The sequence below is a fragment of the Corynebacterium sp. MC3 genome, from assembly GCF_900099485.1.
Classification (GTDB): domain Bacteria; phylum Actinomycetota; class Actinomycetes; order Mycobacteriales; family Mycobacteriaceae; genus Corynebacterium; species Corynebacterium pseudogenitalium.
In genome coordinates this window covers 113,274-159,270 of sequence record NZ_LT622815.1, presented here as the reverse complement: position 1 = coordinate 159,270, position 45,997 = coordinate 113,274, and the positions used below count along the sequence as shown (strand labels likewise).

General features: G+C 59.9%; 47 protein-coding genes, 1 tRNA gene and 1 pseudogene (1 of these 49 running past the window's edge). 25 read left to right on the top strand and 24 right to left on the bottom strand.

All coding sequences use genetic code 11. From position 1 onward, the window contains the following. Positions 1-61: 61 nt before the first annotated feature. The 5 genes from BQ4436_RS07560 to BQ4436_RS07545 all read right to left on the bottom strand — a co-directional run bounded on the left by BQ4436_RS07560 (position 62) and on the right by BQ4436_RS07545 (position 4,894). Positions 62-709, bottom strand: a complete 648-nt coding sequence (locus tag BQ4436_RS07560; protein ID WP_255366159.1) for a saccharopine dehydrogenase family protein — start codon at positions 707-709, stop codon at positions 62-64. A gap of 265 nt (positions 710-974) precedes the next feature. Further along, complete coding sequence (locus BQ4436_RS07555; RefSeq protein WP_070764469.1) at positions 975-1,658, bottom strand: hypothetical protein; 684 nt, start codon at positions 1,656-1,658, stop codon at positions 975-977. A 174-nt stretch (positions 1,659-1,832) separates the two neighbouring features. After that, a complete protein-coding gene (locus tag BQ4436_RS12550) occupies positions 1,833-2,537 on the bottom strand; it encodes an energy-coupling factor transporter transmembrane component T (RefSeq protein ID WP_255366158.1) in 705 nt (234 codons plus the stop codon). After that, on the bottom strand, positions 2,534-4,105 hold the full coding sequence (locus tag BQ4436_RS07550; protein ID WP_255366157.1) for an ABC transporter ATP-binding protein: 1,572 nt from the start codon (positions 4,103-4,105) through the stop codon (positions 2,534-2,536). Before BQ4436_RS07550 ends, BQ4436_RS12550 begins: the two co-directional genes overlap by 4 nt. Positions 4,106-4,198: 93 nt before the next feature. After that, entirely contained in the window at positions 4,199-4,894 is a 696-nt protein-coding gene (locus BQ4436_RS07545; RefSeq protein WP_143000853.1) for an ECF transporter S component, read from the bottom strand. A 565-nt stretch (positions 4,895-5,459) separates the two neighbouring features. Between BQ4436_RS07545 and BQ4436_RS07540 the strand changes: the two genes are divergently transcribed. Further along, positions 5,460-5,735, top strand: coding sequence for an anti-sigma factor (locus BQ4436_RS07540; protein ID WP_369822045.1), 276 nt, complete (start codon positions 5,460-5,462; stop codon positions 5,733-5,735). A gap of 55 nt (positions 5,736-5,790) precedes the next feature. Here the strand turns inward: BQ4436_RS07540 and BQ4436_RS12545 are convergent, their stop codons facing one another. From BQ4436_RS12545 to ychF, 4 genes and pseudogenes are all read right to left on the bottom strand, one after another. After that, the gene (locus BQ4436_RS12545) at positions 5,791-5,961 is read right to left on the bottom strand and encodes a hypothetical protein (RefSeq protein WP_218079174.1); all 171 of its coding nucleotides are present in this window, start codon (positions 5,959-5,961) and stop codon (positions 5,791-5,793) included. A gap of 181 nt (positions 5,962-6,142) precedes the next feature. After that, positions 6,143-6,301: pseudogene (locus BQ4436_RS12695) on the bottom strand (recombinase family protein); the annotation flags it as partial. A gap of 99 nt (positions 6,302-6,400) precedes the next feature. Further along, a complete protein-coding gene (locus BQ4436_RS12690; protein ID WP_257000612.1) occupies positions 6,401-6,541 on the bottom strand; it encodes a recombinase family protein in 141 nt (46 codons plus the stop codon). Positions 6,542-6,561: 20 nt separating this feature from the next. Further along, complete coding sequence (gene ychF / locus BQ4436_RS07535; RefSeq protein ID WP_070976202.1) at positions 6,562-7,650, bottom strand: redox-regulated ATPase YchF; 1,089 nt, start codon at positions 7,648-7,650, stop codon at positions 6,562-6,564. Between the two features lie 101 nt (positions 7,651-7,751). On the opposite strand from ychF, the gene BQ4436_RS07530 reads away from it, so the two are divergent. From BQ4436_RS07530 to BQ4436_RS07520, 3 genes are read left to right on the top strand one after another with little or no spacing between them, the layout of a single operon-like run. Further along, entirely contained in the window at positions 7,752-9,101 is a 1,350-nt protein-coding gene (locus BQ4436_RS07530) for an AI-2E family transporter (protein ID WP_070976200.1), read from the top strand. Between the two features lie 32 nt (positions 9,102-9,133). Then, positions 9,134-10,186: a DNA recombination protein RmuC gene (locus BQ4436_RS07525; protein WP_070976198.1), complete on the top strand. Its 1,053-nt coding sequence runs from the start codon at positions 9,134-9,136 to the stop codon at positions 10,184-10,186. A 57-nt stretch (positions 10,187-10,243) separates the two neighbouring features. Further along, positions 10,244-10,903, top strand: a complete 660-nt coding sequence (locus BQ4436_RS07520) for a DUF6542 domain-containing protein (RefSeq protein WP_176754833.1) — start codon at positions 10,244-10,246, stop codon at positions 10,901-10,903. 18 nt (positions 10,904-10,921) lie between these two features. Here the strand turns inward: BQ4436_RS07520 and BQ4436_RS07515 are convergent, their stop codons facing one another. After that, positions 10,922-11,881, bottom strand: a complete 960-nt coding sequence (locus tag BQ4436_RS07515) for a 4-hydroxy-3-methylbut-2-enyl diphosphate reductase (protein ID WP_070362749.1) — start codon at positions 11,879-11,881, stop codon at positions 10,922-10,924. A gap of 112 nt (positions 11,882-11,993) precedes the next feature. Here BQ4436_RS07515 and xseA point away from each other — a divergent pair, with 112 nt between their 5' ends. Both xseA and BQ4436_RS07505 read left to right on the top strand, forming a co-directional pair. Further along, positions 11,994-13,256 (top strand): exodeoxyribonuclease VII large subunit, encoded by a 1,263-nt coding sequence (xseA, locus tag BQ4436_RS07510; RefSeq protein WP_070362750.1) that lies wholly within the window; start codon positions 11,994-11,996, stop codon positions 13,254-13,256. A 46-nt stretch (positions 13,257-13,302) separates the two neighbouring features. After that, positions 13,303-13,575: an exodeoxyribonuclease VII small subunit gene (locus BQ4436_RS07505; protein ID WP_070362751.1), complete on the top strand. Its 273-nt coding sequence runs from the start codon at positions 13,303-13,305 to the stop codon at positions 13,573-13,575. Between the two features lie 16 nt (positions 13,576-13,591). Here BQ4436_RS07505 and BQ4436_RS07500 read toward each other — a convergent pair whose 3' ends face one another. After that, positions 13,592-14,164 carry a DUF4245 domain-containing protein gene (locus BQ4436_RS07500; RefSeq protein WP_070362752.1) on the bottom strand — a complete coding sequence of 191 codons (573 nt, stop codon included), beginning with the start codon at positions 14,162-14,164 and terminating at the stop codon, positions 13,592-13,594. 260 nt (positions 14,165-14,424) lie between these two features. Between BQ4436_RS07500 and glpX the strand changes: the two genes are divergently transcribed. The 5 genes from glpX to BQ4436_RS07480 all read left to right on the top strand — a co-directional run bounded on the left by glpX (position 14,425) and on the right by BQ4436_RS07480 (position 19,662). Beyond that, positions 14,425-15,438 carry a class II fructose-bisphosphatase gene (gene glpX / locus BQ4436_RS07495; RefSeq protein WP_070362753.1) on the top strand — a complete coding sequence of 338 codons (1,014 nt, stop codon included), beginning with the start codon at positions 14,425-14,427 and terminating at the stop codon, positions 15,436-15,438. Between the two features lie 46 nt (positions 15,439-15,484). After that, complete coding sequence (locus BQ4436_RS07490) at positions 15,485-16,885, top strand: class II fumarate hydratase (RefSeq protein ID WP_070976196.1); 1,401 nt, start codon at positions 15,485-15,487, stop codon at positions 16,883-16,885. 61 nt (positions 16,886-16,946) lie between these two features. Next, positions 16,947-17,462, top strand: a complete 516-nt coding sequence (locus BQ4436_RS12050; RefSeq protein ID WP_141742272.1) for a hypothetical protein — start codon at positions 16,947-16,949, stop codon at positions 17,460-17,462. Positions 17,463-17,503: 41 nt separating this feature from the next. Continuing rightward, on the top strand, positions 17,504-18,130 hold the full coding sequence (locus BQ4436_RS07485; RefSeq protein WP_168161642.1) for a TetR/AcrR family transcriptional regulator: 627 nt from the start codon (positions 17,504-17,506) through the stop codon (positions 18,128-18,130). After that, on the top strand, positions 18,124-19,662 hold the full coding sequence (locus tag BQ4436_RS07480; RefSeq protein ID WP_070976193.1) for an MDR family MFS transporter: 1,539 nt from the start codon (positions 18,124-18,126) through the stop codon (positions 19,660-19,662). The genes BQ4436_RS07485 and BQ4436_RS07480 overlap by 7 nt, the downstream gene beginning before the upstream one ends. Before the next feature lie 16 nt (positions 19,663-19,678). On the opposite strand, the gene BQ4436_RS07475 is transcribed toward BQ4436_RS07480, so the two are convergent. From BQ4436_RS07475 to BQ4436_RS07465, 3 genes are all read right to left on the bottom strand, one after another. Next, positions 19,679-20,230: a GNAT family N-acetyltransferase gene (locus BQ4436_RS07475; protein ID WP_070479325.1), complete on the bottom strand. Its 552-nt coding sequence runs from the start codon at positions 20,228-20,230 to the stop codon at positions 19,679-19,681. A gap of 70 nt (positions 20,231-20,300) precedes the next feature. After that, positions 20,301-20,909: an LGFP repeat-containing protein gene (locus BQ4436_RS07470; RefSeq protein ID WP_070362758.1), complete on the bottom strand. Its 609-nt coding sequence runs from the start codon at positions 20,907-20,909 to the stop codon at positions 20,301-20,303. Positions 20,910-20,958: 49 nt separating this feature from the next. After that, entirely contained in the window at positions 20,959-21,669 is a 711-nt protein-coding gene (locus tag BQ4436_RS07465) for a LysR family transcriptional regulator substrate-binding protein (protein ID WP_070976190.1), read from the bottom strand. A 23-nt stretch (positions 21,670-21,692) separates the two neighbouring features. Here BQ4436_RS07465 and BQ4436_RS07460 point away from each other — a divergent pair, with 23 nt between their 5' ends. Beyond that, on the top strand, positions 21,693-22,052 hold the full coding sequence (locus BQ4436_RS07460; protein WP_070362760.1) for a DUF5997 family protein: 360 nt from the start codon (positions 21,693-21,695) through the stop codon (positions 22,050-22,052). Between the two features lie 3 nt (positions 22,053-22,055). On the opposite strand, the gene glyA is transcribed toward BQ4436_RS07460, so the two are convergent. Continuing rightward, positions 22,056-23,348, bottom strand: coding sequence for a serine hydroxymethyltransferase (glyA, locus tag BQ4436_RS07455; RefSeq protein ID WP_070976188.1), 1,293 nt, complete (start codon positions 23,346-23,348; stop codon positions 22,056-22,058). Positions 23,349-23,536: 188 nt separating this feature from the next. Between glyA and coaA the strand changes: the two genes are divergently transcribed. After that, the gene (coaA, locus tag BQ4436_RS07450; protein ID WP_070362761.1) at positions 23,537-24,472 is read left to right on the top strand and encodes a type I pantothenate kinase; all 936 of its coding nucleotides are present in this window, start codon (positions 23,537-23,539) and stop codon (positions 24,470-24,472) included. Between the two features lie 14 nt (positions 24,473-24,486). Here the strand turns inward: coaA and BQ4436_RS07445 are convergent, their stop codons facing one another. The 3 genes from BQ4436_RS07445 to mca are packed head-to-tail and all read right to left on the bottom strand — an operon-like array spanning position 24,487 to position 26,544. Next, positions 24,487-25,257, bottom strand: a complete 771-nt coding sequence (locus tag BQ4436_RS07445; RefSeq protein WP_070976450.1) for an isoprenyl transferase — start codon at positions 25,255-25,257, stop codon at positions 24,487-24,489. Positions 25,258-25,302: 45 nt separating this feature from the next. After that, positions 25,303-25,605 (bottom strand): hypothetical protein, encoded by a 303-nt coding sequence (locus tag BQ4436_RS07440; RefSeq protein ID WP_141742271.1) that lies wholly within the window; start codon positions 25,603-25,605, stop codon positions 25,303-25,305. Positions 25,606-25,635: 30 nt separating this feature from the next. Continuing rightward, positions 25,636-26,544, bottom strand: a complete 909-nt coding sequence (mca, locus tag BQ4436_RS07435) for a mycothiol conjugate amidase Mca (RefSeq protein WP_070362762.1) — start codon at positions 26,542-26,544, stop codon at positions 25,636-25,638. Between the two features lie 115 nt (positions 26,545-26,659). Between mca and BQ4436_RS07430 the strand changes: the two genes are divergently transcribed. The 3 genes from BQ4436_RS07430 (at position 26,660) to BQ4436_RS07420 (ending at position 28,336) form a co-directional block, all read left to right on the top strand. Then, the gene (locus BQ4436_RS07430) at positions 26,660-27,124 is read left to right on the top strand and encodes a DUF4307 domain-containing protein (RefSeq protein ID WP_070976186.1); all 465 of its coding nucleotides are present in this window, start codon (positions 26,660-26,662) and stop codon (positions 27,122-27,124) included. A gap of 107 nt (positions 27,125-27,231) precedes the next feature. Next, positions 27,232-27,753 carry a transcription elongation factor GreA gene (gene greA, locus BQ4436_RS07425; RefSeq protein WP_070362764.1) on the top strand — a complete coding sequence of 174 codons (522 nt, stop codon included), beginning with the start codon at positions 27,232-27,234 and terminating at the stop codon, positions 27,751-27,753. Positions 27,754-27,805: 52 nt separating this feature from the next. Beyond that, positions 27,806-28,336 carry a hypothetical protein gene (locus BQ4436_RS07420; protein WP_070362765.1) on the top strand — a complete coding sequence of 177 codons (531 nt, stop codon included), beginning with the start codon at positions 27,806-27,808 and terminating at the stop codon, positions 28,334-28,336. Positions 28,337-28,472: 136 nt separating this feature from the next. On the opposite strand, the gene BQ4436_RS07415 is transcribed toward BQ4436_RS07420, so the two are convergent. Beyond that, complete coding sequence (locus BQ4436_RS07415; RefSeq protein WP_070976184.1) at positions 28,473-29,303, bottom strand: Bax inhibitor-1/YccA family protein; 831 nt, start codon at positions 29,301-29,303, stop codon at positions 28,473-28,475. A gap of 274 nt (positions 29,304-29,577) precedes the next feature. Here BQ4436_RS07415 and BQ4436_RS12540 point away from each other — a divergent pair, with 274 nt between their 5' ends. The 4 genes from BQ4436_RS12540 to BQ4436_RS07405 are packed head-to-tail and all read left to right on the top strand — an operon-like array spanning position 29,578 to position 32,201. Then, entirely contained in the window at positions 29,578-30,000 is a 423-nt protein-coding gene (locus BQ4436_RS12540; protein WP_255366156.1) for an acyltransferase family protein, read from the top strand. Continuing rightward, a complete protein-coding gene (locus tag BQ4436_RS12535) occupies positions 29,973-30,563 on the top strand; it encodes an acyltransferase family protein (RefSeq protein ID WP_255366155.1) in 591 nt (196 codons plus the stop codon). The genes BQ4436_RS12540 and BQ4436_RS12535 overlap by 28 nt, the downstream gene beginning before the upstream one ends. Next, entirely contained in the window at positions 30,556-31,566 is a 1,011-nt protein-coding gene (locus BQ4436_RS12530; protein WP_255366154.1) for an SGNH/GDSL hydrolase family protein, read from the top strand. Before BQ4436_RS12535 ends, BQ4436_RS12530 begins: the two co-directional genes overlap by 8 nt. Positions 31,567-31,574: 8 nt before the next feature. Next, complete coding sequence (locus tag BQ4436_RS07405) at positions 31,575-32,201, top strand: class I SAM-dependent methyltransferase (protein WP_070362768.1); 627 nt, start codon at positions 31,575-31,577, stop codon at positions 32,199-32,201. Between the two features lie 18 nt (positions 32,202-32,219). Here BQ4436_RS07405 and BQ4436_RS07400 read toward each other — a convergent pair whose 3' ends face one another. From BQ4436_RS07400 to BQ4436_RS07385, 4 genes are all read right to left on the bottom strand, one after another. Beyond that, positions 32,220-32,780 carry a hypothetical protein gene (locus BQ4436_RS07400; protein WP_143000852.1) on the bottom strand — a complete coding sequence of 187 codons (561 nt, stop codon included), beginning with the start codon at positions 32,778-32,780 and terminating at the stop codon, positions 32,220-32,222. Between the two features lie 98 nt (positions 32,781-32,878). Continuing rightward, positions 32,879-32,952 (bottom strand) — tRNA-Leu (locus tag BQ4436_RS07395). Positions 32,953-33,026: 74 nt separating this feature from the next. Beyond that, positions 33,027-36,611: a transcription-repair coupling factor gene (mfd, locus tag BQ4436_RS07390; RefSeq protein ID WP_083329516.1), complete on the bottom strand. Its 3,585-nt coding sequence runs from the start codon at positions 36,609-36,611 to the stop codon at positions 33,027-33,029. A 47-nt stretch (positions 36,612-36,658) separates the two neighbouring features. Continuing rightward, the gene (locus BQ4436_RS07385; protein WP_070362771.1) at positions 36,659-37,291 is read right to left on the bottom strand and encodes a TetR/AcrR family transcriptional regulator; all 633 of its coding nucleotides are present in this window, start codon (positions 37,289-37,291) and stop codon (positions 36,659-36,661) included. Positions 37,292-38,957: 1,666 nt separating this feature from the next. Here BQ4436_RS07385 and BQ4436_RS07380 point away from each other — a divergent pair. Next, positions 38,958-39,860, top strand: coding sequence for a DUF3800 domain-containing protein (locus BQ4436_RS07380; protein ID WP_255366153.1), 903 nt, complete (start codon positions 38,958-38,960; stop codon positions 39,858-39,860). A gap of 41 nt (positions 39,861-39,901) precedes the next feature. Here the strand turns inward: BQ4436_RS07380 and BQ4436_RS07375 are convergent, their stop codons facing one another. Continuing rightward, positions 39,902-41,434, bottom strand: a complete 1,533-nt coding sequence (locus BQ4436_RS07375) for a multicopper oxidase family protein (RefSeq protein ID WP_070976178.1) — start codon at positions 41,432-41,434, stop codon at positions 39,902-39,904. Positions 41,435-41,488: 54 nt separating this feature from the next. On the opposite strand from BQ4436_RS07375, the gene BQ4436_RS07370 reads away from it, so the two are divergent. The 4 genes from BQ4436_RS07370 to BQ4436_RS07355 form a co-directional block, all read left to right on the top strand. Beyond that, positions 41,489-42,715, top strand: a complete 1,227-nt coding sequence (locus tag BQ4436_RS07370; protein ID WP_070976176.1) for an MFS transporter — start codon at positions 41,489-41,491, stop codon at positions 42,713-42,715. 66 nt (positions 42,716-42,781) lie between these two features. Beyond that, complete coding sequence (glmU, locus tag BQ4436_RS07365) at positions 42,782-44,221, top strand: bifunctional UDP-N-acetylglucosamine diphosphorylase/glucosamine-1-phosphate N-acetyltransferase GlmU (RefSeq protein ID WP_071573299.1); 1,440 nt, start codon at positions 42,782-42,784, stop codon at positions 44,219-44,221. Between the two features lie 9 nt (positions 44,222-44,230). Further along, entirely contained in the window at positions 44,231-45,208 is a 978-nt protein-coding gene (locus tag BQ4436_RS07360) for a ribose-phosphate diphosphokinase (RefSeq protein WP_070362775.1), read from the top strand. A 162-nt stretch (positions 45,209-45,370) separates the two neighbouring features. After that, positions 45,371-45,997 carry the beginning of an amino acid permease gene (locus BQ4436_RS07355; RefSeq protein ID WP_070976174.1) on the top strand. It continues 732 nt past the right edge of the window, so only the first 627 of its 1,359 coding nucleotides appear in the window; it begins with the start codon at positions 45,371-45,373; its stop codon lies off the right edge, out of view.

Here is a 45,997-nt window from a genome sequence, read left to right as displayed (position 1 = left end):
CCCGCTTCTACCCTCTTTCCCTCCTCAACGCCTTTCCGCTTGTCATCACTGCCCTGGTCTCTCATACCCATCGAGATGCGAATATGAGCCGGGCGGAGGACAGGGCGACGACCAGCTCGGCGGGTTGCGGAGTGCCCTTCGCCCGCGCCTTCCGCGATGTCACGGCCGCCCCGAGACGGGCGAGCAGACCGGAGACAACGGGCATCGAGTACAGTCTCGACGTGCGGATTTTCTCCACCGACTCATCGGGGAGGGCATCGAAGGCGACGTGGTAGGAATATCCACGGATCGAGGGGCACACCTCGCGTACGACGTCGATGTCCGGGCATTCGTAGCTGATTCCGCTTTGCGACGACACCGGGTTGCGCCGCACCTCGACGATGGTGCCGCCGAGCATCGTGCGGTATCCGCCGCGGATAGTCCGGAACATCGACTCGACCGACGCGGCCCCGGATTCCTGGTCGGCGCCAATTCGCAGATCGACCCGCACATCGCGGACCTCTTCGGCCCCCGCAGCGCGGGCCCCGAGCATCAACAGGGCCGTCGACAAGCCCGGGCACAGGCCGAACCCGGTGAGCACGGGAACCCCCTCCCGCCGAGCATCCCCGTCGAGGGCCATGATCGCGCGGCGGGCGTCGATCGAATCGTTGACGTCGATGTACCCGGTGCCTGAGTCGATGCAAGCACGGGCGAGTGAGTCTGCATGCACCTCGAACGGGCCGGTGCAGTTGACCACCCAATCGTGTTTGCGGAAGACCCTGCAGATCTCGTTGTGGCCGGCGGCGATCCTCAGCGGGAAGTGCCGCCCCGGGCCATCGTCCGGTTTCTGCCGGGAAGTGTAGGCCAGCTCAATCCCATCGACGACGCCGAGCATCCCCCGGACGAGCCGTCCGGTGACGCCGGTACCTCCGGCCACCAGCACTTTCACGGGTTCGCCCGCGTCGCGGTCCCGTGCTTCCCCGCCGTTTCGTCGGTCAGTCATGTTCCATTTCGTTTCCCCGGTCCCGCGACCGGTCGATTCCTTCGGACGACGGGTCCGCTGCCCTGTCGTCCGTTTCCGGCGCCTGGCGCCGGCGTTCGATGTACTCCCCGATGAGGGCCCCGGTCAGCGCGGCATCCTCTCCGAGGACGAACGAATAGTGGTTTCCCGCGACGCCGGCGACGCAGAGGTCATCGACGAGGTGGTCCCGCCACTGGTCGTGGTTGTGAGCCTCGCCGTCATCGGGGAAAACGAACAACGCCTCCCTCACCCGACCCTCGGGCCGGTACCGGGTGCGGGCATCGATGAGCGAGCGCAGCGAGTTGAACTCCGTCGCCGTCACCCGGTCGCCGGAAAGCCCAAGGTCCTCCAGGAGCGTCGGTGCGACTGCTGCGGCCAGGGCACGCAGACGGGCCCCCCGTTCCCCGTCGGTCTCATCGACCCCGCCGAACTCCGCCCAGAGGCGGGCAACCGGCGTTCCGTGCGGGAGATCGGCGATCGAGGGCGCCACCCGGGACAGCAGCCCCTTTTCGGATTCCGCGCCGAAATCCCCGACGTCGACCGCGATCCCCGGAGCCAGGCTGTCGAGAAACACCAGCGCGGGATCAAGATCGGCCCCCTTTTTCGTCTCATCGGCCTTGTCCCGAAGCACGTCGCTGATGGTCCGGATCGTGTTCATTGGTACCTCTTTCGGTTGTCGGCGCCATGCCGGTGCCGGGCGGACCGGGCCCGCATGGCGTGACCCGGAGGATGTGTCTGAAGGGTTGAAAGGGTGAAGCAACTGGGTGGGGCGCGTCTCCGCACAAGCTCGGAAACGCTCGCGGGCCCGGGACCCGCCGGTTCCGGGCGTCCGTCAAGTCACTGCGGACACCAGGGCGGCGACGAAGGCCGCGGCGGACGCTGCGGCCGCGAATCCGTCACGCACTCGCCAGGGGTGATCGGTGCGGAAGGTGCGCCGCGGATGGCGGCCGAAGTTGCGCATCGCCAGGGTCAAGGACAGCTTTTCGGCGCAGCGCACGGCGCTGACGAACAAGGGAAAGGCGATGCGCGCGGGCGTCGTCGCGCGAATGAAGCCGGAGCGGAAAGACTGCCCCGGTCGCATCGAGCGCAATCTAATCGCCCATGTCAGATGGGGGATTTCGCTGCGCAGGAACGCCGCGATGCTCATCCCGGAAATCGCTATGGTGCACCATGTGTAGGGCACCCGGAAGCGTTGCACCATGGCGTCGAAAAGCTCCTCGACGCGCATGCACGCGGAGACCAGGACCGTCCCCGCGAACACGGCCGTCAGCAGCAGTCCGTGATGGATGCCGTGGCGGACGGCCTCCGCCGGATCCCCACCGCCGTAGAACTCGGAGCGCCACCCGAGCAGGCCGAAGAACACCCCGATCAACAGGACGAGGAGGACCTTCCCCGCCGTCGCCCGAACGTCGCGCTCCGCGATTGCAGCGAGTGCGAGGAACGCGACCCCCGTCAGCGCGAGAACGGCGTCTCCGCCGGAGAGCAGCCCGGCGACGAGGACGAGCATCACCGCCGCGACGATCGTGATGGCGTTCAACCCCGCGCGCCTCCGAGCGGCGGATTCACCGGTCCAGGGGCTTTCGTCCCCGGACGTCCGTGCGCCGGCCGCGGGCAGTGCGCGATCCCGCCGGGTGGCTGAGGGGCCGACCCCCGCCGGGACGACTCCGGGGCAGCCGGCACGTCGGCCGCGGGACCGGACCAGGCGACCTTCCCTTCGGCGACGATGCTCGCCCGATCCGCCCACGTTCGCGCGACACGGCGATCGTGGCACGTGAACACAACGGTTCCGCCGGCCCCGGCGTATTCCGCCAGCGCATCCAGCACGATGCGCGCGCTCGGCGAATCCAGGTGCGCCAACGGCTCGTCGAGAAGCAGCAAACGGCGATTGGCCGCCACCGCCAGGAAGATGCCCAACCGTCTTTTCTGTCCGCCCGACAGGACGAACGGCGAGACGGGGTCAAGTGCCCGGGGGAACAGGGCTTCCCGCAGTTTCCGCAGCTCATCGGTGCCGAGTGGCCCGTGCGGGTCCGTGCCGGCCAGCGCGGAGTCGATTTCCGCGGCGACGGTCGCGCGGGTGAACTGGTGCTCGGGGTTCTGGAACGCCCACGACGCGAAGGCGTCGGGGACGCGCCAGGCGGACGCGCCGTCGATCCGGAGGTCCGCTCCCGCCTTCATCTGGCCCGACAGCACCGCCAGCAAGGTGGACTTACCGGCTCCGTTGGCGCCGACTAGGGCATGAATCTCGCCCCGTTCCAGTGTCAGATCGGCCCCGTTCAGGATCTTCTCCCCGCCTCGGGCCACGTGGGTTCCGGTCAAGGCCAGCAGTGGAACGGCATCCGCCTCCGATTCCGGATCGGTGCCATTCCCGGCCCTCCGGGACTTTCGCCGCCGGTCCGGACCGGGACGGTCCGGTGCCCCCGTGCCCTGCGTACTGGCGTCCGGCGTTCCGGCGGTCGCGGCCGTCGTCGCAATGCCCTTCACCGCGATGCTATCCGGCGCTCCGTGGGCGGCGACGCTCCCGTCCGCATCGAGGATCGTCACCGTGTCGACCCACCCGTCGAACGGGCGGAGGTCGTGCTCGATGAGCAGGATGACGCGCCCCGGGGCCCGCAAGTCACGGATGGCGGCGAACAGCGACCGGCGACCGTCCTCGTCGACGTGGGCCGCGGGCTCGTCGAAGATCATGACCTCCGGCGCCCTGGCCACCGCACCGGCGATGGCCATCCGCTGGCGTTGCCCGCCCGACAAAGCCCACGGATCCTTCTCTGCGAGCTCTGACAGCCCGAGCTCCGCTAGGGCCTCGGCTGATCGCTTGGCGACGATGCCGGCTTCCACGAGGGAAAACTCGAGGGCCATGGACACGTCATCGACGACTCGGAGCGTGAGCACCTGCGTCGCCGGGTCTTGCCCGACGAAGGTGACCCGGTCCCGGTCCACGGGGCATTCGGTGCCGTCGGCATCGACGATGTGCACGGATCCGGCATGGTCGATGGGGATGTGCGAGGGTATCAGTCCAGCGATGAGGTGGGCCAGGCTCGTCTTTCCGCATCCCACGGGTCCCGTGATGGCGTTGATCGTGCCGAAATCGAAGGAGAGGTCCACCATGTCGGGTGCCCATCGCCCATCGGCGTGCCGCACTCCCGCGCCACTGACCCGCAACCGGGCCACAGAACAATCATAGGGAAAGACACACGCAGGCTAATCCCTGTCCCTTATACACATGAAGAAGAGTATAAGAGACAGGCGGAGCCCCTTTGCGACGGCAAAGCCCAGGACCAAAAACACCAGGCTCGATGCCAAGGCTACGGCGAAGCTGATCAGGGCCATGGGCGTGGTCGGCGAGTCGACGCCGACGGCACGCGGGGCCATCGTTCCCATCAGCGCGGAGAATAACATCGCCGACGCCACGAACTGGGGACGCGTCCACCGCCGGTACAGGGTGACCATGAACGGAAGCTCGATGAGCAATCCTTCCATGATCAGCGCCCCGATCGCGGCGACGCCGAACGGGGTGGTCGCCGCGGACACGACGCCCATGGCAAGGCACGCGATGAGGCTCGCGCCAGGCTTGCGGACGACGATGAGGGGAACGACGCACGGCAGGAACCACAACCCGAGCGTCGCCGCGACGAGATAAACGTGGGCGATGCCGGCGAACACCTGCAGGTAGGTCAGGGGCACGACGATGAGAGACCCCGCGACGCCGATCGCGGCGGCGACGAGCATGTCGCGGGTGGATGGTCGGCCACCCACTGCGACCGGTGCGACGTGTACCAACCGCCCGTCGTCCGTCTGCGACGCCACCGCGTCGCCGTCGCCCGTCCCGTCCGGGCCCGCGTCCCCGACTCCCCCTCCGGAGAGGGGTTCTCTGGTCGATCCACGTTTTCTGTTCATCGTCGCCGCCTCGCTTCCGTTGCCGATTCCCGATCGGGACCATAACTTGAAACAGTATTAGGTTAGGCAATCCTTATCAACTTATGCCAGACTCGAATTATTGACTTTGCCCCCGTTCCCCCCCATTTCGTTGTTAGCAGTTCCACCTCAGGGCACCGAAGATTCATAGCCTGTCCACCCGATTGGGCGGGTTATGTTTATTTCCGTTCCCTCCGTCTGAAAGGACAGTAGAACTAGTCGCTGGCTTCGGTATGGCTTATTCCCGCCCCTGTCTGAAAATGATCCGGGGGTGATGCCGCCGAAGACAGTGACATACTCAAACTGCTAATAGGAACCTGACCCAGCCCAGGTGGTATGAGGTCTCACAGTAATGTAGATGCCAGTACTAAGTATGTCCGACCACCCCCAGCGATGAAGCTCAAATAGTCCAACTTCTAATTCATCGCTAGGAGGAACACACCCATGGCCTATGACTTCGTCATTGGCGTGGACGTCGGCAAATACTTCCACCACGCCTGCGTCCTCGATCCCCAAGGCAGACGCGCGTCAAGGTCAGGCCGACGCGATGGGCGCGAGCCTCGACATCGTGATCAGCTCTGACATGGGCAAGGGCGGCGCCATGGTCAACGGCCAGCCAGCTCTCGACGACGGCATGGGGGCACAAGTGTGGGCAGTCATGGATGACGGCGCCATGGAATCGGCTGGAGTCATCGGCCAAGAACCCCACGACGACGTGTGGATGCCGCTGCCCGGTGGAACTGCTTCAGTCCTCGTCACCGAGGAAGTCGCCGCCGGCGCGGCGCAACCCACCGGCACGGTGCTGGCCAACGTGACGCTCTAGTCCCGGTTCCCTCCCTTGGCGCGCTTCAGCGCCGAGCACCGGACGAGAGCGAAGTTCACAGCACAATCCAGCCGACCAGGGCCGCGCCGATGACGACCGCCCAGGGCGGGACCTTCCACGAGGTGGGCGCGGCGTAGCAGACCACGGTGATGGACAGAGTGATCACGCCGGAAACCCCGGCGGTGAACACCGGGGTGTACAGCGCTGCACCGAGAATGCCGACCACCGCGGCATTCGCTCCAGCCAGGGCCGCACCTGCGCGTGGTGTCTGGCACCGAGGAAGGACGCGAACGTGAACAGCGGGCCTGGCATCGCCTGCGTTGCGCCGTAGCCGGCGAGGACGGTGTCTGCCCTCGCTCTCCACGCTGCTGTTGGGCGCGTGACTGCCTAGCCCCTTTACGCTCGACTTCACCGCGTGCTACGGCCGCCTTGATGCGCGCGAACATCCGGCCTCCGTCAGTACTGAGGTCCGCATCACCATTCGCGGTAAAAAGCTTCAACCCGTGCTGTTCCGCTCTGTCGATCCACCCTTCGAGCTGCGCGGGCTGCCGCGTTAGACGATCCAAGTCCCAGCAGATAATCGCGTCTAGCTCGCCTCACTGAAGACTAGCCACCATCGCGTCGTAATCGGGACGTTCCACGTCTTTCTTAGAGGCCGAGATCGACTAATCCACATAGGTGTACACGACCATCCAGCCACGCTGCTTTGCAATGGCTTCACAGTCTTCGCGCTGACGCTCGATGGCAAGACCGTCCATTGCAGCATCGAGCGAGATGCGAAGGTAAATGGCAGCACGTGTTGTCATACGACTAACACTGGCGCGCCTTAAGTTACATTGAACTTGAACTCGACCACGTCTCCGTCTTCCATGACGTATTCCTTGCCTTCTTGACGCACCTTGCCGTTGGCGCGCGCTTCGGCCATGGACCCAAACTTGTCGAGGTCTTCGAAGCTGACGATTTCGGCCTTGATGAAGCCTTTCTCAAAGTCGGTGTGGATGACGCCGGCAGCCTTCGGTGCGGTATCGCCCTGGTGGATCGTCCATGCGCGGGCCTCCTTTGGCCCAGCAGTAAGGTAGGTCTGCAAGCCGAGGGTTGCGAAGCCTGCCTTTGCGAGCGTTTCCAGTCCAGGTTCGTCCTGTCCAACGGAGGCGAGGAGCTCCGACGCGTCCTCTTCGTCTAGTTCGAGCAGCTCGGTCTCTGTTTGCGCGTCCAGGAAGACTGCCTCTGCCGGTGCGACAAGTTCTCGCAGCTCTTGTTTCCGGCCTTCGTCGGTGAGCACGGCTTCGTCGGAGTTGAATACGTAGAGGAATGGTTTCGCCGTCATGAGGTGCAGGTGGTGGAGCAAATCGAGGTCGATGTCTCCTGCCTTTGCGGCGGCGAAAAGGGTGCGGTCGTCTTCAAGCACCGCCTGCGCCTTCTTGGCCTCCTCGGCCTCTGCTGCCACGTCCTTGCTCTTGCGGCCTTCCTTCTCCAGGCGCGGCAACGCTTTCTCGATCGTCTGCAGGTCAGCCAGGATCAGCTCGGTGTTAATGACTGCGATGTCAGATGCGGGGTCGACTTTCCCGTCGACGTGAATGACATTGTCGTCAGCGAAGGCGCGAACGACTTGGCAAATGGCGTCTGCTTCACGAATGTTGGCAAGGAAGGCGTTGCCCATACCTTCGCCCTCGGACGCCCCCTTGACGATGCCAGCGATGTCAACGAACGACACCGTCGCGGGCAGGATGCGTTCGGATTCAAAGATCTCAGCTAAGCGCTTCAGGCGCGGGTCTGGCAGTTCAACCAACCCCACGTTCGGCTCGATGGTTGCGAACGGGTAGTTCGCAGCGAGCACATCATTCCGCGTCAACGCATTAAAAAGGGTTGACTTTCCGACATTGGGCAAACCGACGATTCCAAGTGTAAGACTCACGCTGGCCAATCCTAGCCCACCCATCGCGTTGCCGTCGAAAAGTTTGCAGCTCGCGGTCGGGTTACGTTTCTTTCTCCCTCGGATGGGGCACAATAGGTCGCGTGAGCACTCAGAAACCTCTCGACTACGACGCCAATCCGATTGATCGCGGCATTGTCTACCGCGCGTGGATCAAGTCCGCCGCGACGTTGACGCTGCGAGTCCTCATTGTCGCAGTGTTTTTGGCCGCGCTTGGCAAAGTGATCGGGATGTTTTGGGCAGGCATTCTTCCGGTTGTTCTTGCGCTCATCATCTGCACTGTGCTCGCGCCCGTTGCGGGCTGGCTGCGCCAGCATGGCATACCAGCTGGATTTGCGGCGCTCTTGACGTTGCTTGGCTTCTTTGGATTTCTCGGCTTTCTCGTCTCGTTGATTGCCCCGGACATTGCGGCGCACTCGAGGTTGCTCTATCTGCAAGCGCTCGAAGGTGTGCAGCGGTTGCAGCTCTGGCTGCAGGGTCCACCGCTCAATGTCAACCCCGATGATCTTGATGAGGGCGTGAACGAGATTGCGCAGTGGCTCCAGAAGCAGGCCGGGGCAATCGCTGGCGGTGTATTCACGGGTATTGGCACTGCCGCAGGCCTGATTGTCACACTGTTCGTCGTACTCGTCTTAACTTTCTTTTTCCTCAAAGACGGACACAAGTTCCTGCCGTGGCTTCGCAGTGCTACCGGTGGCCGCGCAGGCCTTCATTTCACTGAGCTCTTCACCCGTGCATGGAACACACTTGGGGGTTTTATTCGCGCCCAAGCTGTTGTCTCGCTTGTCGACGCCATCTTCATCGGACTCGGCATTTACTTCGTGGGCGTCCCGATGGCGTTCACGCTCGCTGTGCTGACGTTCATCGCGGGGTTCATCCCGATTGTGGGTGCGGTTGTGGCAGGCGCGCTTGCCATTTTGGTCGCGTTGGTGTCGCTTGGCGTAACCCAAGCGTTGATTGTGTTTGCCATCGTCATTGTTGTCCAACAGCTGGAAGGCAATGTGCTCTCCCCGATGCTGCAGTCCCGTGCAATGAACTTGCATCCAGTGATCGTGCTGGTCTCCGTGACCGTAGGTGGTGGACTCTTCAACCTGATTGGTGCCTTCTTGGCAGTCCCCGTAGCTGCGATGATCGCGGTTTGCTACCGCTACACGCTCGATATTGTGCGCATCCACTCAGGGGAAGTACGCCCGGAAGATCTTTCTTTCATCACCGAGGAAGGTCGTGCGATTGCTGAGCTGGAAAGCATCGAAAGCCAGCACAAGCGCGATGCGCTGCGCGAGGAAGATGAATGGGCAGCCACTGTCCCCTCGGAGGCTGCACAGGGAGAGTCCGCGGAGGAGGATCTTGATCAACCCGATCGCCGCTTCCGTCCACGGTACAAGCCCGACAAGTTAAAACAGGTGTTCGATCGACTGCGTCCTAACGCCTAGTTTTGTCCCGCTCATGTGCTCTACTAATGCACATGGACGCATCGACCGCACTGCTATTGATCTTTACGGGCCTCCTCGTTGGGGCCATCCTGGGCTTTTTTGGCGGCACGTTTTGGATGCAGCGTACCAACCCCCAACAGCACCCGCCTACTGATCTACGCCCGCTGGCACAGGCACTTCGTGACCTACAGGTTCGTCTCGAAGACATCGATAAAGAGCAAGCAGTAGCGCAGTCTGCCTTGGCAGGCCAAGTACAAGCAATTGCGCGCACCTCATCCAGGCTCGGGGACCGGACTGATCAGCTCATCACTGCACTGCGCTCACCGCAGGTCCGAGGCAGATGGGGCGAGGTGCAGCTGCAGCGCGTGGTAGAGCTGGGTGGGATGGTAGAGCACGTCGACTTTGACGCTCAGGCGTACATGCGTTTCGACGGCGCCTCGCTACGCCCGGACATGGTTATCCGGCTCACCCAGGATCGAAACATAATCGTCGACGCCAAGGTTCCGTTTTCTTCATACCTCGATGCGCTCAACACGGAAGACCCGGAAGAAAAGCAAGGCTACCTGCGTAGACACGCGCACCTGCTGCGAAGCCACGTCGATACGCTGTCCTCAAAGTCATACATAAAGGCATTTCAGCCCAGCCCGGAATTCGTCGTGATGTTTGTCCCAGCTGACCCATTCTTGGACGCCGGTCTCGCTATCGACCCGGAGCTGCTCGACTACGCTTTTGCCCGCAACGTCGTCATCGCGACCCCCACGACGCTGTTCGCACTGCTGCGCACGGTTGAACTTGGGTGGAGGCAAGATTCCATGAATCGGGAGGCGCAGACCATCCAGCGTCTTGGCGAAGAGCTGTACCGGCGTCTCGGCACGCTGACAGAGCACTACAACCGCGTCGGGAGCAGTCTTGAGAAGGCGGTCGAGTCGTACAACGCAACACTGGCGTCGCTCGACAGTCGGGTGATGGTCACCGCTCGTAAGCTCGAGGAACTAGGTGCAGCTGGGCACTCGTCGAGCGCGCCGGAGCTTCACCCTATCGATGCGCGACCGAGACTCCGCGACTCAGATTCGTCGAATTGTTAGCCCCTGGAGCGGGTCAAACTGGCAAGACTCGGGGGTAGGCCGGGTAGAATGCCCAGCGTGTCTCAAAACTCTCTCCGATCCCCGCGCTCTGGTACCGCCACCTTCCACGGTTTGCCTACCGTTTCCAGCATCGGCATTATCTTTGCTGCGCTGCTGACCGGCGTCGTCATCGCAACGTCGGCGGGATACATCGGATGGCCTCTGCTCGTACTGTTCAGCGTCGCGGTCATCGCCGTGACGACGCTGGTAGACCCGCGGGGTTTGTTCCTTACCGTCGCGGCTACCCCGCTTTTGTTCGTCATTGCGCTGCTTGGATTTGGACTGATTTCAGCACGCAATCAGCTCGGGGCCGCTGGTGCAGGCGGGAAAACCGCTATCCTTATGGTGCTTTACCCAGTAATCGAGCACTTCCCTATTCTCTTCACGGTGACTGCTGGTGCCCTGGTGATCGCCATCGTGCGCTACTGGCTGATCCAACGCCATAACGATGAAGTCCTGCGCCGGGAGCGAGCGCAGCGCCGCCGCATGAGCCAGTCGAACCGCAGGACCAATAGCGAGGGCCGTCGGGCCCGTGAGCGCAGCCAGGGTGGCATCACGGTCGATGAGCTGTTGAAGCGAACGAAGGCAGAACGCAGTCAGGCCCGCCCCCGTGGGGAGCGGGCCCGGCGAGTTGCCTCTCGCCTTGGCGAGGACCTGTACAAAAACGAAGATCGCTAGGCGAAGGCTAGACGAGCACTAGCTGCTACGGCGCGGCTGACGCAGATCCCGCGGCAGCGCGAACGTGATCGTCTCTACCGTAGTGGTGACTTCCTCTACATCGGTGTAACCGCGCGTCGCAAGCTCCGCGAGCAGCTCCTGAACCAGAATTTCCGGCACCGAAGCTCCCGATGTTACGCCAACGGTGTTGACGCCCTCGAACCATTCGTCTTGTACTTGGTGGGCGTAGTCGATGAGGTATGCGTTGTTGGCACCAGCGTCGAGCGCTACTTCCACCAGGCGCTTCGAATTGGAAGAATTTTGCGAGCCGACCACAATAACGAGTTCCGTCTGCGGTGCGATCTTCTTCACTGCTACCTGACGGTTTTGCGTTGCGTAGCAGATGTCGTCGCTAGGCGGGTTTTCTAGATCTGGGTAGCGCTCGCGCAGCTTTTCAACGATCAGCATCGTTTCATCAACAGACAGGGTGGTCTGGGATAGCCACACTAGCTTCGTCCCCTCTGGGAAGTCGGGAAGGGCGTCGACACCCTCGACCCCGTCAACGAGGTGGGTGACCTCCGGGGCCTCACCTGCGGTACCTTCGACTTCCTCGTGGCCCTCGTGGCCGACAAGCAAGATCTGGTATCCGTGCTTGGCAAACCGCTTCACCTCGTTGTGCACCTTGGTCACGAGCGGGCACGAGGCGTCGAGCGCCAGCAAGTTGCGCCCGTCCGCTGCTTCGCGGACCGCGGGGGAAACTCCGTGCGCGGAAAAGACAAGGTGCGAGCCTTCGGGGACCTCGTCGGTTTCGTCAACGAATATGACGCCGCGCTTCTCTAGTGTTTCCACTACGTACTTGTTGTGGACGATCTCTTTTCGCACATAAATTGGGGCTCCGTATTTTTCCAGCGCCTTTTCTACAGTGACAACTGCACGATCCACACCTGCGCAGTAACCGCGAGGTGCTGCCAGAAGAACTTTTTTACCCTGATTTGTCATGGAACCGACCCTACCGAATCAACGTCTAAAACAGTAGGTACACATTCTTGTGGTGATCTATCTATGAAACAATGACAGCGTATTCCATCGACACGCTGGGAAAGGAGCGGTGTTGACACAAGCACAAGGTGAGCGTTCAGCCTCACCAAGTAGCCCTGAACAGCCATGGCCAGTGGCAAAGTTGAATAAGTCGGTCAAGGGGTGGATTAACCGTCTGGGCCACTTGTGGGTTGAAGGCCAGCTCACGCAGGTGAATTACAAGCCGAGCTGGAAATTCTCCTATCTCACCCTCCGCGACACGCAGCAGGAAACGAGCGTGCAGCTTACGGTTTCCTCGGACTACTTAAGGAGCTTGCCGACGCCACCAAAGGACGGTGACCGCGTCGTCATCTACGGCAAGCCGGCCTTCTACGAGGGCCGCGGCTCCTTTTCGATGTGGACGACGCAGATTCGCCACGTCGGTATCGGTGAATTGCTCGCGAAGATTGAGCAGCTTCGGAAACAGCTTGCAAGTGAGGGTCTCTTTGACCGCGCCCGCAAACGGCCGATTCCCCTGCTCCCGAACACGATTGGCCTCATTACTGGTCGCGGCTCAGCCGCCGAGCGCGACGTGCTTTCCGTGGCGCAGAGCCGTTGGCCCGCGGTCCAATTCCGCGTGATCAACACCGCGGTACAGGGACCGAACGCGGTGCCTGAGGTCATTCAGGCCCTGCAGACGCTTGACGCGGACCCCAATGTTGAGGTCATCATCATTGCCCGTGGCGGAGGCTCGGTCGAGGACCTCCTTCCGTTTTCTGAGGAGGCGCTGCAGCGCGCTGTGGCTGCGGCGGGAACGCCGGTGGTATCCGCCATTGGGCACGAACCAGACAACCCGGTGCTCGACAACGTCGCTGACTTACGCGCGGCCACTCCAACCGACGCCGCTAAACGCGTCGTCATCGATGCCACCCAGGAGCTTGCGTTTCTGTCTGAGGCGCGCGCACGCAGCGCGCAGGCGCTGCGCACCTGGGTTTCCACCAAATCGGAAGAGATCCAGTACTGGCGCTCGCGTCCGGTGATGCAGAACCCGTTACTGGCAATTGAGCGTCGAAGCGAAGAGGTCTCACAGCAGGTTGCTTCGATGCGACGAGAGATCAGCCACCTGTTGGCGCGAGAAACGCAGCAGGTCGCTGCGCTCCGCTCACAAGTTTCGGCGTTAGGGCCAGCAGCAACTCTCGCGCGCGGATATTCCGTAGTACAAGTCCTCCCCCGCGACCATTCCGATCCTGAGGTTGTCACCAGCATCGAACAATCACCCCCCGGATCGCAGCTGCGCATCCGCGTCGCGGACGGTTCCATCACCGCAGCAGCAATGGGGACCACCCCCGCCGATTAAATCCACACAGCAATTTCACTAGCATCTAGCATCAAGGAGACAATCCATGTCCGAAAACACGTATGGCAATGGCCAACCCACCGACGCCGCATTCCCCGACCCCGCAACGCTTTCGTTCGAGCAAGCTAGGCAGCAACTCGTAGAAACAGTGAGGGTCCTCGAGCTCGGGCAAATGAGCCTTGACGAATCACTGAAGTATTGGGAGTACGGCGAGGGGCTCGCGAAGCGCTGCGAGCAGCTACTCGAGGGAGCATCAAAACGTGTCGAGGCCGCTATTCAGCAGCGCGACGCGACTGAGCAAACACCACAGTCGGAATAGCCTGCTGCCACGGCGTCTACTGCGCTGACAGCGGCTCGGTCGCGAGCGCAGTACGTATCAGTTCCTCAAACTCGGCGTCTGTTCCGGCACCTGTGACGGCGAATCGTGCGTCGCCAGCATCGATAACCCACAGTGGGCGAGTTTTCGCCTCGGTACCCTTGAATATCTCAATGCTGTGGCCATCGATCGTGTCCTGGCGGTCAAGCGTGCGCTGCTTTCCGTCGACCTCGGACTGGACCGTTTTGCTGTCCGCACCCGTTTGCGTCAGCTGGATGAAGCCACCATCGGGCGTGACCCACCCTACGACTGGAGCTGGCTGCTGAGCGATCATGCTTCGCCGCGCGGAGTTCGTCACCCAACCTGTTGGCATTTGAGGGTAGCGCACCGGAAAATCGACTCCGCGAGCCTCAAGGCCAAGGAACGTCTTCGCATCGACTTCTTGCACAGGCCCATTTTCGGGCTTACCGGGATTGAACGTGCACAGCCCGGTCGCACCAACGGCAATGATCATGACGACCACGATCAAGATGACGTTGATGAGCATGTCTCTGCCGTCTTGGAAAATGCGAGGTTTGTTTTCTTGAGCCACGCGCTCCAGTATGACATGGATTCCTGATACCCCCGAATTTGTCTTTTACCCCCGCGCGTTGGCTTTTTACGCAGGAAGTCCCCAGTTCAGACACCACTATTCGCAGCATTGCCCTATTTTAGGTGTAGAAACGACGGTTCATGTCTGGCAAAAGTGCCATGATAGAGGTGTGCCAGACCGCAGTGGTATGGCTTTGCAACGCGGCATGATGTCGATGTTGTCACAACTAAAACTAGTTTGCCGCAGGAGGGCACTGTTTCATGTCTGAACAAACTTCTGAAAACTTCCCTGACCGTAACCTTGCAATGGAGCTCGTGCGCGTTACCGAGGCTGCTGCGCTTGCCTCTGGCCGCTGGGTAGGTCGCGGGATGAAAAATGAAGGTGACGGCGCCGCAGTCGACGCCATGCGCAAGATGATCAACTCCGTCACGATGGACGGCGTCATCGTCATTGGCGAGGGCGAAAAGGACGAGGCGCCGATGTTGTTTAACGGCGAAAGTGTCGGCAACGGTTTTGGCGCACAGGTTGATCTGGCGGTTGACCCAGTCGACGGCACGCGCCTGATGGCGGAAGGTCGCCCGAATGCTATTTCGGTTATCGCGGCTGCCGACCGTGGTTCCATGTTCAACCCGCAGGACGCGTTCTACATGAACAAGATTGCAGTCGGCCCTGAGGCTGTCGGGGTCATCGATATTACGAAGTCCGTCGAGTTCAACATTAAGGCAGTGGCAGAAGCCAAGGGAGTCGGCGTTGGTAACGTGACTGTGGTGGTACTCGACCGCCCACGTCACAACAAGCTGGTTGCGGAGATTCGCAAGGCTGGTGCCAAGGTACGTTTCATTATGGACGGAGACGTTGCTGGTGCCATCGCTGCTGCCCAGAACACCAACTCCATTGACATGGCGATGGGCATCGGTGGCACACCGGAGGGGGTTATCACGGCGTGTGCATTGAAGTGCCTTGGTGGTGAGATCCAGGGCCAGCTCGCACCGCAGTCCGATGAAGAGCGCGAACGCGTGCTGGCAGCGGGCCACGATCTCGACCGTGTGCTTGGCCTCGACGACTTGGTGGCCTCCGATAACTGCTACTTCGCGGCTACCGGTGTCACCAACGGCGACATGCTGCGCGGCGTCTCCTACCGTAAGAATGGCGCTACCACCCGTTCGTTGGTAATGCGCTCGAAGTCTGGCACCGTCCGCTACGTGGAGTCCCTCCACCAGCTGCCGAAGCTTCAGGAGTACTCGGTGATCGATTACTCCGGCCCGATCAAGTAATTCAAAGCGTCGATTTTCTGTAAGTATCAAGTAAAGGAAAGATTGAATGGCCGATAAGCAGTACCGTATCGAGCACGACACCATGGGTGAGGTCAAAGTACCTGTTGATGCACTGTGGCGTGCTCAAACTCAACGTGCTGTAGAGAACTTCCCGATCTCTGGCCGGGGCCTCGAGAACCAGCAGATCCGCGCCCTTGGGCTCCTCAAGGCCGCGTGTGCGCAGGTCAACAAGGATTCGGGCAAGCTCGATGCGGAAAAGGCTGACGCGATCATCGCTGCGGCGAAGGAAATCGCAGACGGCAAGCACAACGACCAGTTCCCAATTGACGTCTTCCAGACGGGTTCTGGCACTTCCTCGAACATGAACACTAATGAGGTCATTGCTTCGATCGCGCACGCAAACGGCGTGGAAGTCCACCCGAACGACCACGTCAACATGGGACAGTCCTCGAACGACACCTTCCCAACTGCAACGCACATTGCTGCCACCGAAGCTGCCGTCGAAGTGCTGGTCCCGGCCCTGCAGGTGCTGCAGAAGTCACTGGCTGCGAAGGCTGAGCAATGGCACGAGGTAGTGAAGTCGGGCCGCACTCACCTGATGGACGCGACCCCGCTGACGCTTGGTCAGGAGTTCTCCGGCTACGCTCGTCAGATCGAGCTCGGCATCGAGCGCGTTGAGGCGACTGTTGGCCGCCTCGGCGAGCTCGCCATTGGCGGCACCGCGGTCGGTACCGGCATCAACACCCCAGCAGACTTTGGCGCAAAGGTCACCGCAGAACTGGTGAAGATCACTGGGCTGACACAGCTGTCGGAGGCAAAGAACCACTTCGAGGCCCAGGCCGCACGCGACGCTCTGGTGGAATTCTCCGGTGCGATGCGCACTGTTGCAGTCTCGTTGTACAAGATTGCAAATGACATCCGGCTGATGGGTTCGGGCCCACTCGCCGGATTTGCGGAGATTCACCTCCCAGATCTGCAGCCAGGCTCGTCGATCATGCCTGGCAAGGTCAACCCAGTCCTGTGCGAGGCGGCAACCCAGGTCTCTGCCCAGGTGATCGGCAACGATGCCGCGGTGGCATTCGGCGGCTCGCAAGGCCAGTTCGAGCTCAACGTGTTCATCCCGATGATGGCGCGCAACGTGCTGGAGTCCGCTCGCCTGCTGGCGAACGTCTCTCGACAGTTCGCTACCCGCTTGGTTGACGGTATCGAGGCGAACGAGGCCCGCATGAAGCAGCTCGCGGAGTCTTCACCATCAATCGTCACCCCTCTGAACAGTGCAATCGGCTACGAGAACGCTGCGAAAGTGGCAAAGCATGCGGTGAAGGAGGGCATCACGATCCGCCAGGCTGTGATTGACCTCGGCTTCGTGGACGGCGAAACGTTGACTGAGGAGGAGCTCGACAAGCGTTTGAACGTCCTGTCGATGGCTCATACCGAACGCAACTAGTCTTCGCTACAATCATCCCTGCTACTGCCCATGTTCATGAGCACGACCAGGGATGATTTTTATGTCTGATTCTTTTTCGCAGCTTCGTACAGCTGGGGGCTCAAATAAGCCATGGGTTATTGGCGGTGTCTTAGCTCTGGTGGTCTCGCTTATCGGGATAGCGCTCGCCGCAGCGTACTGGTCCGCTCAGCCAAAGCCGGAGCCTAACGGGGTGCCTACAGTTGTGACGGTGACTGCGTTTCCTGAAGCTCCGCAAGTGCGTGACGACGCCCCCTCTGGAACATTCCAAGGCACCCTCCAATCGCACAGCCCTGATGCTGCCGTAGCGGCGTGGCCGGCGGTGTTCTCCCTCCATGAAGGACAAGGGATGGTCAGCTATCCTCTGAGCGGTTGCGTGGCGCTTATCGCGCATGATGGCAGTGCTTCCGCTCTGACGAAACAGTGCCCTCCAACTACTGATGATGGTTTCTGGAGCTTCTCCAGCCCGGAGCCGGGAATCGTTGAGGCACAGTTTTTCGAGCGCCGCGGTGATAGCTCTCCAAACGTGGAAGGCTCACTATCGCTCCTGGTTGAATAGGTTTCTTTGATATTTTTGCACGGAGTGTAAGATTGCACTCCGTGAATTTTCCCGATCAGTCAGAAGGTCTCCGGCAGCGAAAGCGCCGCGAAACACGGCAGCGAATCTTCGATACAGCTGCATCGCTTGTGGCACGCGACGGCTATGACAATGTCACAGTCGAGGAGATCTGCCAAGGTGCAGGCATTTCACGGCGGACGTTCTTCAACTACATGGACTCAAAAGATGACGCTGTGCTTGGTCCCTTCCCTCTCGAGTTCACCAGCGAGAGCTTTGCACGCATTGCTGATGAGTCGTCCACGAACATGTTGTCCCTGGTAATCGATGCAATGGAAGAATCAGGTGCCGAAGATCGAGCCGAGGATGCCTGCCGAATCCAGCGGCTCATGCAGGACAACCCATCGTTGGCAAACGCGATGCTGGCCCGCAAACGCGATACGCTACGACACCTCGAGCAGGCTGTGCGTGAGCATTTTGCGAGCCACCCCGAAGACCGCCGTCTAGATGTCACCATAGAGGCAGAAGCCCGAATCGTTGTGGAACTTTTTCGGACAACGCTTGTGCTTTATGCGCGAAGCCTTCATTTCCAAGAGGAGGGTTCGCCGAAGGAGCAGGCTCGTAGCGTAGCTGCCGTCGTCACGAAGTATGCAAAGGAGTTGCAGTGGTAAACAACACTAAGCCACACGTTGGCCTGATCTTTGGAGCGCTACTCATCACGATGCTGATGAGCTCATTGGGCCAGATGGTTTTCTCCACTGCCCTGCCGACGATTGTCGGTGAGCTTGGTGGCGTAGATCACATGAGCTGGGTGATTTCGTCGTTCCTGGTCACGATGACAATCGCGATGCCAATTAATGGCAAGCTCGGTGACAGGGTCGGACGCAAGTGGCCTTATATTGGCTCGATTGGCCTGTTCGTCATTGGTTCCACCTTGGGTGGGCTTGCACAGTCAATGCAGCTGCTCATTATCGGGCGCGCCGTCCAAGGCTTTGGCGCTGGCGGCATGATGGTCAACTCCCAGGCAATCATCGCGGAGGTGGTTCCAGCTCGTAGCCGTGGCAAGTACATGGGTGTGATGGGGGCAGTATTCGGCGTTTCTTCCGTGCTTGGCCCCGTGTTGGGCGGCTGGTTTACGGATGGCCCCGGCTGGCGTTGGGGCCTTTGGATGAACATCCCGCTGGGGCTTCTCGCGATGACGGTCTGCACAATCGTGCTCCACCTACGCAAGGGGTCGCGGTCAGCACAGAGCATCGACTGGCTGGGCACCGTGCTCATGGCGGTTGCCACGACTTCTCTTATTTTGACCACAACGTGGGGTGGCACTCAGTATGAGTGGTCCTCGCCTATCATTTTGGGTATTTCCTCGCTTGCGGTTGTCGCTGCAGCGCTGTTCGTCTTCGTTGAGCTGCGCGTACCGAACCCGCTCATCCCCATGCACTTGTTCCGCAATCGCAACATGGTCTTGACGACGGCCTCCGGAACCGTGCTGGGACTGGCTATGACCGGTGCGCTTGCTTACCTGCCTACCTACCTGCAGATGGTGCACGAACTCACGCCAACGAACGCGGGGCTGATGATGCTGCCAATGGTCATCGGCATCTTGGGCACTGGCACTACCGTGGGGTTCATTATCGCGAAAACGGGCCGCTACAAGGTCTACCCGATCATCGGTATGGCCATCGTTTCGGTCGGACTCTTCCTCTTCTCGCAGCTCGAAGTGTCCACACCGCTGACCACGCTGGGTATCTACATGTTCATTTTTGGGTTCGGACTCGGCTTAGTCATGCAGGTACTGGTACTTATTGTCCAGAACTCGTTCCCACTAGCAATGGTCGGTACTGCAACAGCGACGAACAACTTCTTCCGACAGATCGGCTCCGCGATCGGTGCGTCGCTTATTGGTTCGCTGTTCATTCACAATATGACGGAGGAGCTCGCGGAACGCCTGCCAAAAGCATTGGCCTCGATGGCCCCTAGCGAGGCAGCCCCTTACGCCGAGCAATTCTCGAGCGCCGGTGGGCACAACTCCCTCACCCCGCACGCGGTTGCACAACTGCCTGACGTACTGCGCGACGCCGTCCTTAATAGTTACAACGACGGCCTGACCCCAGTGTTCTTACTGATGGTCCCATTGGCCGCCGTTGCGTTGGTGCTGCTCTTCCCGGTCCGGGAGGACCCGCTGAAAGAGACGCTGGACTAGGAACGATGAGGCGTGACTAGACCTGGCTTTTGCCTGGTTTCTTTTCTCCCGGCTTCGGCAACAGCAGCTCGTAGATGTCCGAGTCACGCCACTGGCCTTCCCGCTCACCGTAGGACATTTTCGCCATGTGATGGAAGGTGCCAACTTTCTCAAACCCGCGCGACTTGTGCAGCCCTGCCGATCCTTCGTTTTCCGGGAAGATCCACGAGTGAATCGACCACTTATCAAGTTCGATGCACGTCGCGATGAGCTTGTCTAGCAGCGCACCGGATACCCCCATGCCGCGCGCATCCGGATGCACGTAGATGGAGTCTTCAACTACTCCATGGAACACGCTTCTCGACGACGCCTTCGCCGCAGCTACCCATCCGAGCACACGCGAGTCATCGTGTTCATCAACGGCAACAAACACCGTTTCCATGATCTTCGCCCTGGAAAACTGCTCCCATGTCAAGCCGCGCGTCTCGTAAGTTGCGTTTCCGGTACTCAGACCCATCTCGTAGATGCTACGCACCTGCGGGTAGTCTTCTGGCCGGATTGGTCGAATGGTAAACCCTTTTTTGGTCATAAAAAACATTGTCCCCATTGGTCACACATCGTGCAACCAACGGGGACAAAAGCCGTTGTAGAGCTACAAATTACTTCTCGATGATGTTTGCAGCGAACGCGCCGGTGTCGTTGTTTTCACGAGTCCACTCGATGGTGCCGTGCTCGAACTCCTGGAACCAGCCAGATTCATTTGGAAGTGGGGTCTCGGCTGCGGTTGGGAAGCCAACCTTGTCCATAACGCCTTCATTCGTCAGCCACACGTTAGCAATTTGGCCCCAGATCGGAGCGCCACCGGTGTTTTCATTCCAGGCGACGTGGTGGTCATTGTCAAAGTCAACGATCCAGCTGCCATCGTGCTCCGTAACCTTCATCGGCTCGCCCCACTCCGAGTCAGCGTACTGGCCGATTGCCTGGACCAGACCGGTTGGAACCTTGACCTCTTCACCGTCTGCGGTAGTCAAGGAGACAGACTCCGTAGAGCCCTCTGCACCATTAGCGTCGGTGGCGGTCTCAGCAGCAGTCTCCGTCTCGGCTGCCTCTGTAGCTGTCTCGATGTTGGTCACCGTTGCGGTGCCGGAAGCACCATCCGCAGCGGTGGTAGCAGTGCTATCGGCGCCCTCTCCGTCAGAGCAAGCAACCAAGCCTGCGGCCAGAGCGGTAGCAGCAACGGCGGAAGTAAAAACCTTCTTGTAATTCATCAAAATTTCCTTTCGTTGTTGAATTTGTCTGGTTTCCATTATGCAAATTTCACTTTCGCCGCCTCCGTTTCACCCCCGTTCGGGGTGTTTTCCCGGCCGCACCCTTGCGCTTTTTCCCACGTTTCGTATATAAGCGTTTGCCCTGCGCAGCACGGGAGTCTGACACCTGTTTGCGCCGCCTCGTCCCAGCAGTCGGCTCACTCCCCCTCGACGAGCGAGCGGTGCGCCCTTTTGCGACGCCCACAAAGTCCTGGATCTCGTCACCGTCGTCGGTTTTCCGCCACACCAATGCAATCTCAGTTTCAACCAGCGGAGCGTGCCAAACTTCCAAACACGCGATCTGTTTCTTCGAGAGCACCTTCAACAACGGCAACGGGGCCAATGCCACGCCAACGTTTGCCGCAACGACCTGCAATGCACCACGAAGCTCTTCAAGTGACGCCTCCGGCTGGTAGACCCAGTTGATGATTTCGCCTTCGAGGTCCGCGTAATCGACGCGCTCCCCAAGCTCTGCAAACAAAGAGTCCTTGGGCACGGCAACGCCGGGAGCCTCGGTATAGAGACGGACCACGTGAAATTCATCGGTAATACGGTCATCGGGCAGGCGCATCAGCGCCAGCGATGTAGAAGTCGTCTCGTCCAGGAGATCAGCGAAGGGGTCGTCGACACCTTGCGTATCGAGCGAGTGCGGTGTGGACTGTGCGAAGCGTTTAAACCACTTCCCTGGCTCTGTGCCGGTGACGAAAGCAAGCGATAGCATGGCACAATGCTACCGTTTGGTGTATGACTACACAGAAGCCATCCGGAACCGCGATGAAGGCCGCGACCGCCGCGAAGAAACTCGGGATCTACCTGCCAGCGACGCCGCAGGAGTTCCAAGACAATGCCGTGACGCACGCGCAACTGCGCGAATTACAGAACAATCCCCCAGAGTGGCTGCAGGAACTGCGCCGCAATGGGCCACACCCCCGCCCCGAGGTGGCGCGCAAACTCGGGATCTCAATCACCGCACTCAAAGCAAACGACATGGACAAGCCGCTCACCACTGAGGAGATCAACGAGCTGTTGAAAAACCAGCCGGAATGGTTGAGCTCGGCCCGCACCACTCATTCAGAGCAGCGCCAGGCCGAGCAGCAGCAGTAGCTCTTAGAGCATCTTCCAATCTTCGAGGCCCGGGTAGAGCGGGAACCGCTCCGCCAGCGCGTCTACGCGGGCGTGCAGGGCGTCGACGTCGGCGTTCTCACCCTGGATAAGCGCCTCGGCGATAATTTCCGCAACTTCCTCGAACTCTTCCTTGCCGAAGCCGCGGGTCGCCAGCGCCGGGGTGCCAATACGCAGCCCCGACGTCACGGCTGGCGGACGCGGATCGAAAGGAACGGCGTTGCGGTTCACCGTAATGCCAGCCTTATGCAGCAAATCCTCTGCCTGCTGGCCATCCATCGCGGAGTTACGCAGGTCCACTAGCACAAGGTGGACATCGGTGCCGCCGGAGACGACGTCGATGCCGGCTTCCTTGGCGTCTGGCTGGGTCAAGCGCTCGGCGAGAATCTTTGCGCCCTCGAGCGTGCGCTCCTGGCGGTTACGGAAAGCCTCCGTCGCGGCGAGCTTGAAGGCGGTAGCCTTCGCAGCGATCACGTGCACCAGCGGGCCACCCTGCTGGCCTGGGAACACTGCGGAGTTGAGTTTCTTGTGCAGCTCGAGATCGTTGGTCAGGATGAAGCCGGAGCGTGGTCCACCAATGGTCTTGTGCACCGTGGAGGACACAACGTGTGCATGAGGCACCGGCGACGGGTGCAGACCAGCAGCGACCAAGCCAGCGAAGTGCGCCATATCGACCCACAAGTACGCACCAACCTCGTCTGCGATCGAGCGGAACTCAGCAAAGTCCTCGTGGCGAGGGTACGCGGACCAACCCGCGATGATCACCTTCGGCTTGACCTCGCGCGCCTGTTCACGCAGCTTCTCCATGTCGATGGTGCACGTGTCTTTTTCAACCTCGTACGCAGCGACGTTGTACAGCTTGCCGGAGAAGTTGATCTTCATACCGTGCGTCAGGTGGCCACCGTGAGCGAGGCTGAGGCCCAAGATGGTGTCGCCCGGCTCGCACAGCGCCATCAACACAGCCGCATTCGCCTGCGCACCGGAGTGTGGTTGCACGTTCGCGTATTTCGCGCCGAAGAGCTCCTTCGCGCGGTCGCGCGCCAGGTCTTCAACGACGTCGGCGTGCTCGCAGCCACCGTAGTAGCGACGACCTGGGTAGCCTTCGGCATATTTGTTTGTAAACACCGAACCCTGTGCTTGCAGCACTGCTCGCGGAACGAAGTTCTCGGAGGCAATCATCTCCAGCGTGTTTCGCTGGCGCGACAGCTCCTGAACGATCGCTTCGTGAACTTCGGGGTCAAAAGTAGCGAGATCCTGGTAGCGGAGGTCTTCAGACACGTGCACCGGGTCCTTTCAAGATCAGACAGTCAATCATGTTATAGCTCATGCCCAGGCACACCTACGCCTGGCACTGCTATGCAGTATAAGCATCAGCGCTACGAAAGAAGTCCACTTTATTCAGGAACTTCAGAAGTATCTGTACCTGAGTTCCCCGGCACGAAACAACAAATGTAACAATGTTACGCATGGCGAAATCTCCCCGCACTTCGGATTCGAGCCCTTATTTGGACTTTCACCGCGACGATTGGCGGCACCGACGTGCGCAAATGCCACAAGTCTTGACGGAGGACGAAGTAGCCAAGCTCAGTGGTATCGGCGAGAACCTCGATATGCAGGAAGTTGAAGACATTTACCTTCCGATCTCTCGCCTGATTCACCTCCAGGTACGGGCCAGACAAAAACTTACGAAGGCTACAGAGACGTTTATCGGTGATGACCCAGGCCACGTGCCATTCATTATCGGGATTGCGGGGTCGGTGGCCGTCGGCAAGTCAACGACTGCCCGTGTACTGCAGGTGTTGCTACAGCGTTGGGACTCTCATCCTCGAGTGGACCTCATCACCACCGACGGGTTCCTCTATCCCAGCAAAGTGCTCAAAGAGCGCAACCTGATGGACCGCAAAGGATTCCCGGAATCCTACAACCGGCGCGACCTCATGCGCTTTGTCACCGAGGTCAAGTCGGGTCAACCACTGGTCAAAGCGCCGATATATTCTCACTTCGCCTACGACATCATCCCAGGCGAGTTCATTGAGGTCCGCCAGCCGGACATCATCATTCTCGAAGGGCTCAACGTCCTCCAAACCGGCCCGACCCTCATGGTGTCCGACCTCTTCGACTTCTCAATTTATGTCGACGCCCTCACCACCGATATTGAACGCTGGTACATCGACCGCTTCATGAAGCTTCGCAACACCGCGTTTCGAGAGCCCGGCGCGCACTTTGCGCACTATGCCGACATCGATGAGGCGCAGGCCCGTCACAAGGCACGCGATATTTGGCAGTCCATCAACCTGCCGAACCTAGTGGAAAACATTGCCCCCACCCGTATCCGTGCCTCGCTCGTGCTACGCAAAGGCGCCGACCATTCAGTGCAGTGGGTCCGCATGCGCAAAATGTAGCGCCAGGTAGCTGCCTACTTGCCGAAGCGACGGGAGCGCTGCGAGTACTCGCGCAACGCGCGAAGGAAGTCAATCTTGCGGAACGCGGGCCAGTACGTGTCCGTAAACCAGATCTCGGAGTACGCCGCCTGCCACAGTAGGAAGCCGGAGAGGCGCTGCTCCCCCGACGTCCGGATCACTAAGTCTGGATCGGGCTGACCTGAGGTGTACAGGTGCTGCGACACGGACTCGACGGTCACTGCGTTGACCAGTTCGTCCACGCTGCAGCCGCTGGCAGCGGCGTCGCTAATGAGGCTGCGAACGGCGTCGACAATTTCTTGCCTGCCGCCGTACCCCACCGCAATGTTGACGGTCAGGCCAGCTTTGCCTGTGGTGGTGTCGGCAGATCGGCGCATCCTTTCTGCAACCTCATCCGGCAAGAGCTCCAGGTGCCCTACGAGCCGAACCTTGCAGGAGTAAGACTGCGTCGCAAGGTCCTCGATCACCTCGGAAATAATGTCGAACAGCAGCTCAACTTCTTCCGAAGTCCGTTGCAAATTCTCCGTTGATAACAGGTAGATCGTAACGACGTCCACGTCCATTTCCGCCGACCACCGCACAAGTTCGCCGATCTTCGCCCCACCCACCCGGTGGCCATGAGAAACATCGGTGAACCCAGCCTCACGGGCCCACCGTCGGTTGCCGTCCGCCATGACCGCGATGTGCTTCGGGCGTTTCTTGCCCTTCAGCTCACGCTTCAGGCGCGCTTCATACAGCGGATACAGAATTCTTTGGAGGCTACTCACGGACCCAACCTTACTCACCAATCAACGGTATGTATGTTAGATGCCTTAGATCCAACGCTTCTTCCGGCGATCAAGCACACCCGCCTCCGCCATGGCCTTATCCAGCGCCTCCTGGTCAAACGGGTCGATTCCGTGCTTCTCAGCGAAGAGGCTGCGACGGCGGAACCGCGAGTACCGGCGATGGAACGCAAACCCCAGAGACAAAATGACCACAGCCAGCATCACCAACAGCAACAGGCCGAATGGCGAAGCCTTGCCAAAGTCAGGCCCCACCGGGTTTTCCTTCGGCGCCTGCGCCACCAAGTAAGCAGAGGTGTTGATAATCGCTGCGTGTGCTGTCGTCATCATGTGTATTTCGTCTTCCTTGTGCTGAGAATGTTAGCGCTCTTGCCCGAAACCTTCAGCGAGCGCGTCCGCGGTCTTCGGGTCAATACCGGCGAAGAGATCATCTTCCGGCAACGTTGATGCTACGCGAGTTCTGGCCAACTCAAACTCTTCTGTCGGCCATACCTCCTGCTGGTCCTCAACTGGGCTCGCCAAAAACGCGCCCGCCGGATCAATCTGTGTCGCATGTGCCGTCAGCGCTGCTGCACGCTGGGGGAAGTACTCCGCGCACTCCACCCTTGTGGTCACGCGACTCATCACATCCGCTTTGTTTTCTTCCCACCGCTGAATCATCAGCTCGTACGGGCTCTTCTTTCCCTGCGCGTACAAGCGGTCCTGCAGAAGACGCATCCGCTGCAGGATAAATCCATGGCTGTAGTACAGCTTCAATGGCGTCCACGCCTGCCCTGCTTCAGGAGCAAAGGATGGATCTCCCGCCTTGTCCCAGGCCAGCATCGAGATTTCGTGGACCATCAAGTGGTCGGGGTGCGGGTAGCCACCGTTTTCGTCGTAGGTAATGATGACATGCGGCCTGAACTCTCGAATCGACTCGACGAGATGCGCCGTCACTGCCTCCGGGTCTTGGGTCGCGAACGAGCCTTCCGGCAGCGGGGGCAGCGGGTCGCCTTGTGGCAGACCCGAGTCTTCGTACCCCATCCACTGATGTTCCACGCCGAGGGCCGCCGCGGCCTCCGCCATCTCCTGCTCCCGGACCTCGAGGATGTTCTCCAGCACGCCCGGCCGATCCATCGCAGGGTTCAAGATGTCGCCTCGTCGCCCGTCAGTACATGTGACGACGAGCACCCGGTTCCCCTCCGATGCGTATTTTGCCATCGTTGCTGCACCTTTAGAGGACTCGTCGTCTGGGTGTGCGTGGATCGCCATCAAGCGCAAGCCGGCCACTATTCCTCCTAGAACTTCTTCGAGGTCTGATTCCGTAACTTCGCGCCATCTTAGTACCATTGGAACGGATTGCAGCTACAGCGTCATCCAGCGTCATTCAGCGAGGTAGGTAACCGTGACTTCTCCCAGTCGCCCAACATCCCGATACGGCTCCAGCACCACCCCGACAGCCACGAAACGCAGCAACGCCGCTGGCCGGATCGTCGCGCTGATCGCCATCGGCCTCGTCGTCGTGCTGCTTTACAGCGTCTTTGACTACTTCAAGAAGCAGGAGTCTCGCACCGTCACTGCGGATTTCATCTCGCTCGAAGCTGTCGACGACAACACCACACGCATGTGGATCGATGTATCACGCAGAGACGTCGAGACCCCTTCGTACTGCATCGTCACTGCGGTCAACTACGCGCATGCCGAAGTTGGGCGTCGAGAAGTAGTACTCCCCGCAGGCGGGCAGGAGCTCGAGCGGGTCGCCGTCGAACTACCGGTGCGCGAACCGGCAGTCTCCGGACGTGTCTACGGCTGCTCGGACAATCTGCCGTTCTACATGGACCCCACCAGCACCTTTTACGACGCCCGCTAAGCCTCACCAGTGCACCACCTGCGCGGCAGCTGTGCTATTATCCGCCTGGTAAAGTTGCCCGCCAAACGGCGGGCTCGTTTGACATAAATAGGGAAGGTTTTTACCTGATGGCGCAAACTCAGCAGCAGTACATCACCCCGGAGATGAAGGCCAAGCTTGAAGCTGAGCTTCAGCAGCTCATCGACAATCGCCCTGTCATCGCAGCCGAAATTAACGAACGCCGTGAAGAAGGCGACCTCAAGGAAAACGCTGGCTACGACGCCGCGCGTGAGCAGCAGGACCAGGAAGAAGCTCGCATTAAGCAGATTTCCGAACTGCTGGCTAACTCCACCACGGAGCGCTCCGGCATCGTCGAGGGTGTAGCCCACGTAGGTTCCGTCGTGCACGTCTACTACAACAATGACGAAAATGATAAGGAAACGTTCCTGATCGGTACCCGCGCGGCTTCGACGGACAACGAGGACCTGGAAACCTACTCGGAGAACTCCCCGCTCGGCGCAGCCGTAGTCGGTGCTTCCGAAGGTGAAACCCGCACCTACAACGCCCCAAATGGCCGAGAGATTTCGGTAACAATCGTCTCCGCAGAACCGTATGATTCTGTTAAGGCTTCCACGCCACGGGCGAAGTAGCCTGTCTACGCCATCGGCGTTATCCGTGATCGCTGACATTGAAGGAATTCCTGTGAATAAGTTCTTTTCCCGCAAGCTAGTACTCACCAGCGTGGTCGCACTCGGCGCTGTGGGCTTGACTGCCTGCCACCCGCCACACCAAAACCCGTCGGACCTGAAGGTTGATACGGCACAAAGCCAGGACCCAACTTCGCTTCCTGGTGAGCGCGCGAAGGCAACCCCGACGAACGTAACCGATGCAGCAGGCGCTACCTCTGAGGCTGCAGTCACCGAGACCGTCACCGCTATGGGTGCTTCGGACAAGACCCCACTGGTCAATAACTGCGGCAGCGTCGGCCTTGAGCGTCCAGCTTCGCTGACTCTCAACTGCAGCGACCAGAACGATTTCCTCCAGGACATCGTATGGGATACCTGGTCTGAGCAGCTCGCGCAGGGCACCGCTACCCGCACCACGGTCAATCCGAACCGCGAAATCGAAGATGTGCAGGTTGTCCTGGGCAACCCAGACATCGTAGATGGTGTGCTCGTGTTTAAAACCATCACCGTTGACGGCACGTCTATCAACCCTGAGGGTGCACGCTAAGTACGCTGAATACAGCAATTAGCTCCCTGCCCGGGCCCAGCGATGTTGTTGGCCGGGGCGCTTTTGAGCGCAACTAGACAAAAATACCCGGCCTCACAGTTGTGGGGCCGGGTATTTATCGCAGTGAGCGCATGCGCTATCGCTGTTGGAAGTAAGACAGCAGGCGCAGGATCTCGGTGTAGAGCCACACCAGAGTCACTGCCAGGCCAAGTGCAACGCCCCAGGCCGCCTGCGATGGGGCGCCCATGCGCACCAACTTATCGGCGACGTCAAAGTCCTGCAGGAACGCAAGTGCGCCCAGCACGATGCAGACCAGGCTAAACACGATGGCGATGGTGCCACCACCGCGAAGCGGATTCATGCCTGTAAAGATGCTCAACAAGAGGTTGCCGACAACCAGGATGAGCACGCCGAAAATGGCTGCGGTGAGGATCCGATTAAACCGCGGGGTAACGCGAATGGCACCGGTGCGATAGACCACAAGCATGCCCGCGAAGACACCGAAGGTGCCCAAGATCGCCTGGAAGATTAACGCGCCTGCGTCCGCGCCGGCGACACTGAACTGCCCGGTGATGGCGAATGAGAACCCACCAAGGAACAGGCCCTCAGCAGCCGCGTACGCCAGGGTAATAACTGGGGAACCGTACTTTTTGCCAAATGCGTGAATCATCACGAGGACGAAACCGGCGACGGCACCGACCACCGTCAGAATGCTGGCAATGGAGCCGTACCCACCGAGGTACAGTCCGAAGTTAATTACTGCAAAGGCGACAATTACGGCAAGGGTAATGCCGGTTTTAGTGACAACGTCGTCAACCGTCATTGGACGGTCCTCAGACACTGTGCCCGCCGATGCACCCATGGGTGCTTGCTCGTACGGGTTCGCGGCACCGTACCCCTGGTACCCAGTGCCACGTTGGGAATCTACTCCCTGCAGAGTTTTCAATACAGGGTTGTTGCTACTCACGGACCCCTGATCCTTTCTTTTGAGAACAATCGTTCACCTACTCCAACGCACTGGGTGTTGTTTTAGTTCCATGCGCCCAAAGAATTTGTCCGGATCACGCCACTGAGCGTGGCCTCTGCAGCAATCTGCACCACAATTCATGTCCATCTTTCTGGCAGCGCTATACTTCTGTACGTTTGTCGCACTCCAGGAAGGTCGCCATCCCATGCCGCCCCCAATATCAGGTTCTCACCGCTATGTCCCCGCCCTCGACGGGATCCGAACGCTAGCGGTCATGCTGGTTATCGCGTACCACCTCAACCTCCCTGGGTTCAGCGGTGGCCTGCTAGGCGTGGGCGTGTTCTTCACCCTCTCGGGGTACTTGATCACGCTTAACCTCATGCGTGGGCACTACCGGGATAACTCGCTGCACCTGAAGACGTTTTGGGTCAGGCGTTTCCGCCGTCTCATACCTGCGATGCTGACCACAGTGTTGGCAGTCGTGATTCTTTCCGTCGCGTTCGATGCGGGCAACCTTCGTGACCGCTCGTTTGAAGCGTTGAGCTCCATCTTCTACGTGAACAACTGGCATAACATCGCCGTCGGTTCATCGTACTTCGATCAGTTCAATGGCCCCGGTCCGCTGGACCATATGTGGTCACTGGCGATCGAGGAACAATTTTATCTCTTGTGGCCGCTGTTGCTGTGGGGCTGCTGAGGGTGTTCCGTCGTGGGTGGATTGTCGCCGTCGTGACCACGGTGCTCGCCGGAGCTTCCTTTATCTGGATGTGGGTGCTCGCTGATCCTTCTATCGATGCGACTCGCGTCTACGAGGGCACTGATACCCGTGCGGGCGGGCTGCTACTCGGCGCGGTCTTAGCAATCGTGGTTTCCTCACGGAAGCACGCCGGTAAGAACATTGGTTCCTCCCCTGTTCTGAGCACCGTTGTTGGCGCCCTCGGCTTCGGCGGCATCTTCGCGCTGAGCATGCTCGTCGCGCAGGAAAACATGTTCTTGTACAAGGGTGGGATCCTGCTTCTGAACATTGCGTCAGTTGCTGCTATCTACTCGGTCATTGGGGCGCGCGGCCCGTGGACGACCATTTTCAGCTGGGAGCCGCTTCGCTGGATCGGCGAACGCTCCTACGGTATTTACCTGTGGCACATGCCGGTGATTTACTTCATGCCGGATGCGTGGTTGCAGGATCACCGCGTGTGGTCCTCCATCCTCGTTGTTGTGCTTTCGACCCGCACTTGCTGCGCTGAGCTGGACCATGTTTGAGAACCCAATCCGTCGCAATGGCGTGTTCGGGCCAATGAAGCAGTTCCGCACGCACCCGTTGGAGGCACTCCGCCCGATCACGCTTGGTTCGACGATTACGCTCGCCGCAATCATTGCAATAGGTATCCCGGCTGTGTTCGCCATGGATGCCTCGAAGCCGAACACCACCATGTCCCTGCCTCAGGATGCGCAGCGCGGAGGCGCGCGCGACCATCGCGAGGGAAAGGACAAAGCCAAGGAAACTGAGGAAAGCTTGACGACGTCCGCCTCTGAGAAAGCTTCATGGGAGGACCAGCCTTCGGACGTGAAGATGAGCTGCGAGAAGGTCATCCACGTCGGCGATTCCACCTCGATTGGCATGTTCGATATCAACCAGTTGCCTGAAGGCGCGGTCACTGCGATTGACCGATACTTGGACGCTGGCGCAAGCGAGGTAGATACGAGCGTGTTTGGCGCTCGCGCAACAAATCAGGGTTTCAACGGCAACGGGGAGAACTACCCGTCTGCGATTGAGTCCGTGCAGCAACTGCTCGCCCAGGGCGCAGCTGACGATGGCACCTGCTGGGTCATCGCCACCGGCGTGAACGACGCCGCCAACGCAGACGCTGCCCGTTCCTACGGCTACGACCCCACGGGTGAGTTGGAGGCAAACATCCGCAAGATGCTTGACCTGTTGGAGGGCTACCGCGTGATGTGGCCGACAGCCGCAACGGGTAACCCGTCGAATGGCTACTACGCCAACGAGAACATGGACGAGTTCAATGTTGCATTGCGCAAGGTTGCGAAGGAGCGTCGAGACGTAGTCGTCTACGACTGGGCGAGCGAGGCGCGCTCCAACTTGGATTGGTTCCTCGCAGGCGACGAGGTGCACTACAACGCCACCGGCAATGACATCCGTGGCAAGCACTTTGCTGCCGCACTTGCTCACGCGTTCCCGAAGGATATCCCGGTAGACGCCATCCCAACGGACGCGGAGGTGACTTCCAAGGGGCCGAAGCTATAGTTTTGGGCATGGCCACTTGGAAAGAAATTGTCGCTGCAAACCCTGACCACTCCGAGAATTACGCCCAGCGGTGGCGCAACTTCGTGCAACAGGGCAAAGATATCGACGGGGAGGCCCGGCTTATCGACGCCCTCTCCGCCCGCCACTCCCGCATCCTCGATGCAGGGTGCGGGACTGGTCGCCTTGGCGGCTATCTGGCAAAGCGTGGACATATCGTCTTCGGCGTCGACATCGACCCTGTGCTGATCGGGTACGCGAAGCAAGACTTCCCCGAAGCAACTTGGGTAGTTGGCGACCTTTCCGCCGATCCGATCGAGGTCCGCGATATCGATATTGCGGTCTCGGCAGGCAACGTGATGGGGTTCCTCGCCGTCGACGGTCGCAGGCCCGCGCTTGAGAACATCTTCCGAACGCTACGTCCGGGCGGACGGTTCGTCGTCGGCTTCGGGCGTGGGCGCGGCTGGGAGTTCGACGACTTCCTCACCATGTGCCACGAAGTCGGGTTCCAGCCACAGCACCAGTTTGCGAGCTGGGACTTGGAGCCGTTCACGGAGCAGTCCGGGTTCTTGGTTGCTGTGTTGCAAAAGCCAAAGGTTGATGAGCAGGCCGTTCGCTCGTTAACGAACCTACTCTAATAGTTCGCTGGCCCGACCTTACTGAACAAGGTTGACGCGATTCGCCATCCGTTGGCTACCGCCAGACGTGTAGAAGTGCACCGAGTTGTTCTCGTCTTCGGGGTGATCGCACCACATGTCGCGGCCATCGCTGCCCATCTTGCACACCATCGGGTAGGTTTCGCCGGTGACGGGACTCGTCACCGAGATATCAGCTCGCGGCACCGCGTTCACGTTGGGGTTCGCCGCTACGTAGTGCCAGGTAGCTGCGTAGGCGACGTCGAAGATCTCAGCTGCAAATTCGCACGATGTCGCAGGCCCCGCCTTGATTCGGTCGCCGAACTCAGTGGTGCCACACTCCCCTCCTACTTGACCAGTGTTGATGGAGTGGCGCGTTGAAAATGTATGAGTCTCGGTATCCTCGGAGGCGCTGGTTGGGGTGGCGGTGTCCTCAGCGTGTGAATCTGTGGTGGTGATTGTTTGGGTGATCGTGGCCGGGGCTGCATCGTTGCTGCTGGAGCTCGAACCACTGTCACCGGAACAACCCACAACGCCCAAACAAGCGACTGCGATCATCCCGACTGCTGTGTACTGTTTCATTGCTTCCTCTCGGCATTCGGGGACAGGGGTGCCCAACAGCATAGTCGATAGGAACGCAAAAGGTCCCGCTACCTGTAGGTATGCGGGACGTTGCATTGTGCCCCCAGTGGGACTCGAACCCACACTGAATTGATTTTAAGTCAACTGCCTCTGCCGATTGGGCTATAGGGGCGCACGGGCCCATAGTACAGGCAGCACCGGGAAAACTCCCAATAGGCACCACCGGACAAAGCCCGGTAGAAACCGCTACTGGCTCACACTGATGATGCGTTTCTTTTTCCTGCCACCGTCGACGTCGGACTCACCGGTAACGGAGATCTTCTCGGCATCGAAAATGTCCGCGATGAAGTCGGCGACCCACTGCAGCAGCTCCATGTCGCGCAGGTTTGGCTGGTTGATGCCTTTGCCTTCACGTGGCATTGGTACCTGCAGTGTCTTTGCCGCAGCACGGTAATTCGCTCCCGAGTACAGGCGCTTCAACCTGACTTGCTTCGAGTCTGGCAACTCCACGGGGTGGAACTTAATCCTTGTGCCTTGGGTCAAGATGTCCGAGATTCCAGCAGTTCGAGCCAAGTGGCGCACGCGTGCAACCGCAAAGAGGCGCAAGACCTCGGTCGGAAGTGGTCCGAAGCGGTCGATCATTTCCTCGGCAACCTTGCGCAGGTCCTGCTCATCGCGGGCCTCGGCAAGTTTTCGGTACACGTCCAGGCGCAGGCGCTCGGCGTTGATGTAGCTTTCGGGGATGTGGGCGTCGACAGGCAGATCCACTCGGATCTCCTTCGGGCCCTGGTCTGTCGCGTCGACGACTTCGCCGGTCATGAGCGCCTTGTACGTTTCGACGGCCTCCCCGACCAGGCGGACGTACATGTCGAAGCCAACACCTGCAATGTGGCCGGACTGCTCCGCGCCGAGCACGTTGCCGGCACCGCGCATCTCCAGGTCCTTCTGCGCGACAGCAATGCCGGCGCCGAGGTCGTTGTTCTGTGCGATGGTCGCAAGTCGGTCGTAGGACGTTTCGGTGAGTGTCTTCTCTTTCGGGTACAGGAAGTACGCGTAGCCGCGTTCGCGGGAACGCCCGACGCGCCCGCGCAGCTGGTGCAGCTGGCTCAGACCCATGTTCTGCGCGTTCTCCACGATCAGGGTGTTAGCGTTGGCGATGTCCAGGCCGGTTTCCACGATTGTGGTGCAGACAAGCACGTCGAATTCGCGGTTCCAAAACCCTTGGACTGTCTGCTCAAGCTGCTGCTCACCCATCTGCCCATGCGCGACCACGACGCGGGCCTCGGGTACGAGTTGCCGCAGCGAGCGCGCCGTCTTCTCAATATCGGAGACGCGGTTGTGGATGTAAAACACCTGGCCGTCGCGGAGCAGTTCGCGTCGAATGGCTGCCGCAACCTGCTTCTCTTCCTGCGGGCCAACGTAGGTCAGCACCGGGTGGCGGTCCTCCGGAGGAGTCGTGATCGAGGTCATCTCGCGGATGCCCGTCAGGCTCATCTCCAGGGTTCGCGGGATTGGCGTCGCGGTCATCGTGAGCACGTCGACGTGACTCTTCAGGGCCTTGATGTGCTCCTTGTGCTCTACGCCGAAGCGCTGCTCCTCATCCACAATGATGAGGCCAAGCTGCTTCCAGAACACGCCCGTCTGCAGCAGACGGTGTGTGCCGATCACAACGTCGACGGAACCATCCGCCAACCCTGCCATAATCTCCTTGGCTTCCTTCGCTGAAGTAAAGCGCGACAGCTCGCGAACGGTGACCCCGAAGCCGTCCATTCGCTCGTTGAACGTGGAGTAATGCTGCTGGGCAAGAAGCGTCGTCGGCACAAGCACCGCCACCTGCTGTCCGTCTTGCACTGCCTTGAACGCGGCGCGAACAGCAACCTCGGTCTTTCCGAAACCAACGTCGCCGACGATCACGCGGTCCATCGGCGTCGGCTTCTCCATGTCCTCCTTGACCGCCTCAATAGCAGCGAGCTGGTCCTCCGTTTCTACGAACGGGAACGCGTCCTCCATCTCGTGTTGCCACGGTGTGTCAGGGCCGAAAGCGCGGCCCGGCGCGGCTTGACGCTTAGCGTAAAGCTCAATGAGTTCGCCGGCGATCTCACGTACGGCGGCGCGCGCCTTGCGCTTGGTGTTCTTCCAGTCGGAGCCGCCCATCTTGGACAGCGAAGGCTTCTCGCCGCCGGTGTATTTACTCAGCAGGTCGAGGGATTCCATCGGCACCCAGAGCTGATCGCCGGGCTGGCCGCGCTTAGCTGGTTGGTATTCCAACACGATGTACTCGCGCCGGGAGGCTTCGTCACCGGTTTTGATGGTGCGCTCGGCCATCTTGATGAACTTGCCGATGCCATGCGTGTCATGCACAACAAAATCACCGGGAGTCAGCGCGAGTGGGTCCACCCGGTTCCGGCGCCTCGGGCGGCGCCGCTTCGCGCCCGCGATGTCGCCGACGCGGTTGCCAGTCACGTCGGTTTCCGTCACTACCACCAGGTTGGGTCCGGGGAACACGAGGCCTGCATGCGAAAGGGACTGGTAGACCGTGACCGCGCCATCGACAGGTTCCAATCCAGGGGTGGCGATGCGCGCCGAGATGCCGTGCTCCCTCAGTCGCTCCGCCATGCGCTCAACGGTGCCCTTCGCTGGCGCCACGAACGCTACCTTGCCCCCGTTGGTTTGCACGTGCAGTTTCAACGTCGCGTAGAGCTGCTCAATTGCTTTGGGCTCGCCCTTCGGTGCGGGTGCAGCCTCGAATTCCAGCGGCAGCGTCATCGCATCATCGGCGGAAAACATACCTGGAGGTGCGAATGTCCACCACGCGTTGCCCGCGTTGCGTGCCGACACTTCCAACGACTCGAACGAACGGAACGAGGACGCCGATACGTCCAGCCCCTCCACAGCAAGCGGGCCCTCCGCACCCATCGCCGCGGCCTCCCACCCAGCTTCCAAGAATTCCTGGTCCGTGGCTTCGAGGTCCGCGATACGGGTGCGCACCTTTTCAGGCCCAGAGACGAACACAATGCTGCCCTTCGGCATGAGCTCCGGCAGCACCGAGTACTTCGCGTCGCTGAGCACCGGGATGAGTACCTCTTCCCCATCGGCGTGGGTGTGCTCAGAGATCCGCGTGAGCAGCTGCACCAGCGTGGTATTCGACGGGTTCGTGCGGGCAAGCTCATCGGCGCGTTTAGCCACGCTGGCGTCGATAATTAACTGGCGCGCCGGAAAAAGCTCGACGGATGTGAGCTCCTCGATGGTGCGCTGGTCGGCGACGGCGAAGCTTCGGATGTCGGTGACTTCGTCGCCCCAGAACTCGAGGCGCACTGGGTACTCGGCGGTGGTCGGAAAGATATCGATGATGCCACCGCGCGTGGCGAACTCCCCGCGCTTTGCCACCATGTCGACGTGCTCGTAGGCGAAGTTGACGGCTTGTTCGGTCAGCTCCGTGAAGTCCCACTCGGTATCGACTTTCACTGTAATCGGCTCCACCGCGGGCAACACTGGCTGGCAGAAGGCGCGCGCCGAGGCGACGATGACCTGGGGCATCTCCCACAGCACCTTCGCACGGGCACCCACGACATCAGGCGCCGGCGACAACCTCTCGTGAGGCAGCGTCTCAAAAGCGGGGAAGTTGGCGACCTTGCCCTTTCCGAGCATCGCCTGCAGTTCAGCAGTCAGATCCTCCGCCTCGTGGCTCGTTGCGGTCACCAACAGCACCGGAACCTGGCGAGCCAGCGCACCCGTAGCCCACGAACGAACCTGGTCAATTCCAGTCACGTGCAACGAGTCGACGCCGATGTTGCCCACCAAGCCCTTAAGCTTCGGGTCGGTAAGCGCCATAGTGAGCAAACCACCCAACGCAGGCGCCTGAGCTGTCTGTTCTTCCACTACTGTTCCTCCACTTCGTTCGTCATGATGCGGGGCTGTGCCTCCAACCCGCTCAACCCGTTCCAGCACAGGTTCGAAATGTGCGCCGCGACCGTCGCCTTATCCAACCGCGTATCGACGCCCCGTTGGTCCAACCACCACAACGCCGTATTCGACACGGTCCCAACCAGCGCCTGCCCGTACAGTGCCGCCACCGAAGCATCGAGGCCGCGGTGCTCAAACGCACGCTCAAGCAGGTAGGACACCTCCGCAGTCACGCGGTTCAGCACTGTCGAGTACGTTCGTTCACGTCCGAGGATCCTACCGTGCACCAGGATGATAAACCCATCAGTTTCCTCATCGATGTACGTCAGCAGCGCCAACACGCCATTATCAATGCGCTCTCGCCAGCGTCCGTTTTGGATCACTTCGACAATCGTGCGCTCAAACCGCGCCATCTCCTGCGAAACGACGGCGTCGTACAACCCGGTCTTACTGCCAAAGTGTTCGTACACGACGGGCTTCGACACATCTGCACGCAGCGCAATCTCCTCCATGGAGATTCCATCAAATCCACGTTCTGCAAAGGCAGCACGGCCAATTGCGAGCAACTGGTCCCTGCGCTGCGTTCTTGTCATTCGCTGCCGAGCCATGCGTTCTAGCTTAGAGCCCACCCCGGACACAACCCCGACAGCCCGCAAACTGCCAGCTCATCACACTTTTTAACATTTCATTGGGTATCGGTTACACTAGGTCGAGCAGTTCCCCATGGTGTAATCGGCAACACTACGGTTTTTGGTACCGTCATTCTAGGTTCGAGTCCTGGTGGGGAAGCTTTTTATTGCCCCCGTTACCTGGCGCTTTGCCTGGGTTGGGGGTGTTTTTCGTTTTCCAGCGGGGTGAACTGTGGGGCGTTTGAGGGCGTTTGTGGGGGTTTATGTAGTCAAAATGTAGTCACGAAACTGGGTTTAAGGGACATTTTGTGTGTTTTTACGGCGTGTCGCGATAAGGGACATTTTGTGTGTGTTTAGCTGCGTCCAGCCCACCCTTTTCTCACGCCTAAGCTGGGGTTCCACTGCCTATCAATGCCGGTATCGAATTCTTTCGGCCCGTCGACCTCTTCCCGTCGACCTACTCCGGTATACCAACGCAGATCAGCGCAAAATCAGCAGAATAACCCCCAAACCATCCAAATCGCGCTGACCTGGGTTAGTCGACGCAATGAGGTCGACCGGAACGCCCGATACCTCGACGCGACCAGAATCGTGCACGTCAAGGGCTTTGCTCGTCCCCTGGCTATATGCGACCGCCCAACGCACAGGCGGCTGGTTCTAGTCCCCTAGAGCCTTCGATCTCGCTGGGGCCCCTGCGCTACCAGCAGACTCCATACCACACTCCAGACATCATTCGGTGTCGATTTCTCAAAACGGGCGAATGGAACTGTTTTGAAAACCATATCTGGTTGTTGGCCGAGGTCATCCCAGGAAACCAGATAGATTTATACACACAAAATGTCCCTTAAGCCCGAAACTGCACGATTGACTCCGTTTACCGGAAAAGCTATAGTGAAATTGCAGTGGCGGCGCTGAAACACGCGTACCGCGCTAATTCCGGCGGCCAGAGCAAAGCATTGTTCTGGCCGCTGAGCTATCTCGAAGGAACCGCCATGCTCATAGCCTACCTCGATGAATTCGGACACCAGGGCCCCTACATCCGACATGACCATAAAAAGTTTAATAGGGTTAAGCGACAAAATGTGTGCTTTTCTCGGCGTGTCGACTTAAGTGACAAAATGTGTGCTTTTCAGGGGTTGGGATGGGGGGTTGTGGGGTGTTGTGCTGGGGCTATGAGCGTCCTGCCCAGCCGTGTCGGATGGCCCAGGAGGGGTTGAAGTCGGTGTCGATGCCGGTGTCGTAGACTTTCGGCCGGCCGTCGGGTGAGTTGGATTGGTCGCGTTCACGCATGTGTGCCTGGCGGGCGTGTGCGTAGTCTGCGCGCCCAAAGTCTTGCTCGGTTGTGAACGCCAGAGGGGCATTCTGGTGCTGGACGTGCAGGTAGTATCACCGTCCATCATTGCTCGCTGGTGGCGTCTATTGTTGCGGTGGTGATTCCACATGCCAGGCATGGGCCTGTTGTGTTTTCTTTTTCCGTGCTGAGTTGGCTGCTTCACTAGCTGGTTTAACGGCCTGCCGCCATAGCACATCCAACGCCTGAAGTGGTGGACCTTCCGGTCTACGGCAGGGAATCCCGATTCAACGAGCACTGTCCCGCCGTAGGCCCAGGCAGGACCTGGAATCCATATCCAAAAAAGCACACATTTTGTCGCTTAACCCGTTTAATACACACCCAGTATTTGGTTATGCCGGGTATTTGATACCGTCGCACAGCGTTCGGCAATTTGGTGGCTATTTTGAGTACGTAAAAGAACAGCTTCTTGACTGGGAAATTACGCAAGCTAATGCGCATCCAAGACGGTGGGAAAAGAAGGGATCAGCACTCTTTACCACCGCGAATATCCGCGAGTACAAGGATGAAATCAACCCAGCGACTAAGAGGCTGTACCGAAAACTGGGAAATCTTGGTGGTCAACTCTTCTTCTTTGGACAAGAGAAGCCAATTGGCCCAGTCAGCGTCACTAAAGAGACTTCTCAAGAGCGCGAGGAACATTGTTTGATCCAAGCCATCAATAGGCTTGGCAGGATAGCGACGAAAGCCAATGAAGAGCTGCTGGTCATCATGGATGCAACTGATACGGACAACCGTGAACGTGCGGTCGCAACACTTGGCAAAACTATTTACAGCAAAACCAACAAAGATAACCGCAGCATCATTGAAGCTCCGATTCAGGCCGACAGTCACTTATACGGAACTATCCAGTTTGCTGACTGGACGTGTGCGTTGCTCGGACGGCTCACAGACTACCACTTCGCAGAACGGTCACAATTTGCTTGGTCGGTCGACCTCTGTAGAGATGTGTTCAAGCGCTGTTCGCCCTCCAGCAACTCGATTATTTGGAGCAATTCAACCGATCACTCATTGAAGTGCTCTCCAAAGCATCTAATAAACACGACAAAGTTTTGGGAAATCGCTGCGGAGCACGAAGCCAGAAACAAACGCCGTATGCAAGGCAACCAACAAATGCTGCAGCGCATCGTCTCGGCAGGTTCCCCTGACTTACAACGGAAGTTAGACGCCATTCGCGGAGGCAAAGCTTCCAAGTAATTCTTAAACCTTTTCAGGTCGTGGTCTTCCTGGAACTTAGCCTAGTGGTGATGCCCCTCCGGCATCGGCCGCAGGTTCGCCTTCTGCCCAGGCTCAACCATGACGAACTGCCCCATCATCCCTTCATCTTCGTGGAAGAGCATGTGGCAGTGGTACATGTACGCCAAGGTCGGATCCGGGTGCCAGCCGAACTCCACAATGAGGGTGACGGTTGACAGTGGCGGTACATAGATCGTGTCGTGCCAGCCTTCGGTGAATGCGACGTCGCCGTTGTCCACCTTGTCCACCAGGAACCTGGCGTTGTGGACGTGGAAGTTGTGCGGCCAGTCGGAGTTCTCGTTGGTGACGTGCCAGACTTCGGGGCCATTGTGGTCGATGACAAAGTCGACGCGTTCCATATCCATGGATTGCTCGTTGATTTGGAAGCCGTTAAGCCGGAACTCGCGCTCCGGTGCTCCGCTGACATCAGGACGCACCACGGGGACGAGCTGTGCCGGTAGCGCGTCGAGTGCGGTGTCGTGTTCCGGCGCTGCGATCTCGAGCAGGTCGAAGGTGTCTTGCAGGCCAAACCCGTTGGCGACTTCCTCGTCAGGCAGGCCTCCCCCATTGGGGACGCCGTCGCTGCGCAGCATCAGGTCCTTGCCCGCCTCAAGGTCGACGATGATCTCTACCCGCTCGCCAGGGCTCAGCAGTACCGCGTCGGCTTCGATGGGGGCGTCGAGAAGCCCCTGATCTGTCGCGATGATGTTGAACGGCACGCCGAGGCTGAGATGGTGGAAGCGCATCGTTGCACCGTTGAAGATGCGAAGTCGAACACGGCTTGTCGACGCCTCAAAGCGCGGCTTCGTGATACCGTTCACCAGCGGCGTTGTCCCGAGGAGACCATAGGTTGGGTCGATGGTTTCGTCGAGTTGGCCATCCTCAGTGAATTTCGCATCGGTGATGATGACGGGGATGTCGTCGACACCGTATTCCTGCGGCAGGCCGAGCGCGTCGGACGCGTCGTCGGCAACGACAATGCCCCCGGCGAGGCCGCGGTACGCGTGCAGCGCGGAAATCTCGTGCGGGTGCGGGTGGTACCAGCAGGTGGATGCGGCCTGTTCGACCTGCCAGGTCGGTTCCCAGCTCGCGCCAGGATCAAAGATGAGGGCCGGACCGCCATCAGCCGCCGCGGGCAGGTGGAGACCGTGCCAGTGGACCACCGTCGGCTCGTCGAGCTCGTTGTTCACCTTCATCTCGATCGTTTCACCTTGGCGCATGTAGAGCGTGGGCCCAAGCCATGGGCCATTGAAGCCCCAGGTCTTCGTCATGGTGCCGGGTACGATTTCGTACTCGCCTTGCTGCGCGGTGAGTTCAAAGCTGCGCGTGGTGCCGTTAAGCGTGCCCTGTTCCAGCGGCGGGATAGGAAGCGGGCGGGCTTCGGCCTCAGCGCCTTCGGGCGTCGCCTGGCCGGAGCGTACCCCTCCCGGGCCTTCCCCGGCGCACGCCGCCAACAGCGCAACCTGCGTAAACAGTGCGCCTTTAAAGAATGTCCTTCTACTGATGACGTTGCGGTGAGCGCGTGCCGAAGCCATGGGTTCTCCTCTTTCGAATGCGTAAACTCTGCTGCCGACCCTACTATCTTTGGTATGACGTCTCACGAGGAGTACAACGCACGCAGATTCGTGTGGGCCAACGGCTTGCAGGGAATCGGTTACCAAATCGTTGCTACAAAGACAGTATTACCGTGGCTGTTCACAGCTGCCGGGGTACCAGCCCTGTTCACGGCATTCTTGGTACCGATCCGCGAATCAGGCTCAATGCTGCCACAAGCCGCGCTGAGCCCCTGGGTCACGTCGCAGCGTTCGCGAAAATGGGTGTGGTTGGTTGGTTCGTGGGGCCAGGCCGCATCAGCAGGGCTGATCGCGCTCTCTGCGGCGCTGCTCAGTGGCGCTGCCTTAGGCGTTGCGATTGTCATCCTGCTTGCAGCGCTCTCGATCTTCCGTGCGCTGTGTTCAATCTCAGGCAAAGATGTACAGGGACGAACCGTATCGAAGGGTCGCCGTGGTCTCATCACGGGGCGGGCTACCGCGCTGTCTGGCGCCGTCACCCTCGCGATCGGTGTCCTGTTCGCAATTCTCCCGAATGACCTACCCCGATGGGTCCTGGTGACGCTTCTTGCGGCGGGCGCCTCCACGTGGGCGTTCGCCTCCCTGGTTTTCCGCACCATTAAGGAGCCTGAAGAGGAACCCTCGGAGGCCTCCAGCAAGGGGTGGGCACGCCAAACGTGGGACCTGATCAAGGACGACAGGGACCTGCAGAAGTTCCTCATCGTTCGCTCCCTCATGCTGGTCACCGCCTTATCGACGCCATTTATTGTCGTGCTGGCCCAGCAACAGGGCACGAACCTTTCCTCACTCGGCGGCTTCATCCTGGCATCGGGTGGCGCAGCACTCGTTGGTGGAAAGGTCTCCGGTATGTGGGCGGATAAGTCGTCGAAAAACGCGATGGCGTGGGCTGCTGGCGCCGCATCCGTCGTGCTCGTGCTCTTGGTGATGTCCGGGCACTGGCTTACTCCCGAGGCCAACCGCTGGATCATGCCAATCGGGTTTTTCCTGGTCAACTTGGCACACACGACGGTGCGCGTAGGCCGAAAGACCTACCTCGTGGACATGGCGGAGGGCGATCGCCGCACCATGATCACGGGCGCCGCGAACACAGCGATGGGGATCGTCCTGCTGATCGTCGGTGCGATCTCATCAGCGATTTCGACCCTTGGACCTGAAGCAACGCTGCTATTCCTAGCCGCGGTCGGCGCGGTGGGTGTGTGGCGCGCGGCAGGTTTGAAGGATGTGTCTGCAAACTCGCGCGCGTAGCGCGTTATGCTGTTGTGCAGTTGGTTTTATACCTCATTCACCGATGAATTAAGGAGTACCCGTTCAGTGGTAAATCATCCTGAATGCGCCGTCGTAGTCCTCGCCGCAGGTGCGGGCACGCGCATGAAGTCCAGCATCCAGAAAACACTGCACGAGATCGGCGGACGCAGTCTGCTGGCGCACTCGCTGCACGCAGCCAACGCGGTAGGCCCGCAGGAGCTCGTCGCGGTTGTCGGCCACCAGCGCGACCAGGTCTCCCCCGCCGTTGATGCCATCGCCGAAGAGATGGGCCGCAGCATCAAGCAGGCAGTGCAGGAGGAGCAAAACGGCACGGGCCACGCGGTACAGTGCGGGCTTGAGGTCATCCCTGACTTCGAAGGCACTGTCGTTGTCACGAACGGCGATGTGCCGCTCCTGCAGCCATCAACGATCACCGAGCTTATCGACGCCCACAAGGCCACCAGCGCCGCCGTCACCGTGCTGTCGCTCGAGTTCGACAACCCAACTGGCTACGGCCGCATCATCCGCGACGCTTCCGGCAACGTGTTGGAAATCGTGGAGGAAAAGGATGCTAACGAGGAACAGAAGAAGGTCCGTGAGGTCAACTCCGGCGTGTTCGCCTTCGATGCCGCGGTCCTGCGCGATGCACTGACCCGCATCGACGCCAACAACGCGCAGGGAGAGCTCTACATCACCGACGTACTCGGCATCGCGCGCGGCGACGGCAAGGCCGTCAGCGCCTACGTCGCGAAGGACCCTCGCGAGTTGGCCGGCGTGAACGACCGCGTACAGCTCGCCGAGGCCGGCAAGGAACTCAACCGCCGCTTGGTCGAGCGCGCCATGCGCGCTGGCGCCACTGTCGTCGACCCTGCTACGACCTGGATCGGCGTGGATGTTGAGATCGGCCAGGACGTCATCATTCAGCCAAACACGCAGCTGTGGGGCTCAACCGTGATTGGCAACGGCGCGACCATCGGCCCAGACACCACCTTGACGGACATGGAGGTCGGCGAGGGCGCACAGGTTGTCCGCACGCAGGGCTCCCTCTCCGTCATCGGCGCGAACGCGAATGTCGGCCCATTCACGTTCATCCGCCCAGGCACCGAACTTGGCGCGAATGGCAAGCTCGGCGGATTCGTCGAAGCCAAGAACGCAAAGATTGGCGAAGGCTCAAAGGTGCCACACCTGACCTACATTGGCGACGCCACCGTTGGCCGCGAGTCCAACATCGGCGCATCGTCTGTGTTCGCCAACTACGACGGCGTCCAGAAGCACCACACCACGATTGGCGACTACTGCCGAACTGGCTCGGACACGATGTTCGTAGCGCCAGTAACCGTAGGCGATGGCGCGTACACTGGCGCAGGTACGGTGGTAACAAAGGATGTGCCGGCGGGTGCGCTGGCCATCAAGGAGGGCCATCAGCGCAACATCGAAGGTTGGGTTGAGGCCAACCGCCCGGGTACGGACGCAGCGAATGCTGCAAAGAAAGCACGCGAGAACTAAAGGATCACCATGACTGGATATTCCACGGAAAGCCAAAAAGACCTCAAGCTATTTACTGGACGCGCCCACCCTGAGCTTGCGGAGGCCGTCGCAAAGTGTCTGAACATCGAGTTGGTACCGACCACCGCGCGCGATTTTGCGAATGGTGAAATCTTTGTCCGCTTCGAAGAGTCTGTGCGTGGCTCGGACTGCTTTGTGATGCAGTCGCACGCGCAGCCGCTGAATAAGTGGCTGATGGAGCAGCTCATCATGATTGATGCACTCAAGCGTGGTTCCGCAAAGCGCATCACCGCGATTCTGCCGTTCTACCCGTACGCCCGCCAGGACAAGAAGCACCGTGGCCGCGAGCCTATCTCCGCCCGCCTGGTTGCTGACCTGCTCACCGCTGCCGGCGCAGACCGCATCGTGTCCGTGGATCTGCACACGGATCAGATCCAGGGCTTCTTCGATGGCCCGGTCGACCACATGCACGCTCAGCCAATCCTGGTGGACTACATCAAGTCCAAGTACCCGATGGACAACCTCGTGGTGGTCTCCCCTGACGCTGGCCGCGTGAAGTCGGCTGAGAAGTGGGCCAATATGTTGGGTGATGCCCCGATGGCGTTCGTGCACAAGACTCGAGACATCGACGCCGCGAACAAGGTTGTCTCCAACCGCGTTGTCGGCGACGTCGACGGCAAAGACTGCATCCTGATGGACGACATGATTGATACCGGTGGCACCATCGCAGGTGCGGTCGGCGTGCTGAAGAAGGCCGGCGCGAAGTCGGTCGTCATCGCGTGTACCCACGGTGTCTTCTCTGACCCGGCACGTGAGCGTCTGAGCGACTGTGGCGCGGAGGAAGTGATCACGACCGACACGCTTCCGCAGAGCACCGAAGGCTGGAAGAACCTCACCGTGCTTTCCATCGCTCCGCTGCTGGCAAAGACCATTCACGAGATTTTCGAAAATGGCTCGGTAACGACGCTCTTCGAGGGACAGGCATAGCTTTACGCCTCACTTTCGGGATCTCCCCCTTGCGCGCTTCCCCGCGAAGCGGCGTCAAGGGGGTTCTTTGTGCACACCCAACGGTTGTCTGACACACGCAATTGATTAATGTGTGAGGAAGCCTCCGGCTATCCGGCAATCTTTATCGCAAGGAGTACGCCAATGAGCGGCGATGAACAACACCAAGTCACCAGCGATGGTGGCCTGCAGCGCAAGGTGAAAAACCGCCAGCTGCAGATGATCGCATTCGGTTCCTGTATCGGAACTGGCCTGTTTCTTGGTTCTGCGGAATCCATTAGCTATGCGGGCCCAGCGGTCCTGCTCACATTTTTAATTGTCGGGTTCATCGTCTATCTGCTGATGCGCATGCTCGGCGAGATGGCAGTAGCGCATCCTGTCTCAGGCTCGTTCGCGGCCTATGCTCGTGAGTTTATCGGCCCGCGCGCTGGGTTTATCACGGGATGGAACTGGTGGTTTACCACCATCGTGGTGGGCATGATTGAGCTCACCGCGATGGGCACCTTCCTCGACTTCTGGTTCCCTGACATTCCACACTGGCTCACTGCGCTTGTCACGCTTGTCGTTGTGATGCTTGTGAACGCAGCACGCGTGAGCGTGTTCGCAGAGGCCGAGTACTGGCTCTCACTGTTTAAGGTCATTGCGCTGATCCTGATGATCATTCTGGGCGTTGTGCTGGTGCTTGGTCTTGGTCCGGAGCCAGCAGTCGGTTTTGGCAACCTCTTTGTCCACGGCGGATTCTTCCCGAATGGCGCATCTGGTGTGCTGTTC

Bases quoted from the DNA above. Each gene is read 5' to 3' on its own strand.
- BQ4436_RS07475 (WP_070479325.1), bottom strand. From the start codon at position 20,230: ATGACCAAAAAAGGGTTTACCATTCGACCAATCCGGCCAGAAGACTAC.
- BQ4436_RS07545 (WP_143000853.1), bottom strand. From the start codon at position 4,894: ATGAACAGAAAACGTGGATCGACCAGAGAACCCCTCTCCGGAGGGGGA.
- BQ4436_RS07375 (WP_070976178.1), bottom strand. From the start codon at position 41,434: ATGGCTTCGGCACGCGCTCACCGCAACGTCATCAGTAGAAGGACATTC.
- BQ4436_RS07360 (WP_070362775.1), top strand. From the start codon at position 44,231: ATGACTGGATATTCCACGGAAAGCCAAAAAGACCTCAAGCTATTTACT.
- BQ4436_RS07515 (WP_070362749.1), bottom strand. From the start codon at position 11,881: ATGACAAATCAGGGTAAAAAAGTTCTTCTGGCAGCACCTCGCGGTTAC.
- mfd (WP_083329516.1), bottom strand. From the start codon at position 36,611: ATGGCGCTTACCGACCCGAAGCTTAAGGGCTTGGTGGGCAACATCGGC.
- BQ4436_RS07460 (WP_070362760.1), top strand. From the start codon at position 21,693: ATGACTACACAGAAGCCATCCGGAACCGCGATGAAGGCCGCGACCGCC.
- BQ4436_RS07555 (WP_070764469.1), bottom strand. From the start codon at position 1,658: ATGAACACGATCCGGACCATCAGCGACGTGCTTCGGGACAAGGCCGAT.
- BQ4436_RS07505 (WP_070362751.1), top strand. From the start codon at position 13,303: ATGTCCGAAAACACGTATGGCAATGGCCAACCCACCGACGCCGCATTC.
- BQ4436_RS12050 (WP_141742272.1), top strand. From the start codon at position 16,947: ATGTCTGATTCTTTTTCGCAGCTTCGTACAGCTGGGGGCTCAAATAAG.
- BQ4436_RS12540 (WP_255366156.1), top strand. From the start codon at position 29,578: ATGCTGGTTATCGCGTACCACCTCAACCTCCCTGGGTTCAGCGGTGGC.
- BQ4436_RS07400 (WP_143000852.1), bottom strand. From the start codon at position 32,780: ATGAAACAGTACACAGCAGTCGGGATGATCGCAGTCGCTTGTTTGGGC.
- BQ4436_RS07550 (WP_255366157.1), bottom strand. From the start codon at position 4,105: ATGGTGGACCTCTCCTTCGATTTCGGCACGATCAACGCCATCACGGGA.
- BQ4436_RS12530 (WP_255366154.1), top strand. From the start codon at position 30,556: ATGTTTGAGAACCCAATCCGTCGCAATGGCGTGTTCGGGCCAATGAAG.
- BQ4436_RS07385 (WP_070362771.1), bottom strand. From the start codon at position 37,291: ATGGCTCGGCAGCGAATGACAAGAACGCAGCGCAGGGACCAGTTGCTC.
- BQ4436_RS07540 (WP_369822045.1), top strand. From the start codon at position 5,460: ATGGGCGCGAGCCTCGACATCGTGATCAGCTCTGACATGGGCAAGGGC.
- BQ4436_RS07440 (WP_141742271.1), bottom strand. From the start codon at position 25,605: ATGATGACGACAGCACACGCAGCGATTATCAACACCTCTGCTTACTTG.
- BQ4436_RS07370 (WP_070976176.1), top strand. From the start codon at position 41,489: ATGACGTCTCACGAGGAGTACAACGCACGCAGATTCGTGTGGGCCAAC.
- greA (WP_070362764.1), top strand. From the start codon at position 27,232: ATGGCGCAAACTCAGCAGCAGTACATCACCCCGGAGATGAAGGCCAAG.
- BQ4436_RS07525 (WP_070976198.1), top strand. From the start codon at position 9,134: ATGGACGCATCGACCGCACTGCTATTGATCTTTACGGGCCTCCTCGTT.
- BQ4436_RS07465 (WP_070976190.1), bottom strand. From the start codon at position 21,669: ATGCTATCGCTTGCTTTCGTCACCGGCACAGAGCCAGGGAAGTGGTTT.
- glpX (WP_070362753.1), top strand. From the start codon at position 14,425: ATGTCTGAACAAACTTCTGAAAACTTCCCTGACCGTAACCTTGCAATG.
- BQ4436_RS12690 (WP_257000612.1), bottom strand. From the start codon at position 6,541: ATGACAACACGTGCTGCCATTTACCTTCGCATCTCGCTCGATGCTGCA.
- BQ4436_RS07405 (WP_070362768.1), top strand. From the start codon at position 31,575: ATGGCCACTTGGAAAGAAATTGTCGCTGCAAACCCTGACCACTCCGAG.
- BQ4436_RS07490 (WP_070976196.1), top strand. From the start codon at position 15,485: ATGGCCGATAAGCAGTACCGTATCGAGCACGACACCATGGGTGAGGTC.
- BQ4436_RS07470 (WP_070362758.1), bottom strand. From the start codon at position 20,909: ATGAATTACAAGAAGGTTTTTACTTCCGCCGTTGCTGCTACCGCTCTG.
- coaA (WP_070362761.1), top strand. From the start codon at position 23,537: ATGGCGAAATCTCCCCGCACTTCGGATTCGAGCCCTTATTTGGACTTT.